We start from the raw sequence: 57,527 nt of genomic DNA, 5'->3' as shown, positions 1-57,527 counted from the left end.
GCCAGAAGGATGCCCCCCAAAACGGCGCGATGGACCATGAATCCCCTCCTCTTCTCGATATTGCTCGACCCGTTTCACCGTCCCCTGACGGCTCAGCACGGCTGTGCGCGCGCCGACATCCGGGACCACGCTGCGATGGCGCGCGCTCGGCGCGCCCCGCCCTCATTCACGGCGCACGTGGCGCTCCTGTCCACCGCGCGCTTGCCCGACCGGGTACGCATACGCGATGCCGCTCCGCAGCGTCCCCGCCGTGACCAGGCCCCGCAGGTCGACGTCGAGCTCGATGAGCGTCCGCGCGATCGCCGGCTGGATGCCGGTGAGCACCACCTGCGCGCCGAGCAGCCCGACCGCGCGCGCGGACTGCACGAGCATCTCCGCCACCTGGACGTCCACCGCCTTGACACCGGTGATATCGATGATCGCGATGCGGGCCGAGTGCCTCTCCACCCCCTCCAGCAGCGTCTCGATGATCCGGCTCGCCCGCGCGCCGTCGAAGAACCCGATGAGCGGCATCACGAGCACCCCCTCGGCGATCGGCAACAGCGGCGTCACCAGCTCACGTATCGTGTCCTGCTGCGCCGCGAGCAGCTCGTCCCGCGCCGCCTCCCGCTCGCGCTCCGCCGCCTTGACCCGCGTGATGTCGACAGAGAACCCGGCGACCGCGCCCTCCGGGACGCCCTCGCCGCGGAGGGGGAACTTGATCGTGTACAGGGTCCGATCGCCCTGGGCCTGCGGGACGATCTCCTCGGCCTCGAACGGAGCGCCGTTCCTGCGCACCAGGTCGTCGACGTCTTTGTAAATAGAAGCAACCTCCGGCGGACAGAAGTCGCCATCGGTCTTTCCGAGCATGCTGCCCGGGGTCGCCCCGACGAGATCCTCCATCGAGCGGCTCGCCAGGAGGAAGGCGCCGTCACGGTCCTTCGCGTACATGAAGACAGGGGCGCGGTCGCAGAGCGCCGCGAGCAGCGCGTCTCTCCTGCGGCCGCCCTGCTCGCGGCGCCTTCGCGCTGTCACGTCCTCGGCGAAGACGAGGATTTCGCGCACGGCGCCGTCGTCCCCTCGCGTGAAGACCTCCGCGCGCACGGCGAAGAGTCGCTCCTCTTGCCCTCCCTCGATGGTCCGCGCCCGCAGCTCGCCTTCGACGACCCCGCCGTCGCGCGCCGCGGCGAGCTCGGCCGCGCGCGCGGCGAGGCCGGCGAGATCGTCGGGGTGAATGCGCGCCGAGAGCGCCTCGACGCCCCGCGAGAGGAGCTCTTCTCCCGTGCAGCCGAGCGCCCGGACGAGCGCGGCGTTGTGCCCGGTGAGCCGCGGTCCCGCGAGGTCCAGGACACACACGATCACCGGCAAAGCGTCGAGTATCCGCTGGGCTCGCGAGATCGTCGCGCCCTGCGTCCGGCTGGCCTCGGTCTCGTTCATCGCGGGCGTCACAGGAACTTCCATCGAGCGCTTTCTGCCCGGTCAGGGCAAGCGGCCGCACTTCGGAGGCGTCCGATCGTCCTGAATGCCATCAGACAGATCTCGATAGCGCACGATCCCCCTCCATGATGGCGCTACAACGGCCTAGAGCGACAAACGGGGTTGAAGCCGCATGCAGAACGGCAAGGAGTTGAACCGCCAAGGCGCCAGAAGACGCCAAGAAAAACATAAAATCTTGGCGTCTCTTGGCGTCTCTTGGCGTCTCTTGGCGTCCCTTGACGCCTTGGCGGTTCACTTCTCTGGTTCCAGCCTGATCGGCGCTCCAGCTCGACTTCATTATTACGACTAAGTGAAACAAAATCGACTGTCAATGCTTTTTCCGTCCTCGTTCATCACGATGCCGACCGTGGCAGTTCCAGCAGGAGAGCATGCCAGTCACCGGTAGGGTACCGTCGGAGATGACTCCACGGTGGACCATTCGGCCCCTCATCTGGCGGACAGGCTGACGCAATCGAGCGTCATGGAGCGAGAGAGCGCCCGCGATCACAGCCCTACGCCGCCCGCGCCGCCCGCGCCGCCTGAGCCGCCCGCGCCGCCTGAGCCGCCCGCGCCGCCCGAGCCGCCGTCACCGCCTGCGCCGCCTCCGCCATCGGCGCTCGCGCCGGCGCCGCCTACGGCATCGGCGCTCGCGCCGCCTCCGCCAGCCCCGACGGCCGCGGCGGCCCCGCTCGCCCGAGAAGAGCTGGCAGAGACGCCCGTGTCGAAGCAGTTCGGGTTGTCGTCCTCGACGAAGCAGCCCACCTCGATGGGGTGGCCGACCTCGACGCAGCCCCCCGAAAGGAGGCCTGTCGTGGCCGACAAGCGGAGGAGGAGCGCGGGAAAACGTGTGCTCTTCACGGTGAAGCTCCGTGGCTCGCGCGCCCGACGGTCGCGATGGAGGAGGGCCTGGCCGCCGCGGCCGGGCTGCCCGCGGCGGCGTCGTCGTCGAGGTGGAGCTCGATCCCGGCGAAGAGCGTGAGGCGGTTCTTCAACGCGAAATCCGCGGTGGGGCCGCTCTCGACGAGGTAACGCGGCTGCCCCTGGCTCGGCCCGACGACGTAGGGCTCATGGGCGGAGAACGCGTACTGCCCGCCGAGCGTGTACCCGGCGCCCTTCACCCCGGGTATCGCGCCCGTCACCGCCGCGCGGAGCTCGAGCTGCGGCGGCACCTCGGGGCGAGGGGCGATGTTCGACGGATCGCCGCCATAGTACGCCTGGTCGGCGATCCGCCGGCCCATGTAGGCGGCCGCCAGGGACACGGCGCCAGCGCCGACCTCGTACGATACGCGGGCGTTGCCGTACACCTGCGGCGCGACCGTGATGGGGACGTCGTCGCCGGTGCCGAACCGCGCGTTCCGGGCGATCTGCTCGGCGGACATGCGCCGTCGCGTCGCGGCGAACGTGGAGTTCACGCCGACGCGCAGCCTCCGCTCGAGGAAGCTCGTCTCGAAGCCGAGGTTCGCGCCGTAGTTCTCGATGCCTGGCACGTTGTTGTACCTCGAGACGCTGGGCGCCTTCGCCCGGAGGAGCTGGAGCTCGATGACGTCCTTCCAGTCCGAGTAGAAGCCGCCGGCCGTGAAGGAGTACGCGCCGCTCCGGAACGACGAGACCGCCTCCAGGGAGGAGACCTTCTCCGGCTTGAGGCCGTCCGGGTTCGGCAGGAGCCTGCCGCTCACGGTGTAGAGCTCGACGAAGCTGGGGGCGCGGAACGCGCTCGAATAGATGAGCTTGAGCGACACGCGCTCGTCCGGCGTGAGGATCAGCGCGGCGCGCGGCGAGATCGCGTTCGCCACGTACTCGAGCGGGATACGCGAGTCGAGGTCGACCCGGATCCCGGCGTTGAGCGAGAGGGGCCGGAACAGGCGGAGCGTCTGCTGCACATAGGCCCCGAGCGCGGCCTCGTCCTCGAGACGGTGTCCGCCGCCGTGCCAGCGCGTGCGCTCCGGGTCGGAGCCATAACTCTTCCCCGTGAGCTCGTCGAACGCGACGAACTCGTAGGCCGACGTGCGGAGGCGCCCATCGAGGCCCGCCATGGTCGTGGAGGCGCCGTCGCCTGCCCAGTCGTACCGCGCCTGGAGCTCCAGCCCGACCCAGCGGGAGACGAACAGCGCGTCCTTCCGGCAGGGACCGGACGGGCCGCGCGGGCACTGCTCCGGATCGAGCACGTCGAGCGGGACGTTCGGCACGAGCGGGTCATGGCCCACCACGTGGCGCGAGCGCTCGATCCGGCTGAACCCGAAGTACCCGCGCGCCACGCCCTCGATCCGCTCGCTCAGGCGGGCGCGATAACGCACGCTGGTCAGGACGAGCGACTGCGTGTTGTCGTTGCGGGCGTCGTCATAGGCCCCGACGCGGTTCTCGTGGAGATCCATGAAGGGCGCGGCCCACGACGAGCGCGTCGCCTGCGCGACGGCGCTCAGGTCGCCGACGTCGAGGCGCACGAAGGCGCCTGCCTTGCGGCGAAACCACTGCTCTTCCACCGGGCCACCCCAGAAGCCGGGCTCGGCGTGCGAGCCGAGATCCATGACGGACACGCCGTCCGCCAGGACCGGGAGCGGTTGCTTCGGGAAGCTCACCTCGGGCCCCTCGAAGCGGTGCACGTCGACCGCCGCCACAACGCCCGCGGGCTGCCCGCGCAGCGTGAAGCGGCGCCCGAACCCGAGCGCCGCCGTGCCCTCGCCCCCGATGCCCTCGACGGTAGGCGCCCGGATGGCGCCCGATTCGTCGAGCGGCGGCGACGCCCCGAGGGTCAGGGAGGCGCGGATGCCCTGGTGATCGGCGGCCTTCTTCGTGACGACGTTGATGACCCCCAGCATGGCCTGCGCGCCGTAGAGCACGGAGCCAGGGCCGAGGACCACCTCGATATGGTCGACGATCTCGATCGGGATATCGTGCAGGAAGACGGCGCCGCCGCCCTGCTCGTTCACGACCATGCCGTCGAGCACGATCAGCACGTGGCTGTTCGAGTCCCGGGTCAGGGCGACCCCGCGCGCGCCGACCTCCGGGACCGACATGCGGTCGTTCGCGAAGACGCCGCTCGCGAGGAAGGTGAGCGCGTCGGCGAGGCGCCGTATGCCGAAGAGCTTGAGCTGCGCGCCCGTGATCACCGACGACATGGCGGGCGCGTCGCTCTCGCGCTCCGCGGAGCGCGAGGCGCCGGACACGACGTTCTCTTCGAGGATCTCGAGGAGCGAGCTGACGTCCTCGGCCCGCGCCTCGCGCGGGGCGGCGGTCGACCACGCGAGCGACGCGGCGCAGATCAGTGCGAGACGGGTCGAGCTCACGTCAATAGATCCTTGCCAGTTTGAGGATGGGAGCGGGGAAGTCGATGTGCTGGGCCCGGGCCTGCGCGAGGTTGATGCTCATGCGCGGCTTGCCGTCCGCGACGTCGACGCCGAGCACGGCCCCCTGCGAGACATAGGGCTCCACGGCCGCGAAGCTCAGGATGCCCGTGTCCGTGAGCGCGCCGCGTATCGCGGCGACCTCCCTGCCGAGCCCCGAGGAGATGTACACGACGTTGATGTCGCGCGCGCGGCACGCCGCGGCGAGCTCGGACGCGCTCGAGTACTCGGCGCTCTCCACGCGGATCGGCTTGTCACGCACCTTGCCGATGTCGTTCAGCGCCCTCCTCATCTGGAGCGCGGCGCTCGCCGAGTCCGCGTCGCCGGCCCGAGAGAGCAGGAGGAAAGAGACCTGTCCCTTCACCCGCTCTGGAAAGCCCCTGTCGTACGGCAGGATGCGCGTGACGATCTCCGCTTGCACGGCGAAGGGCGCCGTCGCCGGCTCCGCCATGACATGGAATGGGGCGAGGGCGGCCGCGACGAAGAGGCCGAGCACGAGGGCGCGCCGGCGAGGCGTCATGTCTTGCGTTCCTTGCCGCGCGACAGGCCGGCGAGCTTGCGGATGCGGAGCGCCGCTTGCACCTGCGGCGTGAGGGCGAGCAGATCGCCTTTCCTGCTGAAGACGCCGTCGAAGCCGAGCTCCGCGTACCGCGCTCCGGCCTCGGCGTCCGTCGTGTAGAGGTAGAAGAGCGGCGGCCTCTCGCCCTCGGGCACCGCGGCCTTGAGCGAGCGGAGGACGGCGGCGCCGTCGAGGCCCGGCATGAAGAAGTCGACGATGACGAGATCGCAGCCGCGCAGGTGGCGGGCCGTGCCGACGAGCTGCGTCGTCGTGACCACCTCGTAGCCGGCGCTCGACAGCTCGACGCGGATCCGCATCAGCACGATCTCGCTGTCATCGATCACCAGGATGCGTCCGCCGTGTGACATCGGGTCATTCTCCGTTGCTGAGAGGGGCAGCCTGGGGGCGGATCACGAACGCCGCGCCGGTCCGGCGCGACGCGTCCACCTCGATGAGCCAGCCGACCGAGAGGAGATCGGCGCGGACCGCGGAGAGGCCGATGCCGCGGCCCGCGAGGTCGCTCACGTCGCCCTTCGTGCTCACGCCGGGGGTGAACAGGAGCTCGCGCGTCCGGCGCAGATCCTTCGGATCGACGCCGGCGCTCGTCGCGAGGGCGTCGAAGTCGATGCCCTGACCGTCGTCCTCGACGAGGAGGGTGGGCAGCGGCCGGTCCTCGATGCAGCTGGCGCGGATCACGCCGACCTCGGGCTTGCCCGTCCGGGCGCGCGCGTCGGGGGGCTCGATTCCATGGGCGATCGCGTTCCGCACGAGGTGGAGGAACACGCCCGGCAGCAAGCGCGCGAGATCCGGAGGAATGGAGGCCTCGCGGCCGTCGATCTCGAGGCGGGCGCGCTTGCCCTCCCGCTCGGCCCAGCGGGGGACGCGCTCGAGGAGCGGCGCGAGCACCTCGCCGAACGGCCGGGCCGCGAGGCGGCGGACGATCTCGGCGGCCTCGCCGCCCTGCGGGCCGACGAGCTCGCCGAGGCGGGTGACGTCCGTGCGGCGGACCGTGATCTGGTCGAGGATCGCGCTGCCCACGGGCGAGGCGTCGACGAACGTCTCCTGAGCGCGCGTGAGCTCGTCCGCGACGCGGGTGAGCCGCGAGCGCCACGACGCCGCGTGCCCCTCGACCGAGGGCCTGTCCTCCGAGCGCGCGCGCGCCTGGACCCTGGAGAGCTCGTCCTCGAGCGTCATGATCTCGTCCGCGAGGCGCTCCAGGTCGAACGACCGGGCCTCGCCCTTCATGGTGTGCAGCTGCTGCAAGAGCTCGTCGATGTCCGCGGGGCAGAGCTCCCCGCCGGGCCTCAGGATCTCGCTGCACCGGGCCACGCGCTCGCGCGAGATCTCGATGAAGCGGACGAAGACCTGGCCGCCGCCGGCGATGAGGCGGCGCATGGCGGCGATCTGGCGCGCGTGCTCCTCGTCCTTCGTCTTGACGCTCTCCGCGAGGCGCCTGAGCTCGGTCTGGTCGGTCGCGAGCAGCATGATGCGCGCGATCTTCCGGCCGGAGACGATGGGGCAGAGCTCGATCCGCAAGAACCTCCGGTCGCCCGGCGCGCGCTCGAACCACACCTCGCGCGGGGCGAGCTCGGCGACCTCCGGGAAGGCGTCGACGTCGGCGTCGAACGCCGCGTCGACCCATTGCCGGAGCGCCTGGCTCTCGACGCAGAGCGGCCCGCCGCTGTAGAGGAGCTCCGCGACGTGGTTGCCCTCCGCGGCGCGGTCGCCGAAGATCTGCCTGGCTTCTCTCGAGGCCTCGCTGCCCAGCCGGCCGTCGGGGCCGAAGGCCACGATGGCCTCGCGCATGTTGTCGAAGAGCTCCCGGAGGCTCTCCGTGGCCATCTCGAGCTTGCCCTCGCGCTCGAGGATGGCAGAGCTCATCGCGTTGAAGACGTCGGCGAGCCGGCCGAGCTCGTCGTTCGTGCGGACGTTCACGCGAACGGCGCGGTCCCCTTCCCCGACGCGCCGCGCGGCGTCGACGAGCCGCGAGAGCGGACGCACGATCTGCCACCTCGCGAACGCGAGGAGCAGGAAGGCCGTCATCGCGCCGACGATGCCCGCGAACTCGAGGATGTTGCGGCGGGCCGCGGCGAACGCGGCGTTCTCGGGCTCGAGGGAGAAGACGAGGACGAGCGTCCCGAGGCGCCTCCCGTCGTCGCGCACGATCGGGCGGGCGACGCGTATCTCGCGCTCCAGGACCTGGTTCTCGGCGCCGCGCGCGGTGAACGCCGACAGGCCGCCTTCCGGCTGACCGATCTTGGCGACGGGCTCGGCGTCGCTGCCCCACGCGACCGCGGCGATGAGCGCGCGGTTCGACCGGAGCTGGTCGAGGTCGCCCTGCGCCGTGTCCCGATCGCCGAAATCGAGCGGCGCGGTCAGGGAGCCCGAGAGCAGATCCGCCATCATCGACGCGGCGTTCGCCTTCGCCGACACGAGGTCATCTCGTGTCTTCTGGATCACCTGATTGGCGACCAGCACGGTGACGCTGGTGAGGACCACCACGGTCGCTGCGGCGAGCTTGACGCCGATGCCGAGGTGAACGCCGGAGCGCCGCCGGTGAGCCGTTGGGGGCCGAGAGACAGGGGCAGAGACCAGCATCAGGCGCTCGGGGCGGCACGCCGTATCCGAGCCAAGGAATGGTCGAATCCAAGAGCGTGCGTCATCCGCGCCCCCCCTCCACGGCAGAGGCTTCGCCAGGCGCACCATCGGAAGCACCCGAGGGACGAGGACAGGCGCATGGCGATGCCCTTCCGACCTCGACGGTACGTAGTTCATTTCATTTCTGCAACAGGATTTTCCGGTCCCGGCGACGGTGCCCCTACGCGATCGTGTAGGCTCGCGGACATGCCCATCACGCGACTCACGAAGCCTGATTCGAAGTTTCGCCTCGATGACGTCTCGACCGATCCTCCTCGGGGCGCGACGAAGCAGGGGGCGGCGGAGCGGCTGAAGGAGCTCGGCGAAGAGCTGCTCGAGCTGCAGGAGCTGATGTGGGGGGCGAGGACGCACAGCATCCTCATCGTCCTTCAGGGCCGCGACGCGGCCGGCAAGGACGGGGCGATCAAGAACGTCGTCGGCGCGCTGAACCCGCGCGGCGTCACGGTGAGCTCGTTCGGCGTCCCCACGAAGGAGGAGCGAGAGCACGACTTCTTGTGGCGTATCCACCGGCAGGCGCCGCGCGCGGGGGAGTTCGCCATCTTCAACCGCTCTCATTACGAGGATGTGCTCGTCGTGCGCGTGCACGACCTCGCGCCCAAGTCGCTGTGGGGGGAGCGCTACGGTCACATCAACGACTTCGAGGAGCTGCTCGCCGAGCACGGGACCATCGTGCTCAAGTTCTTCCTGCACATCAGCAAGAAGGAGCAGGAGGAGCGGCTGCTGGAGCGCGAGGAGAACCCGTCGACCGCGTGGAAGCTCAACGTGAACGACTGGAAAGAGCGGGAGCACTGGGACGAGTACACCGAGGCTTACGACGAGGTCTTCCGGCGCTGCTCGTCCAAGCACGCGCCCTGGTGCATCGTGCCGGCCGACGCGAAGTGGTACCGCAACCTCGTCGTCGCCGAGACCGTGGCGGAGACGATGCGGGACTACCGCGATGGCTGGCTGAAGACGCTCGAGCGGAACGGGAAGGCAGGCCGCGAGGAGCTCGACGAGTACCGGAGGTCGCGGGGCGGGCGGAACAAGGGGTGAGCGCGCCCGAGCGATAGCCGCCCTGACCAGGCGCAGAGCGCAAGTCGCGCGCCGCGGCCTGCGTGGGCTCCCGGTGCCATGGCACGGAGCTCCACGCGAGGGATTCCGTGGTTGCATGAACCATGGATGTCCCCAGCCGGCAGGGCCGAGCGCCTCGGCCGATTGACGCGCTGTCGCTCGGGTGATGCAATTCGGACGAGGAGGAGGGGGCATGCAGCTCGACGATCCCAGGCACGAGTACAACCCGTACGCTGCACCCACGACCGACGACGCGCGCTCCTATGCCGAGGACGAGCCGGACGAGCACGTCCTCGCCGAGCGCGGCACGCGGTTCGGCGCGCGGATCCTCGACAACCTGCTGCTCGTCGGCTCGGCGATCCCCGTCATGATCCTCTTCATCGGCACCGACGCGCTCGATGGCGCCGCGGCGGACGAGTGGAAGCTCTACCTGATCATCGGCGCCGGCGCGCTCCTCGGCCCGCTCCCGCTCGTCATCTACCAGTGGTACCTCATCGCCACGCGCGGGCAGACGCTCGGGAAGAAGTGGACGAAGATCAAGATCATCAAGACGGACGGCTCGCGCGTCGACTTCGTGTCCGGCGTCATCGTCCGCAACTGGGTCCTCGCGCTCTTCGGCCTCGTCCCCGCCGTCGGCCAGGCGCTCAGCACGATCGTCAACCTGGTCGACGCCCTCATGATCTTCAGCGATGATCGCCGCTGCCTGCACGATCGCATCGCCGGCACCAAGGTCGTCGTCGCCCCGCCCAAGGCGGGCTCCTGATCGCCCTCCTCGCCGCATGATCCACCGCGAGACGCTCCGCGAACCGCTCGACACGAGCGCCGAGATCGAGACGCCGGAGCACGTGCGGTTCCGCCATCAGATCGCGGGCCCCGCGCGGCGCGCGCTCGCGTACCTCATCGATCTGGTGGTGCGCGGCGTCATCGTCTTCGCGGTCGGGATGCTCGCCGCGATCGGCGGCGTCGCCGTGGGGCCGGCGCTGCGCGGCGCGTCGACGGGCTTCGTGCTGCTGGTCCTCTTCGCGATCGAGTGGGGGTATTATGTCTTCTTCGAGACCCTCTGGAGCGGCTGCACGCCCGGCAAGCGCGCCCTCTCGCTGCGCGTCGTCACCGACGGCGGCCAGCCGCTCCGCTTCGGGGACAGCCTGCTGCGCAACCTGCTGCGCGCCGCGGATCTCCTCCCCCCGTTCATCGATCCGCTCTCGTTCCTCGGCACGTACGCGGTCGGCCTCGCCGTCATGGGCCGTGATCCGCGCTTCCGCCGCCTCGGCGATCTCGTGGGCGGCACCCTCGTGATCGTCGAGGCGCGCCACACGGTCGCCGGCCCGCTCGTCCTCCGACCCGCGCCGAGCCCCGCGGAGCTCTCGAGCCTGCCCGCGCGCCTCCCGCTCTCCGGCGAGGAGCTCGACGCCATCGAGCTCTTCCTCCGCCGCCTCGACCGCCTCTCGCCCGCGCGCGCGAGCGAGCTCGCGGAGATGACCGCGCCCGTGTTCGCGCGGCGCATGGGCGTCCGCTACAAGGACGCCACGCGCTTCCTCGGCGTCCTCCACCACCGCGCGCACGCGCACCGCGGCGGCCAGGAGGGGGCCGAGAGCGGCCCAAAGCCCCGCCGCAAGCGCAAGAAGGAGGTGAGCGCGTGATCGGCGCCCGCTCCCAGGACGAGTTCGTCGCGGCCCGCAGGCCGGACTGGCAGGAGCTCGATCGCCTCCTGGTCGACGACAGCGGCTCGCTCGCGAAGAAGGACGGCGCCGCCATCTCGCGCCTCGCCGCGCTCTACCGCTCGCTCTGCACCGATCTGATGCGCGCGCGCGCGGCGCGCTACACGCCCGATCTCACCGCGTACCTCGACGCGCTCGCCGCGCGCGCGCACGCGACGCTCTACGGCGCGGAGCCCTTCCGCCTCCCCGACGTCGTCTCCTTCTTCACCCGCGATTTCCCGCGCGCGTTGCGCGACAACGGCCGCTTCTTCGCGATCGCGTGCGCGCTCTTCTTCCTCCCCTCGCTCGTCGGCATCGCGGGCGCGCTCGCCTCCGACGAGTTCGCCACCCACGTGCTCCCGGGCCCGGTGCTCCAGGCCATGGCCCAGATGTACAGCGAGGGCCTGAGCGGGCGCGACGCGGGCACCGACACGGGCATGGCGGGGTTCTACGTCTTCAACAACGTCGGCATCGCCTTCCGCTGCTTCGCCACCGGCGTGCTCTTCGGCGCGGGCAGCATCTTCTTCCTCATCTACAACGGCCTCTTCACCGGCACCGTCGTCGGCCACGTGATGAGCGTGGGCCACGGCGGCAACATCTGGACGTTCATGTGCAGCCACGCGCCCTTCGAGCTCACCGCGATCGTGATCGCCGGCGGCGCGGGGCTCGAGATGGGCTACGCGCTCGTCGAGACGCGCGGCCGCACGCGCGTCGGCTCGCTGCGCCGCGCGGCGCCGTCGATCGTGCGCCAGATCCTCGGCGCGGCGGCGATGCTGCTGATCGCCGCGGGGATCGAGGGCTTCTGGTCCCCCTCGGGGCTCCCCCCGCCGGTGAAGTGGGCGGCCTCGGGCGTCTTCTCGCTGCTCATCGTCCTCTACCTGGCGCTCGCGGGTCGCCCCGCGAAGGAGGCCTCGCGATGAACCTCGGCGCCTCCGCGATCGTGCTGCGCCCGCGCCCGCTCTCCGAGATCCTCGATCTCGCCTGCCGCCTCTGCATGTCGCTCGCGCTCGGCCTCTACGCGCGGCTCTCGGCGATCCTCTTCCTCCCGATGCTCGCCGGCTGCCTCGCGCTGCGGCACGCGGCGGGCTGGTCGTGGCTCGCGGTGTGGGGCGTCGCGATCGCGCTCGGCGGCGTCGCGCAGGGCGTGTTCACCGTCGCGGTGGGGCGCCTGCTCTTCTCGGAGGAGCTCAGCGCGGGCCAGGTGCTCCGCCTGTTCAGGGCGCGCCTCTCGTCGTACCTGGGGATGCTCTTCCTGAGCCGCCTCCTGCTCGCCGCGGCAGCGCTCCCGATGCTCCTCGGCCTCCCCCTCGCCTGGCCGCGCCTCGTCTTCGTGCACGAGGCCAGCTTGCTCGAGGCCGCGCGCGCCGGCGACGCCATCCAGCGCAGCAGCCGCTTCGTCACCGGCCGCGTCGCCGCGGTCCTCGGCGCGCTGATCGCGCTGCTCCTCGCGCAGGCCGGCATCGCGCTCACGGCGGAGCTGCTCGGCCAGTCGCTCGTCGACGCGATCCTCCAGCTCGGCAAGCCGTTCGGCGCGCTCCTCGACGACGGCGGCTCGCCCTTCGCGCTCGCGGGCTTCTTCGCCGGCATCCCGTACGTCGCGACCGCGCGCTTCCTCCACTACATCGACGCGCGCACGCGCGCCGACGGCTGGGACATCCAGCTCCGCTTCCTCGCGATCGCCGCGCGCGAAGGCGAGAAGAGGGCCGCCGCGTGAGCCGCCGCGCGCGCCTCTTCGCCGCCCTCGTCGCGCTCTCCGCTGGCGCGCCGCTCGCGCGAGACGCCCGGGCGGAGGACGAGGAAAAGAACGTTCACTTCAGCGTGCGCGACGTCCTCGAGGACGATCGCTACCGCTTCTGCCACGAGGACGACTACCCGCTCACCCCCGAGGAGCACGCGTGGTGCCCGATCATCGCCGGATCGAGCGACGTGTGCCCGGAGCTCCCCGCCGCGTGCACGCTGCCCCCGGTCGAGCTCTCGCGATCGGCCGTGTCCGGCCGCGGCGGCCGCGGCGCGTCCGGCAAACCTCGCGCGGGCGGCGCGCCGACCGATCGCGGCCCGACGGAGGACGAGCGCCGCCGCCCCTGGCCCGAGATGCGCGTCGATCTCTCGGGGATGAGCTTCTTCGCGTCGGTGCTCTTCATCGGCCTGCTCGTCGTCTTCTTCGGGGGGGTGATCCACGCGCTGCTGAAGAACCTGCTCCGCGATCGCGCGCCCGCCGAAGAGGCCAAGGAGGAGAGGGCGCCCGCGCGCGGCCCCACGCTCGAGGAGACGGCGAGGCGCGAGGTCGAGACCGACGTGCAGCGCCTGCTCGCGCGCGCGCGCAGCCACGCGGCCCGCGGCGACCACGCGCGCGCGATCGACGACGCGTACGCCGCGCTCCTTCGCCGCCTCGACGGGGATGGTCTCATCGAGATCCACCCCTCTCGCACCAACGGCGACTACGTGCGCAGCCTGCGCGATCGGCCCGATCTCAAGGGCGCGATGCGATCGATCGTGCGCGACGTGGAGGGCGTGCAGTTCGGCGTCACGCCGCCCTCCGAGCCGATCTTCCGCGCGGTGATGGACCGCGTCGTCCCGCTCGTGAGCCGCGCGCTCGCGCTCGCGCTCGTCGTCTTCGGCCTCTCCGCCGCGCTCTCCTGTACGCCGCACGCCGGCGGCGGCGACGAGGGCGGCGGCGATCGGTCGCCCTCGGGCACCCAGGCGGTGCTCGAGGTGCTCAAGGAGCAGGGCTTCAAGGCGCGGCGCCGCGGCGAGGCGCTCGCGGCGCCCGATCGCGCGCTCGCGCTGGTGGTGCTGCCGGGCGCGACGATCGACGACGCCACGTGGAAGGACCTGTTCGCGTGGGTGAGCGACAAGGGCGGCACGCTCTTCCTCGCCGGGCTCCCGCGCCTGCCCGACGAGGTCGAGCTCGGCCTGCGCGTGGCCCAGGACGCCGAGACGTCGACGGCGCTCGCCGCGGACTGGTCGCGCGGGCTCCGCGCCTCGCTCCCGCCCGGCAAGCGCCTCGTCGAGGCGAACGGCGACGAGCCCGAAGACCTCTACATGATCCTCCGGGGCGAATCGTCCTCGACCGCGGGCGTCGTCCGCCGCCTCGGCGAGGGCAAGGTCGTCGTCATCGCGGACGATCGCCTCGTGTCGAACGTCTCGCTCGCGGCCCCCGACAACGCGCAGCTCTTCCTCGATCTGCTCCGGTTCGCGCCGTACGCGACCGAGGTCGAGATCGTCGACGAGTGGACGGGCGTCGGCGCCGAGACGCCCTTCGAGGCCGTGCGCGAGGCGAACCTCTGGCCCGTGATCGCGCAGCTCTTCCTGCTCCTCGCGCTGCTCTACCTCTGGAAGGGCAGCGCCTTCGCGCGCCTCCGCGATCCGCCCGCCGCGGGTCGCCGCGCCTTCGCCGATCACGCCCGCGCGCTCGGCCTCGCCTACCGGCGCGCGCGCGCCTCGCGCCACGCCGCGGGCCTTTACGCGAGCTGGGCGCTCGATCGTCTGCGCGAGCGCGTGCACCGCTCCGGCCGGCGGGGCCTCATCCCGCTCGCCGAGGCGATCGCCGCGCGCACCGGCCGCCCCGAGGCCGAGGTGATGCGCGTGCTGGTCGAGGCCTCCGGCGCCCGCGAGGACGCCGCGCCCGCCTCGTCGCTCCGCGCGCCCGAGAGCGCGCGCGGCGCGCGGCCGTCGCCTCGCGCGCGCGACGGCGCCGCCGCCGATCTCGAGCTCGTGCGCGAGCTCCAGGGCTTCCTCGACGCGACCGGTCAGCGAACCTCCGACCGAAAGACGACATGAACCCGATTGAATTCCGCGATCGCTTCGATCTCCTCCGCCGCGAGGCCGGCAAGGTGCTCCTCGGCCAGGACGATCTCATCCTGCACACGCTCGTCGCCGTCCTCGCCGGCGGTCACGTGCTCATCGAGGGCGTGCCCGGCCTCGGCAAGACGCTGCTCGTGCGCACCCTCGCGCACGTGCTCGGCGCCACCTTCAAGCGCATCCAGTTCACGCCCGATCTGATGCCGAGCGACGTCACCGGCGGCAACGTCTTCAACCAGAAGGAAGACCGCTTCGTCTTCCACGAGGGGCCGATCTTCACGCAGCTCCTCCTCGCCGACGAGATCAACCGCGCGCCGGCCAAGACGCAGAGCGCGCTGCTCGAGGCGATGCAGGATCTCGCGGTCACCTCCGACGGCATCACGCGCGCGCTGCCGGATCCGTTCTTCGTCATCGCCACGCAGAACCCCATCGAGTCGCAGGGCACCTACCCGCTCCCCGAGGCGCAGCTCGATCGCTTCTTGATCCAGGTCAACGTCAAGCACCCCTCGCAGGCGGTCGAGCGGCTGATCCTCAAGAACCACGTCAACGGCTTCCACGCGGCGCGCCTCGATCGCTTCGAGATCCAGCGCGTCGCCACCGCCGCCGAGCTCGTCGAGATGCGCGAGGGGCTCGCGCGGATCCGCGTGGACGACGGCATCATCGAGTACATCGCCGACATCGTCGGCCGGAGCCGCGTGCACCGCTCGGTCTACCTCGGCGCCTCGCCGCGCGCGTCGATCGGCCTGCTCGCGGTCGCGCGCGCCATGGCCGCGAGCGAGGGCCGCGAGTACGTCATCCCCGACGACGTGAAGGCGCTCGCGCCCGCGATCCTGCGCCACCGGCTCATCCTGCACCCCGACGCCGAGATCGAGGGCGTGAGCGCCGACGACTGCGTCGACGACATCCTCCGCGAGGCCAAGGTGCCGAAGACGGCGGCCTGAGCGCGATGATCCCCTCGCGCGCCCTCGTCCTGCTCGCGATCGTGCCCCTCGGGCTCGCGGTGGCGACGCTCGTCGATCGCACGCTGCTCCTGCCCATGCTCGCCGCGGACGCGGGCATTGCGCTCTGGGCCGCGATCGACGCGCTCCTCGCGCGGAGGCCGCTGGTGACGGTGAAGCGCCACGCCCCCGCGGTGCTCTCCATCGGGCGCCCGAACCTGATCACGCTCGAGATCCGCTCGCTCTCGCGCCGCAAGCTCTCGATCGAGGTCGCCGACGATCTCTTCGATCACGCCGAGAGCGACGACCTGCCGGTGAAGCTCGAGCTCCCGCCCAGGGAGCGCGCGACGGCCCGCTACCACGTGCGCCCCACCCGCCGCGGCGCGCACACGATCGGCGATCACCACGTGCGCTACCTCTCCCCGTTCGGCCTCTGGATCCGGCAGGTCACGGTGCCGGCCGAGACGCAGGTCAAGGTGTACCCCGACGTGCAGGCCGTGCGCACCTTCGAGCTCATGGCGCGCCAGGATCGCGATCCGTCGGCGCTGCGCGCCTCGCGCAAGCGCGGCGGCGAGAGCGAGTTCGAGCGCCTGCGCGAGTACCGCCGCGGCGACGAGTTCCGCTCCATCGACTGGAAGGCGACGGCGCGGCAGAAGAAGATCATCAGCCGCGAGTACCAGCTCGAGAGCAACCAGAACCTCCTCTTCCTCCTCGACGCGGGCCGCCTGATGACCGCGCAGACGCAGGGGCTCTCGCTCTTCGATCACGCGCTCAACGCGAGCTTGATGCTCTCGCACGTCGCCGCGCGCGGCGGCGACCGCGTGGGCCTGCTCGCCTTCGCCGACGGCATCAAGAGCTACGCGCCCCCGGTGAGCGGCGCGGGCGCGGCCAAGCACGTGCTCTCCGCGGGTTATGACCTCTACCCCGAGCTCGTCGAGACCAACTACGGCTCCGCGTTCCAGCACGTGGGCCTGCGCGTGCGCAAGCGGAGCCTGATCGTGCTCTTCACGCAGGTCGTCGACGACGTCGCCGCGAGCGAGCTGCTCCGCCTGATGCGCGGGGTGATGCCGCGCCACCTGCCGCTCATGGTGCTGCTGCGGGACGTGGAGATCGACGCGCTGGTCGAGGGCGGCGACGCCGACCCTTACACGCGCGGCGCCGCCGCCGAGCTCTCGAGCTTCCGCGACCGGCTCGTGCGCGACCTCAAGAACCACGGCGCGCTGGTGCTCGACGTCGCGCCCGGCCAGCTCACCGGGCAGCTCATCAACCGGTATCTCGAGATCAAAGCGCGCCATTTGCTCTGATCTGCGCGGCGGCCCTGGCGCCCATTGCTGCTCCAGCAGCAATCGGTGCTGATCCATTGCTCCTGCACAAGCACACCGGCGCCGGCCCGGGCAGCCGATCACGGTTCAGCGCGTCACGCTCCGCGGGGTGATCGCTCTAAGATGAGCGCATGTCCAGCGAGCAACCCGAGCAGTCCCTTCCCCCGCCCCGCGCCGAGCTCCGCGGGGCGAGCCGCCTCCTCGACGCGCTGGAGCGCGCAGGCAACAAGCTGCCTGATCCCGCGGTGCTCTTCGTCCTGCTGGCCGCGGTGGTCGTGGTCCTCTCCGCCGCGCTCGCGACGCTCCAGTTCAGCGAGATCGACCCGCGCACGAAGCAGCCGCTCGTGGTCCACAGCCAGCTCTCGGGCAAGGCGATCACCGAGTTCCTCTCGACGATGGTGCAGACCTTCACGAGCTTCCCGCCGCTCGGCGTGGTGCTCGTGGCCCTGCTCGGGGTCGGCATCGCCGAGCGCTCGGGGTTCATCAACGCCGGCCTGAAGAAGGTCCTCGCTGTCACGCCGAGGGCGCTGCTCACGCCGATGCTGATCCTCGTGGCCATCGCGAGCCACACAGCGGCGGACGCGGGGTACGTGCTCGTCATCCCGCTCGGCGGCGTGATCTTCCAGGCCGCCGGCCGGCACCCGCTCGCGGGCATCTCCGCGGCGTTCGCGGGCGTGTCGGGCGGCTTCAGCGCGAACTTCATCCCGTCGAGCCTCGACCCGCTGCTGCAGGGCCTCACGCAGGCCGGCGCGAACATCCTCGACCCGAAGCGCACCGTGAACCCGCTGTGCAACTGGTTCTTCTGCAGCGCCTCCTGCCTCGTGATCGTCGCGGTCGGCTGGTACATCACCGACCGCGTGATCGAGCCGCGCCTCGCCCGGACGCCCGTCGACGCCGCGCCCGAGGCGGAGCAGCGCATGACGGCGGCGCTCGCGCCGCGCGAGGCGCGCGCGCTCTGGCTGGCCCTCGCGTCGATGGCGGCCAGCGTCGCGCTGCTGGTCGCGGCGAGCGCGCCGGCCTCGTCGCCGCTGCGCGCGCCGAGCGGGCAGCTCACGGTCAGCGGCGCGCCGCTGATGGGCTCGATCGTGCCGCTCATCTTCCTCTTCTTCCTCGTCCCGGGGCTCGTCTACGGCTACGCGGCCGGCACGTTCAAGAGCCACCGCGACGTCATCGACGGCATGAGCAAGACGATGAGCACGATGGCCTATTACCTGGTCATGGCCTTCTTCGCCGCGCAGTTCATCTTTCTCTTCAACCGCTCGAACCTCGGCGCGCTCCTCGCGCTGAAGGGCGCCGCGGGGCTGCAGGCGATGGCGCTCCCGAGCGGGGTGACCATCGTGGGCGTCATCCTGCTCACGGCGACCATCAACCTCCTCATCGGGTCCGCGTCGGCGAAATGGGCGCTGCTCGCCCCGATCCTCGTGCCCATGCTCATGTCGCTCGGCATCTCGCCGGAGCTCACGCAGGCGACGTACCGGATCGGGGACTCGACGACGAACATCATCTCGCCGCTGATGGTGTATTTCCCGCTCGTCGTGGTCTTCTGCCAGAAGTACGTGAAGGGCACGGGGATCGGCACGCTCGTCGCGCTGATGGTGCCTTACTCGGTGACCTTCCTCGTCGCCTGGACGCTGTTCCTCCTCGCGTACTGGCAGCTCGGGCTCCCGCTCGGCCTGGACGCGCCCTACGTCTACCCCTGAGACTGGACCTCTCCGGGGCGGCCGCGCGCGAGCCCGCCCTGCCCGTTCCCATGCAGTGTACACTCGTCCATATGTCGACCCCGCACGATCCCCGGTCCATGCGCGAGCGGATGCTCGCTGGCGACCTCTACATCGCCGACGATCCCGAGATCGCCGAGCAGAGCGCGGCTGCGCTCGACCTCATGGCGGCGTACAACGCGACGTCGCCACGGCAGCGCCCGCTGCGCCGCCGCTTGCTGGAGCAGCTGCTCGGCGCGATCGGCGAGGGCACCGAGATCCGCCCGCCGTTCTACGTGGACTACGGCTCGCGCATCACCTTCGGGGCACGCTGCTTCGCGAACTTCGGGCTTGTCGCGCTCGACGTCGCGCCGATCACGATCGGCGACGACGTGCAGTTCGGCCCGAACGTGCAGCTGCTCACGCCGACCCACCCGGTGGAGCCCGAGCCTCGGCGGCAGAAATGGGAGGCGGCGAAGCCCATCACGATCGGGAACAACGTGTGGCTCGGCGGCGGCGCCATCGTGCTTCCGGGGGTGACGATCGGCGACAACACGGTGGTCGGCGCGGGCTCCGTCGTGACGCGCGACCTGCCGGCCAACGTGGTCGCGGTCGGGAACCCCGCCCGCGTGATCCGCGCGCTCGACGTCGCGCACGCCGCGGGGGCCGCGCAGGCGCCGGGCGAGGCGCGAGGGTGACGGAGGCGCGATGAGCGCCGCCAGGGCGAGGCGCGCCGCCCCCGCGCGGCGGGCCCGCCGCCACGACCCAGGGCGCCGGGAGCGGCTCCTTTCGACCGCGCTCGACGTGATCGCCGAGCAGGGCGTCGCCGGCGCGTCCCACCGCGCGATCGCCCGGGCCGCCGACGTGCCGCTCGGCTCGACCACGTACCACTTCGCCTCGATCGACGAGCTGCTCGCCGCGGCGTTCACCCGGCACGCGGACGGCGTGGCCACCCGCTTCGAGGAGCAGATGCGCGCCGCGTGTAACCGCGAGGCCGCGGTCGAGCTCCTCGTCGAGCACCTCACCACGGCCCTGCTCGGCTCGGAGCGCGACCTGGTGCTCAGCGTCGAGCTCTACGTCGCCGCCGCCCGGAGGCCCGCGCTGCGCGCCGTCACCCAGGCCTGGATGCTGCGGAGCCGGCGCGCGCTGGAGCTCCACTTCGACCCGGTGACCGCGCGGGAGCTCGACGCGCTGGTCGAGGGCCTCGTGCTGCACAGCGCCCTGTCGACGGATCCCATGGCGCCCGAGCAGATCCGGCACGCCATCCGCCGCTTCACCCGCTGAGCGCCCGCAGGAGATCGCCCGGCAGGGGCGAGCGCTCGCCGGTCACTTCAGCACGACGCGGACGAGCGCGAGCTCCGACCCGAACCAGCCGCTCGTCGGCCGCGAGTACGTGATGTACTGCACCCGGCCGCCGTCCTCCTCGTACTCCGCGTGGTGAACCGAGTCGTACGGCGCGCGCTCCTCGGGGGCCGTATAGAGGGTGGCCTCGTCCGACCAAGGGCCGGTGAGGTCCGGCGCGGTGCGCGCCACGATCCGGTGGTCGAACGGGGGCGAGTAAACCGCCAGCCACGCCCCGAGGTGCTCACAGTACGAGACGGACATGATGGGCGCGCCGTCGAACAGCTCCGCGGCATCCCCGGCGTCGTCGCTCCAGCCCTCGCCGTCGAAGTAACGGAAGGCCCCTCGATCGACGGGCGTCTCGAGCGGCACGCGCGCGAGGCTGCACGGCTTGGACAGGCCGCCATCGCACGCGAAGGTGTACAGGTCGTCGCCGTGGGCGACCAGCGCGGCACCCCAGCCTGGCTCGCCTTCCCCGAAGAGCAGGTCGGGGTGCTCGGCGCTCGCGTCCACGATGGGCCGCACCGGCGCCTCGTCGAGGCCCTCCCAGATCGCGAACGACTGGCCCACGCCGCGGAAGTTGAAGTCGCCCGGCTCCGCATAGATGAGGCCATACGGGATCAAAGCGCGGTCGCGCGCCGCGTCGAACACCGGCGCCCCGGGCCACACCGCCCAGCGAGCGCCGCACGGCGCCTCGGCGCAGTCATCGCCGGCGTGAGCGTCGTTGAACGCCTGCTCGCCCGCGGTGGGCGCGATGAAATACCCCGGCGCCCCCACGCTATCGGCCGGCGCGGAGAAGCCACCGATGCCGTCGGACGCGTCGAGATCGTCCGAGATGTCGAACGAGTTATGGTGCCAGTTCGTCCCTGCCTCATCAGCCTGCGTGAGCACGGTATCGCCATACACCCAGACCGACTTGCCCCACGCGACAGCGCTGTCCCCACCGTCGCGCCCTTCGATCCACGCCCCCTTCTCGACGACGCCGATCTCCTCGGCAGACGCGACGCCTGGCCCCGGCTCCCCGCCACACGCCGCGAGGACCAGATGCACGATGACGATGGGTACAGAACGCGGGAGCGTGAGGGATCGGCGTGGGGAGCTCATGACGCCATCATCCCACGGCAGGGGACGGCGCAGCTCACCACGTGCTCGATGGGCAGCTCGACGACGAAGGTCGAACCCATGCCCAGCGCGCTCTCGACCCGGATCGAGCCGCCGTGGGCCTCGACGATCTGCCTGGTGATGAAGAGGCCGATGCCCACCCCGGCATAGTCGCGCGACGAGACGGCGCGCTCGAACCGCTCGAAGATCCGCGCCGTGTTCTCGGGGGCGATGCCGATTCCATGATCGCGCACCGCGATCACGGCCGTGTCCCCGCGCCGCTGTACGCTGACCTCGACCGGGGCGTTCGCTCCATACTTCAGCGCATTGGACACGAGGTTCGTCACCACCTGCTCGATCCGCAGCGCGTCCCAGCGACCGAGGATCTCGCGCTCGACGCGCAGAGACAGCGAGCACCCCGCCTGCGCCAGCACCCCCCGGAGCGGCTCGACGGCCTGACACACCACCTCGGCGAGATTGACCTTCTCCGGCTCGAGATCGAGACGACCCGCCTTGATGCGCGACAGATCGAGCAGCTGATCGACGAGCCGCGTCAGCCGCGCGACCTGTCGAAGGCTCCCCTCCACCGCGCGGACGGTGCGGTCGTGCTGGAGGGGCGCCGGCTCGTCGCCGCCGAGCCTGCGCTCCAGCGCCTGCAGCGTGAGCTGGAGCGCGGCGATGGGCGTCCTGAGCTCGTGGGACGCGATGGAGAGGAACTCGTCCCTCTCTCGGACGGCAGCCTGGGCGGCCTCTTCGCGGAGAGCGAGTCGGCCGCGATCTTCCACGGCCCTCCCCCGATCCCGGTCGATGCAATCCAGCGCGGCAGCGCTCTTCCAGATGTGGCGCACGATGAGGACGATGCAGCCGACGACGAGGAGCGACGACTCGAACGCCGAGTCGTAGAGGCCGAGCTTCCGCCCCTTCACGATCACCCAGCCGAGGACGAACGGCGCGCCGAACGCGGCGAGAATCAGGCGGCGTGCCATCACGCCGCCTGCCCCCGCGCTCATCAGCAGCTCGACGCCGCTCAGCTCGGGCCGCGCGCACAGGACGCCGGCAGACAGCACCAGAAAGAGCAGCGCCGTATGCAACGCCATCTCGGTCGTCGCTCCGACGCCATAGAGATATCCGACCCCGAGCACGTATCCGAGCACCGCCAGCTGCCCGATCAACGCGATCGGCACGACCGTCGCGAAGAGGAGCCGGCGCGCGCGCCGCGCCTTCGCGTCGAGGAGCCACAGCGCCGAGCCGAGGAGGAGAAAGCAGATGGCCGTCGTGATAGCCATCCTTCCGAGGTGAGGGGTGCCGACGGCGCCCGGCCCCTCCCGGAAGAGAATTTGATCGACATGGAGCGGCCGGTTCAGCGCGTATTCCAGGAAGGTGAGCAGCCCGACGACAGCGACGCCCCCGGCGCACGCCCGTGAAAGGCGGCGCGTCCATGAGCTCGATCCCGCGCGGCGGTGGAGCCACAGCGACGCGGCGGCGGCAAGGAAGGCCAGCGCCGTGTTCGCCTTCATGGTCACGAAGGTCGGATGAACACTCTTGAGCGTCTGAACATCGAGCCACCAGCCCCAAAGGACGGCCCCGGCGGTCACGGCGGTGACGGCGCTCGCGGCTCGTGGGATGATCCCAATCCAGCCGAGCAGAGGTGAACCAAGGCGTTCGCGCGGGCAGCCAGGCCCGTCCAATCCGCCGCTTCGCCCGCCCGCTTTCGACATCATCAATCAGGTAGATTGTCTTCGAACACCGCGATGCGCAACGTGCGGTAGAAGGCACACGCTGCTTTCCCGTCACGCCTCCCAGCGCCGCGCTCTACGAGTTTTTTTTTGCATCTTCGGGTCTGCGATCGGTACAGGGGCAGCCCAGGCGAAGCGGCGGGGTCCGCCCGGCCGCGGATGGAACGGCAGAGGTCGCGACCTGCTGTGGCGCGCCGAGCACGCCAATGGCCGCCGCCATCCCCGGCCGGACTTCTATCCGCAGCGCCCGCGGGCTCAGGCCATCCGCCGGACCATCCTCGTGTGCGGGATCCCCGCCTCGTCGAAGATCGGCCCCTCCTCGACGAAGCCGAGCTTGCGATAGAACGCCGCTGCAGCGACCTGGGCGTTCAGGACCAGCGCGCGCGCGCCCTCGGCCCCGGCGACGCGGATCGCCTCCTCCATCAGCCGCCGCCCGAGGCCCGCGCCGCGAAGGTCTTTCCTGACGGCGACGCGGCCGACCTTGAGCGCGCCCTCGTACGGCAGGAGCCGCATCGTCGCGACGACCTCGCCGCCGTCGAGGACCACGAAGTGCCGCGCGACGGGGTCGAGCTCGTCGATCTCGATGTCCTCGGGCACGGACTGCTCGACGACGAAGACCTCGCGCCGGAGGCGGAGCGCGGCGGCGTAGAGCGGCGAATCGCTGTGGATCGGGAGGACGCCGCCGGCCATGCCCGCTTCGTGCGCCGTCTCGGGCGCCGCGTCCACCCGATTCAGCGCGCCTTTTGGCTGCTCCGCGCAGACGCCCCGGCCTCGGAGGAGCTAGCCTGATCGGACCGTGAAGATCATGACCTTCAACATCCTCTTCGGCGGCGAGGATCGGTTCGAGGCGATCCTCGCGATCGTCGCCGCCGCGCGCCCCGATCTGCTCGTCCTCCAGGAGTGCGTGGGCTGGGAGGACGGCGCCCGGCTCCGGGCCGTCGCCGAGGCGATCGGCGCGCCCGCCGGCGAGCGGCACGCCGTCCTGGGCAACGCCAACCCGCGCCCGAACGGGAGGCGCAACCACGTCGCCGTCGTCAGCCGGGCGCCGCTCGCCGGCGCGCGCGTGCACGCGCCCGAGGCGCTGGCCCACTGCCTCGTCGAGGTCGAGCTCTCGCTGGACGGCGAGCCGCTCGTGGTGCTCGGCACCCACCTCAACGCCGGCAGCGAGGATCGCCGGCTCACCGAGGCCCGCTGGCTGCTCTCGCTCGTGCCGCCGGCCCGGTTCGCCGCGGGCCTCTGGGCGCTCGCCGGCGACCTCAACGCGCTGTCGCGCCGCGACCCCTACCCCGCGGACCTCGGCGCGCGCCTCGCGGCGGCAGGCATCGAGAAGTACGGCAGTCCGCCGCGGTTCGACACGATGGATGTGATCGAGGCGTTCGGCTGGGCCGACGCCCTGATCCAGAGGCCGCGTTCCTCGCGCTGGTTCACCGCGCTGCGCGGGCGCGACGGCGCGCAGGTGGAGACGCGGACCGACTACGTGCTGCTGTCGCCGCGGCTCGCCGGCCGGCTCGCGCTGGCCGACGTCATCGACGTCGGCGCCGCGTCCGACCACCACGCGGTCATCGCCGAGCTCTCCTGACACCGCGCGCCGCGCGGAGGTTCCGTCCACGCCTCTGCAACTGCAACAGCGAAGCACCGTTCGCTCAGCGATCCTCACGGCGAGCGCGGCGGCGGCAGCGCCCGAGCAGTGGCCCGAGCGGTGGACGGATCGCGGGTGTGACCGGGTCGAACCGGGACGACGCCACTGGAACAGCACACGGTGCGATGTCTTCGGCTCGCCAGCGGCCGACGACATGATTGAATCGGCGGTATCGCGCGCGACCCGCGCGGGGGGCTCCGGTACGCAAACGCTTCGGTCCGCGCCATGGATTCACCCTACGGCCTGCAAGCTGGCAGCATCATCGGCGGCGACTTCGAGGTCGTGCGCCCGCTCGGCTCGGGCGGCACGGGCAGCGTCTATCTCTGCCGCCAGCACAGCACCGCGCGCCAGCGCGCCGTGAAGGTCATGCACCCGGTGCGCGCCGTCGACCCCGAGGAGCGCCGCCGCTTCGAGCGAGAGGCGCGAGCTCCTGGGCTCATCGGGTCGCCGCACATCGTCGAGGTGCTGATCGCCGGCGTCGACGGCGTGACGGGCCTGCCCTACCTCGCGATGGAGCTCCTCCAGGGCGAGACCCTCTCGGCCTGCGTCGCGCGGGCAGGCCCGCTCCCGCTCGCGGAGGCGCGCCGCGTCCTCGGGCAGCTCGGGCGCGCGCTCGAGGACGCGCACGGCGCGGGCATCGTTCACCGCGATCTCAAGCCCGAGAACGTCTTTCTGGAGGAAGCCGGCGACGGCGCCGCGCCGCGGGTCAAGCTCCTCGATTTCGGCATCGCCAAGATCATCGCCGACGCGCGCGCCTCGCTGACGGCCGCCGTCGGCACGCCCCTCTGGATGGCCCCCGAGCAAGCGCGCGAGAGCCAGGGAGCGCTCCCCCAGAGCGACGTCTGGGCCTATGGGCTCCTCGCGTTCTTCGTCCTCACGGGCAAGCCCTTCTGGCAGGGCCGAGATCTCCCGGCGCTGCTCCGGGAAATCCTGTTCGCGCCCATCCCCACCGCGAGCCGGCGCGCGGGCGAGCTCGGACTGCCGCCCTTCTTCGCCGGATTCGACGCCTGGTTCTCTCGCTGCGTCGAGCGCGACCCCCTCGCCCGGTTCACCAGCGCGTCCGCGATGTGCCCTGTCCTCGATCGCCTCCTCGACGGCGCCGCGCGCGTGGCGTCGACCGCGCCGGCGTCGACCGCGCCGGCGTCGACCGCGCCGGCGTCGCGTCGCCGCACCTCGCTCCCGCCGCCGGAGGCGTCGCTCGGCGCCGCGGCGGCGCGTCGCCGCAGCTCGCTCCCTCCGCCCGAGGCCTCCCCGGCCGGCATGGTCACGGCGAGGCCGCCTGCCCCGGTCGCCGCCTGCTTCAGCAGCACGCTCGCGGCCCCGCCGCTCAGGGACCACGACGATCCCGCCCCGCCCGCGAGCTCGCCGCCGCCGCGCAGCGAGGGGGGAAGCAGGGCGACGAGGCCTTTCCTCCACGCGCTGGACGAAGATCACTGCGTCGCCACCTGGAAGGGCCTCCTCTTCCAGATCTGGCGCCGGCACACAACGGCAGCCGCGGTGAGCGAGGTCCGGAGCATCCTGCGCGAGCGCGGCAGCGAGCTGCAGGCGACGCTGGTCATCCTCGAGAAGAACACCGTCCCGGCGGGGCGGGAGGTCCGCAGCTCGCTCGCGGAGCTCTCCAGGGAGCTCGCGGCCCACGGGATGTGCGCCGCGCTTGTGTTCGAGGGCCACGGCTTCAAGGCGTCGCTCGTGCGCAACGTGGCCATCGAGTTCATCCTGCTGAGCCGCTCGCGGCTTCGTTACGAGGTGTTCAGCACCATGGACGACGCCGTCGCCTGGCTGATGCGCAACCGCCCGACGCGGGACTGGCTCAGGGAGCTGCCGGGGGTCACGGAGGCCCTCCGCCGCGAGGTGGCGGCGCACGCGGCGCGCGCGTCGCACATGCCCTGATCGGCCGGCGACGTGGGAAGGGATCGAGGACGAGGTGGCGGCGGCGATCGCGGCGCAGTAACACGTGGCGGGCGGCGCCCGGGGCCGGTGCCGCCAGCGAACCACCTTGCGGAGAGAGCGATCCCGTGGAGCACATGAATTCTCTGATGCAGCCGATCGGCCACCCCCTCCCCGGCTGGACGCCGCGGCCGCTGCCGCCGCGCGAGATCCTGCTCGGGCGCACCTGCCGGGTCGAGCCGATCGACCCCGAGAGGCACGCGGCGGACCTCCATGCCGCCAACCTCGCGGACGCGGAGGGGCGAGGCTGGACCTACCTGCCCTACGGGCCCTTCGCGACCCTCTCGGACTACCGCGCCTGGATGGACGCCACGTGCCTGGGCGACGATCCGCTGTTCCATGCGATCATCGACGCGACGACCGGTCGGGCGGTCGGCGTCGCGGCGTACCTGCGGATCGACCCGAAGAGCGGCGTCATCGAGGTCGGACACCTCAGGTATTCGCCGCTCCTTCAGAGGACGCCTGCGGCGACGGAGGCGATGTACCTGATGATGCGGCGGGCGTTCGACGAGCTCGGCTACCGGCGCTACGAGTGGAAGTGCGACGCGCTCAACGCGGGCTCGCGGGCGGCGGCGGCGAGGCTCGGGTTCCGCTTCGAAGGCGTGTTCCGGCAGGCCGCGGTGGTCAAGGGGCGCACCCGCGACACCGCGTGGCACGCGATCATCGACAAGGAGTGGCCGGCGGCGAAGGCGGCGTTCGAGCGCTGGCTCGATCCATCGAACTTCGACGGCGCGGGCCGCCAGCGGCAGAGCCTCTCCGCGCTGATGGGCGTCCAGGAGCGGGGGTAATCGCGGCTTGCGTGAGACTGCCCCTTTATCGATATCGCGTGCGCGGAGTCCTGCCTTTCATCCCCACACCACGCGGTCGAAGTCCGGATCGATCCCCGGTCGGGTCGCGTCGGCCCAGGCGCGACGTTCCTCGATCTCGTGCTCGAGCGACTCATCGGCGCAGGCCTCCTGGATCTCCTCCCAGCCATAACCCGGGCCCTCCGTCGTCCGCAGGACGTGGGTCTGCGTCCAGCGCGCGACCGCCGCGCGCGCCTCGTCCGATCCAATCCACGAGAGCGCGGCCCGCACGGAGGCCGATTCCTCGAACGTGGAGGCGCCGTCCAGCGCGAGCACGAGCTCTCGAAGGCACCACGCCTGACCGAGCGCCGCGAGCGCCGCGGCGACGTCCGTCCGGACCGCGGGCGTGCTCGATCGCAGCCCCCGGCGGAGCGCGGCGAGCGCGTGCGGAGGCGCATGCTCGAGGAGCAGCAGGGCAAGCTCGCCGAGGAACGGGTTGCCCAGGTAGCCCTCGACGACCTCGACGCGCGCGAACGCCAGCACCACCTCGACCGCGCGATCGCGCTCGATCCCCCGGCGCAGCAGGTACCGGGCCGCGGCGTGCACGGCGTAGGGGTGATGCAGCGCCGGATCCGCGCGGGCGAGCAACCTGGCGACCGCCGGGCAGACGGGGTAGTCGGGGTGTACGTCGAGCCGCTCGATCGCGTGCCCAGAGGTCGCGTTCACCGACGCGTCGATCAGCCCCGCGCACACATCGACGAACTCCGCCGGCTCGAGCGCTGCCTCGAGGGGCTCGATGAACGCGCTTGCCGTCGCCTCGTTCGCGATCCCCGCGAGCAAGTACCGCTTGTAGGCCTCGCGCTGCGCGGCGGCTCGCGCCTGGGCGGCCGCCGAGGGCCGCTCGACGGCGAGCAGCTCGTGATCGCCGAGGTGCTCCGCCCAGCGAGCGCGGAGGGACGCGTCGGAGAAGTCGATCGCGGCGAACGCCCCGGCGTTCTCCTCGATCTCGGGGACGACGCGGAAGACGTGCCGATGCTCGTTGCGGACGAGCAGTCCCTCCCGGGTGAGCTCGCCGATCGCGGCGGCCATGGCGTCAGCGGTCGGAAGGAATGCGAGCAGGCGCCGCTCGGGGAGCGCGGGGTGAGGGAGGCTCAGGATGCGCTGCGTGAAGAACCAAGCATCGATCGTGAGGCCGTCATCGCCGTGATCGTCGACGTCGATCGTCTCGCCGTCGGGTGCGGTCAGGCAGAGGCCGATGCCGTGAAAGTAAAACTTCCAGCCCGGCATGCCCGGTACGTCGCCACGGCGGGAGGCACGAGAGAGGCGGTCACGCTGGACCCGCACCAGCCAGCGCTGCCGATCGACCTGCCGCGCGAGCGCCACGAGGAGCCACGCGTGCCACGGGTCAGGAGGCGGACCGGCGGCGACCGAGCCCGCGGCCAGGGCGGAGCTAACGGCAATAAGGACGGGATGCACAGGCGTCTTCGTGACGCAGCTGAGCGTGCGCGGCAAGGCTCATCCAGGAGGCGACACATCACCTCCTTTCAACGCTCGCGCGCATCGCTCAGCCAAAGCATGTATCTCCTGAGCGGCTTGACACACCGCGCCGCTGTCGAACCCCGGCTCGATCACTGGTTGATCCGCTTGACGATTTCGAGGTTATCCATCGAGAAATCAAGAGCCTCTCAATGTCCATCACGCCTCTCCTCATCCAGTTTCCCACTCACCCCTTACACCAGACCCCAGATGCCGTCGCGGAGGTATCCGCCTCGCACAGGCGAGCGTACACGGGAGGGCTCGGCGCTCCACTCGGCTCTCTCCGGCGAGCTCGACCCCTCCCCTGCCGCCGCGCCGGCGCACCTCCCGCCCGCGACGCACGCCGCCTGGCCGGAGGCGCCGCGCGGCCCTACCTTGACCGCCATGAAGAAGCTCCGTGTCGATGTCTGGTCCGACATCGCGTGCCCGTGGTGCTACGTCGGCAAGCGCCGGCTCGAGGCCGCGCTCGCCAGGTTCCCGCGCCGCGATGCCGTCGAGGTCGTCTGGCGTGCGTTCGAGCTCGACCCCTCGGCGAAGCGCGTCCTCGACACCGAGGTCTCGTACGCCGGGCGCCTCGCGAAGAAGTACGGCGTGCCCGTCGCCAAGGCCGAGGCGATGATCCGGCAGATGACCGAGGTGGGCGCGGCCGACGGCCTCGATCTCCGCTTCGACAAGGTCCGGCCCGGCAACACCTTCGACGCGCACCGCGTGCTCCACCTCGCGGCCGAGCGCGGCGTCCAGGACGCCGTGAAGGAGCGGCTGCTCCGCGGCTACATGACCGAGGGCGAGGCCATCGGCGAGCCGGAGGTGCTCGCGCGCCTCGCCGGCGAGGCGGGGCTCGACCCGGACGAGGTCCGCGCGGCGCTCGCGGGCGACGCCCACGCGCGCGAGGTGCGGGCCGACGAGGCCGAGGCGCGCGCGATCGGCATCACGGGCGTCCCCTTCTTCGCGTTCGGCGGGCGGTACGGCGTCTCCGGCGCGCAGCCGGCCGAGGCCCTCCTCGGCGTGCTCCAGAAGGCGTGGGACGAGGCGGCGGACGCGCCCGAGCAGGCGCTCGCCGAGGGGGCGGCCTGCGGCCCGGACGGGTGCGCGTGACCCGCCGGGCGTGATAGAGCTGCGCGGCGGATGTCGATCCAATGGTATCCAGGCCACATGACCAAGGCTCGGCGCTCGATCGCCGAGTCGATGCCGTCGCAGGACGTCGTCATCGAGGTGCTCGACGCCCGCATGCCGCTGGCCAGCGAGAACCCCGTCCTCGCCGAGCTGCGCGGCCAGAAGCCGTGCATCAAGATCCTGAACAAGAGCGATCTGGCGGACCCGGCCGTCACCACGGCGTGGCTCCGCTACTTCGAGGCGGAGCGCGCCGCGCCGCCTGACGAGGCCGACCGCGGCGCCTCACCGGGAGGAGGCCAGGTGCTCGCGATCGCGATCTCCGCGACCCAGTCGTCCGAGGCGCGGCGCCGGATCCCGGAGCTCTGCAAGCGCCTCGCGCCCCCCAAGAACGGCCCCGGCAAGGTGGTGCGGGCCATGATCGTGGGGATCCCCAACGTCGGCAAATCGACGCTCATCAACGCGCTCATGGAGCGCAAGGTGGCCAAGGTCGGCGACGAGCCCGCGGTCACGAAGAGCCAGCAGCTCGTCACCTTGAAGACCGGCATGGCCATCTCCGACAACCCGGGGATCCTCTGGCCCAAGATCGACGACGAGGCGGCCTCGTTCCGCCTGGCCGTGGGCGGGGCGATCCCCGACACGGCCATCGATTACCAGAGCGTCGCCCTGTTCGCGGCGGGGTACTTCCTGCGGCGCTACCCCGAGCTCCTCGCCGCCCGCTACAAGCTGAAGGAGCTGCCGGAGACGGCCGCCGCGCTGATCGAGGAGATCGGCCGCCGCCGCGGCTGCCTGCGCAGCGGCGGGTCGGTGGACCTGCACAAGGCGTCGGACATCCTGGTCCACGACTTCCGCGCCGGCCGGCTCGGGCGCATCAGCCTGGAAGAGCCGCCGGGGCTGGAGTCGCCGTCGGGGATCGAAGAGAGCGCGTGAGCCACGGGGCGGCGCCGCCGGCCAGGCTGGCCGATCGACGCGGGCGCCCAGGATCTTCGATCCGAAGGCCGCCGGCGCCCGCTACCATGCCCACCGCGACGGCTGCGCTGCGGCGCCGCCCGTGACGTTCGCCACGTTCCACACGCTTTCTACGCTCCCTACGCTCCTACCCCATTCACCCGACGAGGATCTCACTCCATGGCCGGAAGCAGCCTGCTCGCCCTGATCGACGACATCGCCACCGTGCTGGACGACGTTGCCGTGCTGACCAAGGTGGCCGCCAAGAAGACCGCCGGCGTGCTGGGCGACGATCTGGCGCTGAACGCGCAGCAGGTGACGGGCGTCACCGCCGACCGCGAGCTGCCGGTCGTGCTGGCCGTGGCGAAGGGCTCGATGCTCAACAAGGCGATCCTGGTGCCGGCGGCGCTGGCGATCAGCGCCTTCGCGCCCTGGGCCGTCACGCCCCTGCTGATGGTCGGCGGCGCCTTCCTCTGTTACGAGGGCTTCGAGAAGGTCGCCCACAAGGTGCTGCACAGCAAGCACGAGGACGAGGCGCACCACGCCGAGCTCGTGCAGGCGCTCTCCGATCCGAAGATCGACCTCGTCGAGTTCGAGAGGGACAAGATCAAGGGCGCGGTGCGCACCGACTTCATCCTGTCGGCCGAGATCATCGCGATCACGCTGGGCACCGTGGCGGCGTCGCCGTTCGGCACGCAGGTCGCCGTGCTGACCGGCATCGCCCTGCTCATGACCGTGGGCGTCTACGGCCTGGTCGCCGGCATCGTGAAGCTCGACGACGCCGGCCTCTACCTGAGCCGCCAGAGCGGCGGTCTCCAGCAGTCGCTCGGCAGCGGCATCCTGAAGGCGGCGCCCTGGCTGATGAAGGGCCTGTCGGTCGCCGGCACGGCGGCGATGTTCCTGGTCGGCGGCGGCATCCTGACGCACGGCGTGCCGTGGCTGCACCACCACATCGAGGACATGACCCAGGGCGCCGGCGCCGTGCTCGGCGCCGTGGTGCCGTCGCTCGCCAACATGATCGTCGGCGTCGCGGCCGGCGCGGTCGTGCTGGGCGTCGTGACCGCGGTGAAGCAGGCGATGAAGCGCGAAAAGGACGGCCACTGACCTGGAGCGCGGGCTCGTCCCGCGCCGATCAGCCCTGTCCGGATCGCGCTGGCATCACCAGCGTCGCGACCAGCCGATCGAGCGCCGCGGCCGGGTCGGCGCCGAGGCCCGCGTGCACCCGCGAGGGCTGGACGACGGTACTCGCCGGGGACACCACCCAGCCGAAGCGCTCGACCTGGGGGAGCTCGGCGACGTACCCGCACGCCCGATCGCCGGCGCAGACGCGGCGGATGAAGTCGAGGTGGCCGCGGACCGCCTCCAGGTCGAGGTCGGGCCAGAGGGCGAGCAGGCGCCGCTCGTCGGGCGCGACGCGCGCGTCGAGGAAGCCCCGGGCGCGGCAGAAGAGGACCACCCCGACGTTGACGCGCTCGCCGCGCTCCACGCGCGGGACCACGCGCAGCACGGCGTAATCGAACGGGTCGGCGGCGTCGACGTCGCGCGCGCCCGGAGGGCTACCGGCGGGCACGGGCTGCATCGAGCGCCTCCTCGACGAAGCCCCGCGGCGACGCGAGGCGGTGGGTCAGGTAGGCGGCGTACGCCGCGCGCCGCGCCGCGACCGGCGCCGCGTCGGTCTGCGGCGCCTCGGCCACGTCGGGCGAGAACGCGGACCGGCGCTCGCCCGAGGGCCGGGCGCGGGGGTCCTGGTCGGCCAGCCACGCGTCCGGGATCGCGGCGACGATCCCCGCGATGCGCTCGGGTGTGAGCCGGGCGCTCAGCGCGGCGTCGGCCGCGGCGAGATCGCCCGCGAACGGGAGCAGGACATGGCTCTTGACGAGCGGGAAGCGGTCGTCCGCGTCGGCGCGCGGGTCGGTCGCGTCGGTCCAGGCGTGGTGCACATAGAGCGCCGCGCCGTGGTCGATCAGCCAGAGGCGGCGGTGCCACAGGAGCAGGTTGGGGTTCTTGGGCGTCCGGTCCACGTTGCTCGTGAAGGCGTCGAACCAGACGACGGCGGCGGCAAGCGCCGGGTCGATCGCCGGGCCGGCGAGCGGCTGGAAGGCGAGCGATCCGGGCAGGTAGTCGAGGGCGAGGTTCAGGCCGGCGCTCGCCGAGAGCAAGTCGGACAGCTCCGGATCCGGCTCGGCGCGCCCGAAGGCCGGGTCGAGCTCCATGAAGACGATCTCGGGCACCGGCAGCCCGAGCGCGCGCCCGATCTCCCCGGCGACGAGCTCCGCGATGAGCGCCTTCGGCCCCTGGCCGGCGCCGCGGAGCTTCAGGACATAGAGCCCGTCGTCGTCGGCCTCGACGAGGGCCGGCAGCGACCCGCCCTCGCGGAGCGGGGTGACGTAGCGGGTCGTGTGGACGGTTCGGATCATGCTTCAGCAGCGTGGTGGGTGGCGGGGGAATTCCCCCGCCCCGCCGGACAGATGGGACCGCCAAGGCGCCAGGAGACGCCAGGATTCTTGTGTTTTTCTTGGCGTTTTTGGCGTCCTTGGCGGTTCAAAAGACCCCGCCGTCGGCCAGAGCCCCGGCAGTTATGTGAGACGGGGAAGCTGGGTCGAGCTGGAGCGCGCCGGGAAGCGCGCCCTCGATGATCGATGAGGCGGCCCGGGCGCTCGCTCCGCGCAGCAGCGCGAGAGCGAGCGCCGCAGGCCCTCGTGGATCACTCGCCGAGGGGACCGAGGGGATCCAGCCTCGAGCCTGTCACGGGCTGGTAATCGCCGACCTGGAAGCTCTGCAGCCCGTCCGTGAACAAGAACGGACCGACCACATGAACCACCTCGCCGCTCGCGCCGCCGCCAGCGCCGCCCTCACCGGTCGCGCCGCCAGCGCCGCCAGCGCCGCCCTCACCGGTCGCGCCGCCAGCGCCACCCTCACCGGTCGCGCCGCCAGCGCCGCCCTCACCGGTCGCGCCCGCCGAGCCGCCCTCACCGGAGGCACCCGCCGAGCCGCCCTCACCGGTCGCGCCCGCCGAGCCGCCCTCGCCGCTCGTGCCACCAGCGCCGCCGTCACCGCTTGTGCCACCAGCACCGCCGGCGCCACCCTCGCCGCCCGCGCCGCCGGCACCACCCGCGCCGCCCGAACCGCTCGTGCTGGCCGGCCTCGTGACGGTGATGGAGTCGATATAGACGATGGTCGGGTTGGCCCAGGGCCCCTCGGCACCTGCGTCGACCTTGACGCCGATACGCTTCACCTGGGTCGCCTCGAAATTCCCGCCAGCAGCGGCATCGGCCGCATCAGAGGCATCGACGTCGATGGTGAGCTCGGTCCACTCTTTCAGCTCGCTGAAGCCCGTCCACGCCCAGGGGACACCCACCCAGCTCTGTGCATTGCCGTTCTGCACGAAGACCTGCAGACCACCGCCGGTGGCGGCATGAGCCTTCACACGGAACGTGACGGTAGCGCCGGTCAGGTCGACCAGCTGAGCGAAGTCGAACTGGAACAGCGTCCCCGTGGAAGCCGTGGTGAGCGGCACGGCCAGCCGGGCGCAACCCGAGCAGCTCTCCTCCGGACCGGGCCCGATGTCGGGGGCGCCGCCGCCTTCGCCGCCTTCGCCGCCGGCGCCACCATCGCTGCCGCCCGCGCCGCCTTCGCCCCCTTCACCGCCTTCGCCGCCGGCGCCACCATCGCTGCCGCCCGCGCCGCCTTGGCCCCCTTCGCCGCCGCCCGAGCTGCTGCTGGTGCTCGGCGTCGTCGTGCTGGAGCTGCTCCCGCCGCCCGCACCGCCCGCACCGCCGCTGCCGGTGGTGTCGTCATCGCCGCAACCCGTCATGGCGAATGCGCCGACCAGCATCCCGCACATTGCCAAAGAAAGAACTGATCTCATCCTGACCCTCTCCTGATGTGCACCACGAGGCCACGCAGCCCGGGCCGCCGTTCGCCATGGCGGTTGCTACCGCCCGCCAGCTCCTCCGAGCCAGCCGCGTGGCGCAAAGCTACCCTGGGCAGAAATTTTTCTCAACAGGCCGAACGCGTGAGCCCGGCAACCAGATGAGCCCCATCGAGGCGCGGCGCTCAGCGCCTGCCCGACAAAAGCCCCGCGGCGAGCCCGACGGCGGCGTCGCGACGAAATCGTGCCGCACGCCCTCGCCGGCGCGGCCCCTCAGGCCGCGCTCCCGCGCTTCACGTCGTACCGGAGGAGCGAGACGCCGTTCGCGTACGACGTCGCGCCGAGGAGCGCCAGCTCGACCTTCCTGGTGCTGCCGCCGAAGAGCCGGACCCCGTGCCCGAAGACGATGGGGTTCACCTTGAGGACGAGCTGATCGATGAGGTCGTGATCGAGCAGGAAGCCGGCGAAGGCGCCGCCCCCGCAGAGATAGATATCGGTTCCGTCGCCCTCCTTCAGCCGCTTCAAGGCCGCGATCTCGTCACGGTCCACGACCTCCACCTCGGCGCCCTCGCCGAAGCGGAGGGTCTTCGAGAAGATGTAATGTGCCATGTGCGGATACGCTCGCTTCCCGGGGACGAGCCCGAAGGGATAGCCCCACTCGTACGTCCTTCGCCCCATCACGACGGTGTCGTAGCCCTTCAGGCGCTCGACGTAATCGGCGGCGTGCTCTCCTTGCATCACCAGGCCGTCCACCGAGCCGTCCTCGTGCGAGATGAAGTTGTCGACCGTCACCGCGACGTCATAGACGATCTTTCTCATTCGAATCCTCCTTGAAACGCTGTCCTGAGCTCGCTGTGGGTCGGTCCATCGAGCGCGCCGGGGCTCGGCGCGTCGAGGCCATTCTCATCGCGCAGCTCGCGCCGGCGCAACCAGAGAAAGCTCGCCGGGGGGGCTGTCGAGCCCCTCCGGCTGGCGTTCACGAGTTCAGGCTGTTGGATGCTCTGGCGCGCCTCGCTGCGTCCGGTGCAGCGTGCTCCCCGGCTGGCCCGGGATCACTCGGCGATGTGGGTCAGCAACGAGCCGGCCACCGGCATGTAGTTGCCGATCACCATCGGCTCCGCGCCGGTCGTGAACTCGAACGGACCCACCACGTGGATCACCTCTCCACTGGAGCCGCCGCCTTCGCCGCCCGCGCCGCCGGCACCGGCCGAACCGCCTTCGCCGCCCGCGCCGCCGACACCGGCCGAACCGCCTTCGCCGCCCGCGCCGCCCGCGCCGCCGACGCCGCCTTCGCCGCCCGCGCCGCCGACACCGGCCGAGCCGCCTTCGCCGCCCACGCCGCCCACGCCGCTCTCGCCGCCTTCGCCACTGGCGCCGCCCACGCCGCTCTCGCCGCCGGCGCCACCTTCGCCGCTCCACCCGCCGGCGCCGACGTCACCGCTCGTTCCACCGGCGCCGCCCACGCCGCTCTCGCCGCCGGCGCCACCTTCGCCGCTCCACCCGCCGGCGCCACCCGCACCTCCGGCGCCGCCCTCGCCGCGCTCGCCGCTCGGTGCGGCGCCTCGCGCGGCGCTCGGAGTGCCGGGTTTCGTGACGGAGATGGAGTCGACGTAGACGACGGTCGGGTTGGTCCAGGGCCCGGTGCCGCCCGCCGTGAGCTGAAGTCCGATCAACTTTACCTCCGTGCGTTCGAAGGAGGGCTTCGACCCGGCCAAGGCGTCGACATCGATCGTGATCTCTTGCCAGTCTGCCAGCCCGGCGATCGGATTCCACGAGTAGCCGATGTTCGCATAGAACCGGTCCGCCCCGTTTTGCACGAACGGCTGCACGCCGCCGCTGGTGCCGGCGTGGGTCTTCACACGGAACGTGACCGTGCTCCCCGTCAGATCGACCACCGAGGCGAACTCGATGAAGAACTGCGTCGCGGTATTCGCGGTCGTGAACGGCACGGACAGCCGCGCACAGCCGGAGCAACGCTCCTCCGGGACCGAGCCGCCGCCGCCTTCACCCGAGCTGCCGCCGCCTTCGCCCGAGCTGCCGCCGCCGCCGACACCCGGGCTGCTGCCGCCGTCGCTCGAACCACCGCCGCCGTCTCCCGAGCCACCACCGCCGTCGCTCGATCCGTTGCCGCCGTCGCCCGCACCCCCGCCGCCATCCGCGTTTGAACCGCCATCACCCGCGCCGCCGCCGCCGTCAGAGCCCGAGCTGGTCGAGCTCGACGACGTGCTGGAGGTGGACGAGCTCCCGCCGCCCGTCCCGCCCGCGCCGCCGCTGCCTGTCGACTCGTCATCACCACAACCCGTCATGGCGAACGCGCCGACCAACACCCCGTACGCCGCGAAAGAAAGAACTGATCTCATCGTGACCCCTCCTGGATAGGCCCCCGCGAGGCTGCGCGGCCGAGGCCGCCGTTCGCCGGAGCGGCTCTCATCGCACCCGATCTCTGCCGAGCCAGCCCCGCAAGCAGCGACATTATCCTGGACAGACAACTTTCTCAACAGCCTGGACGTGCGAATCCGTCACCAAGAGTCAACGCGCTTGGCATCGCTCGGCGCTGGCGCCGCTGCGAGCGCGGCAGCCACATGAGACCACCTGCGGAGTCGAGCAAAGCGAGGCGCGGCAGCCACATGAGACCACCTGCGGAGTCGAGCCCGAGCACAGCGCGGCATCTCGAGAGCGCAGATCAGCGTTCTCTCATGCCAATCGCTTCCTCAGCGACCGTCGTCACCGCGACGACGCCGCCGACAGCGCACCTCGTTCATTCAAGGCACCTCCGGACGCGGCAGCGCGCTCGGCTCGTCGAGGTTGCCGAGCCCCTCGCCGTCGCGTCCGGAATCGTCGTCAGATCGGTGCAGCTCGATGCTTCAACACGTCTCGTGGACCTCCCTGACGAGCGGGCGCCACAGGATAGCCAGGGGTCACTGGGCGACGTGGGTCACCGTCGAGCCTTCCACGGGCTGGTAGTCGTTGACCACCATCGGCTCCTCGCTCGTCGTGAACTCGTACGGACCCTTCACATGAATGACATCGACGCTGGAGCCGCCGCCTTCGCCGCCTCCGCCGCCTTCACCGCCTCCGCCGCCTTCACCGCCTCCGCCGCCTCCGCCGCCTCCGCCGCTCGCGCTGCTGCTGCTCGCGCTGCTGCTGCTCGCGCTGCTGCTGCTGCTCACGCTGCCGCCGCCTTCGCCGCCTTCGCCGCCTTCGCCGCCCGCGCCTCCGGCCCCGGCCACCCCACCCGCGCCTCCGGCGCCGCTCATACCCCCCGCGCCGCCTTCGCCGCTGGTGCCGCCCGCGCCGCCATCGCCGCTGGTTCCGCCAGCGCCTCCGGCGCCGCTCATCCCCCCGGCGCCGCCTTCGCCCCCGGCGCCTCCTTCGCCGCGCTCCCCGCTAGAGCCAAAGAAGAAGCGCTGGCTGCTCGGAGCCCCTTCGCCTGTGCCGGGTCTCGTGACCGTGACGTAGTCGACATCGACGACGGTCGGATTGGCCCAGGGCCCCGTGTTGCCCCCCGTGATCTGAACCCCGATCATCTCCACCACAGTGGGGTTGAAGAATGAATTCGCCGGAGCCAGCTCGTCGACATCGATCTTGATATCCGTCCACTCTCCCAGCTGGGCAAGCGCGTTCCACGAATAGCCGATGTTCGCATAGCCGAGATCGCCCCCGTTCTGCACGAACGGCTGCAGACCGCCGCTCGTGCCGGCGCGGGTCCTCACGCGGAAGGTGACGGTCGCGCCGGTCAGGTCGACCTTCTCGTGGAAGAAGATCATGAACTGCGTGGCCTGCATCGCCCTCGTGAGCGGCACGGAGAGCCGCGCGCAGCCAGGGCAGCCATCGCCCGGATCAACGACGCCTCCACCCACACCGCCGCCGGCACCACCACCTGCGCCGCCCTCACCTGTGGTCGCTCCGCCGCTCGAGCTGCTGGTCGCGCCGCCCGTGAGGCCCGACGATGTGCTCGGCGGGAAGGGGAAGCCCCCGCCCGTACCGTCCTGGCTCGCGGGGTTGTCCGTGCAACCCATGACGGCGAACGCGAAAACCAACAACCCAAACCCCGCCGCAGAACGAACTGTTCTCATCCTAGCCCCTCCTAGATCCATCCCGCGAGGCCCCGCGGCCAATGCCGCCGTTCGCCTTCAGCGGCTCCGACCGCGCCCGAGCTCCTCCGAGCCAAACAGCACGGGACGAGACTATCCTGGACAGAGCAACTTCTCAACAACACGGACGTGCGGATCCGTCGTTACAGTTCAGCGCATTTCGCGATCACCGACGCCGGCCCCAATGCGCGTGAAGAGGCCACATCATGCCACCTGCGAAGTCGCTTCCGGAGCGCGGGCGCCCGCCGGCGCCAACGGCTGAGCGTCCCTGGCAGCTCGGCCGTGGTGCGATGTCGAGGCGACGGCGGCGCGCGGCGCCCGTGGCGAGGCCCCATCGGTCATCGGGGCGCAGGGCTCAGCGCCCGCCCGACGACGGGGCCGCGGTGGGGTGGAGTAGCATCATGGCAATGGCGATCACATAAAACGAGAGGCCGACCAGCAGGAACGCGATGGCGACACGGTAGATCGTCGTCTTGCGATCGCGGTAGGCGAGCGAGGCGAAGAGCCAGCCGCGCAGGTCGTCGCCCGGTTGCTGGGTGAGCCAGCGGATGTGCTGCACACCCCAGACGATCAGGGTCGCGGAGAGCAGGACGATCGCCACGCCGGCGATGATCAGCCCCTGCGCGTGGGGGCTGGTGCCGGCGATGAGGCGGCCGGAGAAGCCGGTCGTGGTGATGACGATGCCGCACAGACCGATGAGCACCTGGGCGCGGTTGTGAAGGACGGCGAACTGCCGCTCCAGGACCCCGTGGATGACGTCCCAGGACCCGGCGCCGACCAGCTCGACGAGCCGGCCCACCTCTTCCTCTCTCGCGATCTTCTTCATGACAGGCGCCCTAGCACCGCGGCGCCCGCGCCTCATCACGCCGCGCCGCGCGCGCGACGAACAGGCCGAACGCCGCGCTCGTCAGCGCGACGAGGAGCGCGCCCGAGGCCCACAGCACGGGGCGGTGCCCGTAGCGATCGACGCCCATCCCCACGACGGGCCCGAGCAGCACGAAGGCGAGGCGGAAGAGGAAGCTGCGGAGCGAGACGCAGCTCGCGCGATCGCCGTCGGGCGCGAGGCGCTGCTCCTCGTGGTGGAGCAGCGGCATGTGCAGCCCGCGCACGAGCGCGAGCAGGAAATAGAACGCGACCCCGAGCACGTGGCGCGAGAGCGCGAGGCCGAGGTACCCGGCCGCCACCAGGACGACGCACGCGAGCAGCGTCCCCGTCATGCCGAGGCGGCGGCCGGCGCGCTCGCTCAGCATCGAGCCGAGCGCGGTGGTGAAGCTCGCGACGGCCCACATGGGGCCTACCCACGCGACCGGGGCGCCGGCCTCGGTCGCGTACAGCGCCATGAGCCACGTCGGCAGGTACGACGCGAGCGCGAGCGCGACGCCGAGCAGCAGCACCGCGCGGAAGTCGGCGCGCTCGAACAGCGCGTCGCGCACGATCGCGCGCATGCGGCCCAGGTGGTCCTCGACCTTCGGCTCGGCGCGCCGGGTCTCGCCGAACCGGAGGGCGATCCCCGCCGCGAGCGCCCAGGCCGCGGCCTCCATCGCGAACGGCAGGCGCGACCAGCGCGCGTAAAGGAAGCCCGCGGCGAGCGCGGCGCTCCCCGAGGCGACCTGCGCGATCGAGCGCATGCGGCCGTACCAGCGGGCGAACTCGTGCTCTTTGCCCTGCTCTCGCAGCGAGTCGAAGAGGAGCGCGGAGTCCGCCCCCGAGACGAGCGAGAACCCGACGCCGAGCACGAGCTCGGCGAGCAGCACCGACCAGAGCCCGCGCGCGAGCGCGTAGAGGACCCAGCCGGCGAGGATGCAAAAGGAGGCGATCACGAGCGCGCGGCGGTGGCCCAGGCGATCGGCGATGTAGCCCGACGGGAACTCGAAGAGCGCGATGCTCAGGCTGAACGCGCCCTGCACGGCCATCATGGTGGCCACGCTCATGCCGATGTCCTGCGTCCAGAACAGCGGGAAGATGGCCGCCGGGAACATCAGCGACTGAACGCCGTGGTAGACGCAGATGCGCCAGGGGTTCTGCTGGACGGACGACATGACGGGGAGCCCTTGGGCCCGCGCTGCCGCGGGCGCGCCGGACGCCTAGAACTCGGTCCCGATCATGTACCTGAGCTGCCCCGTCTTCAGCGAGAACACGTAGAGCGCCGTCCAGCTGGCGAAGAAGACGTCGTTCGCCGAGATCGCGATCCCGGCCGAGGTCTGCGACTTCTTGTGGACCTGCACGTCCCACAGCCGCTTGCCGGTGGCGGCCTCGAAGCAGGCGAGGCGCGTGCCTTCCCTGAGATCCTTCATGTCATAAGGGACGGCCAGGAACCCGCCTTCATAGGCCCCCACCTCCACCCCCGTGGCCTTCGTCGTCAGCGGGTCGACGCCGGGCACCACCGTCGTCCAGAGGACCTTCTTCTTGTCCACCGCGGCCACCATGCCGACCCGGCTGCCCTTGCTCCGGGCGCCGAGCAGGAACCGCGGCCCGGGCCCGCTCGGGATGATCGCGGCGCTCACCGACATGCCCTCGACCTCGTTCGACCCGGGCAGCCCGAGCTCGTCGAACTCGTGCCAGCGGGCGAACCGATAACCGGGCGCCTCTTCCTGGATCGAGCTCGGAACCGCCTTGCAGGCCGCGTTCTTCGCGAGCTCGCGCCGCTGCCCGGTCGCCGGATCGAGCCCGTGCTTCGCGTCGTCCACCGTCTCGACGACGATGACGCCGTCGCCCTGGCACAGCCGCCTCGCCTTCTCGCCGAGCAGCGCCGACCACGACGGCGTCCCGGTGCGCAGGTCATAGGCCTGCGCCTTGCCGAGCGCGTCGATCGCGATCAGGCGGCCGGAGACGATCGCGCGCCGCGCCTCGTGGTTGGCCGCGTCCTTGGTGAGCGCCGCCGTCCTCCAGATCGGCTTGCCGTCGCGCCCGTCGTAGGCCGCGATCCACTCCTCGCCGGCGGGGACGTTGCTCTTGCCGATCACGTCCGGCGCACCGTCGCCGTTCACGTCGGCGAGCATCGGCCGATCGCTGAAGTACGTCTTCGGCCCGATGCCGAGGAGCGGCGACGACCGGCCCTTGGACGGCCCCGACCCGCTGAACATGAAGGCGCCGGCGGCCCCGCCGGCCACGACCATGGCCATGACGACCGACATCACGACGACCCCCGCCGCGTTGCTGGACGGCGGGGCGACCCGGACGACGTGCATGCCCTGCGGGATCGGCGCGGTGGTCGGCTTTCTGCCGCGATCGATGAGCGACCGCGCGCCGCAGTACTGGCAGGTGACTGCATCCATCGCCGGCTGGATGGGCAGCGGGGCGCCGCAGCGCGGACACCTGGAATCGACGATCCGAGCCATCGTCCCACTCTACACGAGCTCGAGACTGTCTATTTCTTCTTCTCGCGCTCGGCCGGGACCACGCGCGGCGCCGCGCGGCCCGAGGGCGGGGGCTCCAGCAGCGCCGCGCGGGTGAGCCCCTTCCCGCCGAAGCGCTCGGCCACCTCCGCCACGACGCCCTCGAGGCGGCGGCGGCGCTCGGAGGCGACAGGGAACAGGCTCAGCGTCGGGCCGCCTGTCTCGCTCGTCAGGTCGCTCGCGGCGACGCCGACGAGCCGCACGGGTCGCGAGAGATCGAAGCGCGAGAGCAGCCCCTTCGCGCAGGTGTAGATCGAGTCCGTGTCGCTGACCGGCTCGGACAGCGTCGTCTGGCGCGTCCGCAGCGTGAAGTCCGAGTACTTGAGCTTCACCACCACCGCGCGGCAGGACAGGCCCGCCTTGAGCAGGCGCCGCGCCACGCGGCCCGACAGATCGAGCAGCCAGCGCTCGATCGGCTCCCTGCCGCGGAGGTCCTCCTCCACGGTCTCCTCCGCGCCGATCGACTCCGCCGCGCGGCCCGGGACGACCGCGCGCTCGTCGACGCCCGCGGCGAGCAGCCGCACGTGCTCGCCCCACGCGGGGCCGAGCAGCTCGTGGAGGCGCGGCGCGGGGCAGCGCGCGAGATCGCCGATGGTCGCGAGCCCCGCCGCGCGCAGCCGCTCGGCCGCGCGCGGGCCCACGCCCCACATGCGCTCGAGCGGCAGCGGCGCGAGGAAGGCGGCGACGTCGTCGGGGACCACGACGAGGCCGTCGGGCTTTCGCAGATCGCTCGCGATCTTCGCGGCGAACTTGCAGGTCGCGACGCCGGCGGAGGCCGTGAGCGCGGTCTCGTCGCGGATCGCGCGCTTGATCTGCGCCGCGATCGCCTCGCCGTCGCCGAAGAGCGCGCGGCTCGCGGTCACGTCGAGGAACGCCTCGTCGAGCGACAGCCCCTCCACGAGCGGCGTGAAGCGGCGGAAGATCCCGAAGACCTGCGCGCTCACCTCGGCGTAGCGGGCGTGCCGCACCGGAACCACGATCGCCTGCGGGCAGCGGCGGAGCGCCTCGACCATCGGCATCGCCGAGCGGGCGCCCGAGGCGCGCGCCTCGTACGACGCGGCCGCGACGACGCCCCGCCGGGAGGCGCCGCCGACCAGGACGGGGCGGCCTCGCAACGAGGGATCGTCGCGCTGCTCGACCGACGCGAAGAACGCGTCCATGTCGATGTGGAGGATCTGTCGCATCGCGGGGCGCCAATCGCACCCGAGAAGCGCGCCGGGATCAACCGGCGCCCGCGGGACCAGGGGCCGCGGGGCGATCGTGCCGGCGGTCGCGCGCCGCTCCGGAGAATGCCCGCCTTCATGCCGAGCTTGCCTGGGTGCGCACGCACGCGGTACACCCGAACGAGAGGCATGGCAAGACTGAAACGGCTGCGGATCGAGAGGTTCAGGGGCGTGGAGCCGGGGACGGAGCTCGTCTTCAACGACACGTTCAACGTGCTCCTCGGCCAGAATGGAACGGGGAAGACGACGCTGCTGAGGCTCATCGCGATGGCGTTGGCCTCGAACTTCGAAGCGCTGGAGGGAGAGAATTTCGCGCTGGAGTACGAAATCGAATCGGTAGGGCTGAGCCTTGCTGTCTCGGTTCGAAATGATCTTTCAGAAGAATCCATGCCGGAGGCGCGCCCGACTCGGGGCCGACAGCGAGAAGGCTCCGGTGACGGCGCAGGCCAGGGCTGGTCATACGAAGCCCGGGTCCGCTTCCATCAGCACATGCCAGAGTACCGCGTCATAATGACCCCCGTGGGAGCTGAATGCTACGCCGGCAACACCCTCGTTCCCGACATGGCGATTCCCGTATCTGCGCCCTTCCATTCGAGCTTCTTGCTATGGGCACTTGGCGACATCTTCCACGAGGCAGGGGAGCAGCTCGGCCCCGGATGGCGCATCGCCGCGTGGCACGATATCCTTAACAAGGATGGAAACGGCAGATTCGATGAAGCCTTGAACGCGTTCGAGGAAATGACAGGAAAATCTCTCGAGGAAGACACCGGCGACTGCATCGAATTTCCCATTCTCAAAGTTTTGAGGACCAGCGACGGGAATGCGAGCATCAAGCTGTCGACACGTGTCCCTCCTGAGGTGGTTCACCTTATCGAGAGCAGCCCCACATCGCTCGATGCCAAGACCCCTAACCTCCCACACACCGAGCTACCCTTTCTTCGCGATGTGGTAGAGCTGTTCCAGTTCTCCGGAGCCGACCTATCCTTACGTCTCAACTCGAAGAAGGTCACGAACCTTGGCGAGGAGCTGTTCTATGCGGGCTTCGCCTTCACCTTCACCCTGGAAGACGGCTCTGTCATCACCCACGACGCGCTCAGCTACGGGCAGAAGCGGCTGCTGTCGTTCTTCCATTACCTCGCGGTGAGCGAGGATATCGTCATCGCCGACGAGCTGGTGAACGGCCTGCATTACGACTGGATCGAGGCCTGCCTCAAGCGGCTCGTCGCTCGGCAATCCTTCCTGACGAGCCAGAATCCCCTCCTGCTCGACTTCCTCCCCTTCGCCTCCGCCGAGGATGTACGGCGATGCTTCATCCTCTGCCGCCGTGAGCTCCACGAAGGGCGGCATCGCACGGTCTGGGCCAACATGGACGAGGAGAACGCCAACGCCTTCTTCCGTGCGTACCGGACCGAAGCGCTCCAGGTGAGCGAGATCCTGAGGACGAAGGGACTGTGGTGATCCGCGAGCAGGCTTGCCTCTCGATCCTGGTCCTCACGGAGGACAGCGCTGAGGGGAGCTGCGAGACCGTCGCAGCGCTCATGAAGAAGATGGTGCTGCTCGTGGATCCGGCGTGCCGGACCCACCTCATCGCGTTCGAGCCTCAGGGGGAGCATGAGCAGCGCGCGATGCGCGGCAACCTGTGGAAGAGCAGGAGCCCGTTCGACCGGCAGAAGATCATCCTCCTCGGCAGGGCGATCGCCGCGAAGCTCATCGAGGATCCGATCGGGTTCGTCGCCTTCCATGTGGATGGTGATCGCCGATGGGCCGAGCGGGCATCGAGCGAGAACGTCGCGAAATTCGCCGAGTTCGTGAGCACCTACGTGCAACCCGGTGTCCACCATGCACTGCGCCGGCAGCGTGACCGGGACGCGCTCGCGACATCGGACCAGGACATCGCCCGGGCGGCCGAAGCAGCGCTTGCGCGTCTGCTGCGCCTCACTCCCTTCCGCAGCATCGAGGCATGGCTCTACCAGAACACCGCCGAGGCACGCAGGCTCTGCCAGGCCGTATGCGGCCGGCATATTGCGAAGATCGACGGGTGGGCAGCGGACCGCGGGGCGCTCGACGGTAAGCGCCCGGCCATCGCCATGGGCACGGCCCCTTGCGGCGCTCGCTGGGGTCGACGATGCTGGGCGCGGGGCGGCGTCGGCCCACGACTCGGAGCGGGCACAGGCGGTCCTGAAAGAAGGCCCAGCGAGGCGGCATCCGCTTGCGTGGCCGGCCGAAGCTGGCGTTGTTCAGGTCACGTCGGCGTCGCCGGCGCTCGGAGCGGCACGCGACGATCTCGCCCATGCGTCGGGCAGCAACTCGTCCAGCCGGTCGCGCGGCCAGCCCGCCTGCAGCTTGCCGATGACGTCTGTCGCCCAGGCGAGCGGGTTGACTCCGTGCATCCGACACGAGCCGAAGATCGTGTAGCCGATGGCCAGGCGCTGAGCGCCCTTGTCGGAGCCCGCGAATAGATAGTTCTTTCTTCCGAGGGCTACACGTCTTAGCTGCCGCTCGACCTCGCCGTTGTCTATCTCAAAGCGTCCATCCGTGAAGCAGCGCCGCCACGCTGCCTCCTGGTTGATGGCATACTGGGTAGCCATGTAGAGCGATGTGCCTGGCACGAGCCGCAGGTGCAGCTCGTGAATCCACTGATACAGCTCGTCCACAACGAGGAGCGACCGCTCCTGCCGGTGCGCCAGGCGCGCCTCCGTGGACAGCGCCTCATCTTTGCAGGTCGCCTCGATTCGGTAGATGGCCTTGAAGTACGAGAGCGCTACCGCCGCTCGCGCGTCGCCGCCCTTGGCCGCCTTCTCGAACTTGGCGCGGATGTGCATCCCGCAGCCGAGCCGACGCTCCTCGGGCACGATCATCTCGCCGTCGTCGCCTCCGCGGAGCATCGCGCCATAGCCCGCGTATCCATCGCCCTGCAAGTAGCCGGTGAAGCCCTGCAGCAGCGCGGCTGGATGCTTCGCCTTCCAGTCCGGTGCGTACAGGAACGCGACGAGATCCGCGCCGACAAAGGCCCAGATATGGCCTCGCTTCACCCCCGACGGATGATCTCGATCCAGCACCCGCATCCCCGTGTCGTCGGCGCGCAGATAGAACGAGTCCAGCACCCGCTCCCCGAGCCTCTCGGCCACGGGAGCGAGCACATCGAGCGCGAACGCGGACCAGTCTCCCAGCGTCGACGGCGACAGCGACACGCCGAAGCGCGCGTACTGCTGCGTCTGCCGGTACAGCGGCATCGAGTCCTCGAACTTCTCGACAAGGATGCTGGCGAGCAGCCCCGGTCCTGGGCGCCCTCGGTCCATCACCTTCTCGCTGTCCGCCGTCGTTACGCCCTGCTCGGGGCAACGCGGGCAGGCGAGCTTCTCCCGCTTCTCCTCGATGATCTTGAACTGCGCCGGCACGAACTCGAGCACTTCGCTCGTGCGATGGCCAATGCACTTCTTGTCCGCGCCGCACTGCGGGCACGTCCGCTCCGCCTCGGGGACGGGCACCACGCGCGTCTCACGCGGCAGGTGCTCGGGAAGTGGCGCGCGCCCGCCCCGTCCTCGCGGCGGCTTCGGCGGCTCAGGGGGTTGCGGCACCAGCCCCTGCTCCGGCTGCGGCGGAGCGTCCGCGCCGGGCTCCGAGCCCGCCGCCCCCGGCGGCGCTTCCGCCCCGAGCTCGGCGAACATCAGCATCAGCTGCTCGGTCGAGACCTGCTGGCTCTTGCGGCCGTACAGCTCGCGCAGCGCGCTCGCGAGCCTCGCCGAGAGCGCGGTGTTCTTGTCGCGTAGCTGGACCAGCAGCCCGAGCACCAGGTCGATGAGCTCCGGAAGCTGCCCGGCGGCCGCCAGCTGCTCGAGCTTGCGCCGCACATCCGCCAGATCGGCGGGCAGTTGTGCCTGGGACTGAAGAGGACTGGTCACGTGGCGCGGGGGATAGCTATCCCCCGCGCATCCATCAAGCTTTGCTTCGACGGAGCAATTTTTCTCACGCTGGGCCTCCAGCGCTTGCGCCGCACGGCCTCGGACAGGTCGAACCCTTCGAGCATCAGCGACAGCTCGGCCGCATCGACCTCAACGTGGGTGGTCCCCTTGGGCAGGTCGCGGGCGAGATGGAATCGCCCGCGGGCCAATTTCTTCGCCACGATCATGTAGCCAGTGCGGTCCCAGAACAAGACGCGCATCTGGTCACCTCGCCGATTCCTGAACACGAACAGATGCCCACAGATCGGATCGGCTCCGAAGCGCTGAGAGACCAAGGCTGACAGCCCATCAAAGCTCTTGCGCAGGTCCGTGGGCTCGGCTGCGATGTACACGCGCACCGACGGCGGCAGCGTCAGCACGGCGTCTCCTCGGCCGCGAGCGCCAGGACCCGCTCGAGCGTGGCCGGGTCGAAGCCCGGCCGGACCCGCACCACCCGCCCGTTGGGCAGCGCAATCTCGATCGGCTCCGGCGCGACGACCGATGCGTCCGTCACCACGTGGACCGGCAGAAAGCGCGGCGCTTCGGTCAACGACGACGGCGAGGGCTGGTCAGCTCGCAGCTTCCAGCGCCACCAGTACAGCTGCTTCGGCTTGTACCCTTCGCGCCGCGCGAACTTCTCGGCGCTCAGCCCGCTGCGCTCCCATCGCTCCACCCGCTCGGCCCACTCCACCCTCGTCGCCATCGCTTCCTCCTTCGTCGCGATGGGAACTGGTAACCGGCCCCGACGGGCTGATCACGATGGCGTTGGTCGGGCGGTTACGCTCGACGAGCTGGAGGATCCCAAGGCGGAGCTCTGCCTGGGCTCCGAGCACCACCTGGAGCTGGCGCGGCGAGCATTTCCGGCAGACGAGGTGTTCGGGGCGAACAAATCCTATGCCGCGGCCGTGGTGGGGCTCCTGGACTGCGCTGATTTGTGCGCAGCCCTCGCCCGCACACACGCCTGAATCGCGCTCGGCTTTGCCGAGACGATGGACGTGCAAGCCCTACGGTGACCCTTCGTCGCAGCGCCCGCTCGCCTGGCGCTCCAGCCAGGCAGCCCGCGGGGCGGGATCGACGCGGGATCGATCACCCGAGCGCGCCGGCGCGCGCCGCGGGCCGCCCGGGTCGGGTCAGCCGCCGGGGGGGCCCAGGATCACCGGCCCTGGCGAGAGGACGTGGGTGCCGTTCATCAACCACACCGCAATCTGGCTCGTCCCCAGGCGTTGCCACACGACATCCGACATCAGATCGGCGTTGACGTCGCCGGCGGCGACCGCTCTCCAGCCGTCGCCGATCGGCCCGGGGATCACCGGCCCCGCGTCGAGGAGCTCGACGCCATTCATCAGCCAGATCGCGACGAGGCCCCTCTCCTCGTTGGTCCAGAGCACGTCCGACATGCCGTCAGCGTTGAAGTCGGCCGCCCAGAGGATGTCCCATCCCTCGCCGCTCGGCCCGGGGATCACCGGCCCCCGCCCGATGACCTCCGTGTTGCTCATCAGCCACACCGTCATCAGGTTGCGCACCTCGTCGTTCCAGATCACATCCGCGATGCGATCGAAGTTGACGTCGGGCACGGGGCCGATCTCCCAGTCGCCGCCCGGCCCCGGGATGAACGGCCCCGGCGCGAGCAGCTGGACGCCATCCAGCAGCCACACCGTCATCAGGTTCTGCTCTTCGCTGTGAAAGAGCACATCCGAGGCGACGTTGCGGTTGAAGTCGTTCGGCCGGATCACCCAGCCTCCGCCTCGCGGCCCGGGGAGCATCGGGCCCTGCGCGAACGGCCGGCCTCCGTCCGTCAGCCAGATGGTTATCAGGTTCCGCTCATCGTGACGCCAGATCACGTCCGCCAGGCCGTCGAGGTTGAAGTCGTGCCCTATGGCGACCCAGCCTCTGCCGGCCGGCCCGCGAAGGATCGGGCCCGGCGCGAGCAGCTGGACTCCGTCCATGAACCAGATGGCCATGAGGCTGCGCTCGGGGTCGATCCAGAGCACATCCTGCTTTCCGTCGAAATTGTAGTCGATCACCTCGATGACCCGCCACCCGTAGGAGCTGGCCCGCTGTTCTGCGACCCCGAGGGTGGGCGTCGCGGTCGCCGCGGATCCGCCCTCGTCGAGCAGGTCGACGCCGGTCGCGCAGCCGAGCACGGCGTGAATCGCGGCGGCGGCACACAGATACTTGGTCACGACCACAGGACTCGTCACGCTCGCCTCTTTTGCGCCGCGCGCGCGGCACGGCCGCCGATCCTGGGGGGATACGCGACCTCGCCCGTGGGCACGCCGCTCACGCGCCTCGTGGGACGGCAAGCGCCAGTCCATCCGGGACCGGCCCTCGGACACCGAGGCGAGCGCGGCGGTCGCGGCGGTCGCGGCCCTCGCTGGGCTCGGTATCGCAGGCTTCTTCGGGTTCTCGAGCAAGTGGGAAGAACGGTACAGACATCCTCGCTCGGGGCGCCGATGCCCATATGAACGCTATGCCCGGCAGCAGAACGTCGACGGCTCGGCCGGCAGCAGCTCGCCGGTCGGCTCGCCGCCGCTCGGGGCGCAGCCGCCGGGATCCACGGCCACGACCTCCGCCGACTTGCTGCCGAGGGCGACGCCGGGCGGCGTGACCCCGCAGAACGGCGCCATGGAGCTGACGAGGTTCGAGGCGACCTGCTCAGCGCACGCGCCATCGCTGTAGACGGAGGCCATGACGATGCACGACGCGCCCTCCGGCTCCCCGCAGGCGCACTCGGAGCAACCGCGCGTGTCGTCGGCGGCGCCGTAGAAGACGTGCCGGTCGAGGTAGGGCGCCTCGCACGTCACGTCACCCTCGTGAAAGATGCACGTCAGGAAGCCGCCGGGTGGCGGCGGGACTCCGGGCTGGTCCGGCGAAGGCATGCAGGTGCTCCGGTCGCCCAGGCACTCGGTGTAGGCGCCGGGCACGCAGGCGAGCGCCCGGGTCTGCCAGGGATCGAGGAGCGCCGGCGGCGGGGGCTCGTCGACCCTGGGCGTGCAGGCGGCGGCGGCGGTGACCAGCACGACCGGCGCGTCGATCGAGATCGACTGCACACACGGCTGCCCGCCGCAGTCCTGGCCCGCGGGGACCGCGGTCGAGGCTGTGCAGGCGCCGTCCCAGCCGTCGGGCGCGGCGAAGGGGGTCTCGACGCTGCCGGGGTCGCCGGAACACGCCGAAGATGCATGCGCCGACCAGCCCAGCGGGAGCTGGCACGAGGCGGTGGCCGCGTCGGGCGGGTCGCACAGGCAGGCCGCGCAGGCGAGCGGCGCGGGCGCCAGGTCGGCGAACCCCTCGTAGCCGACATTCGGCGCGGCGGCGGGGCAGGCGGGTACCTGGTCCCGCGGGCCGAACCAGAGGAGCGCCGGTCCGAACCAGCCGAGCGGCGCCGGTGGGACGCAGTCGCCGGCGCAGGCGGTCTCGTCGCCACCGCCGGCCCCGCCGCCCCCGCCCCCGCCGCCGCTGCCACCTGCACCGGCCTCGCCGCCGGCCCCTCCGCCACCTTCCTCGGGCCACGGGCAGCCTGGGTGGCCGTATTCCTGAGGCTGACAGGGACCGTGGATGATCGCGTCGCCGGAGCAGCCCACCAAGGAGAACAGTCCCACGAACAAACAGGAGAAGAGGCGCATGCCGGAGAAGCTACCTGACGGGGCTCCACGCCGACAACGGAGATTCATGACGACACAGGCGATTGCATGCCGCATTGCGGCTCCCTTCTAAAAATTGTCATGTTGGATGCGAAAGGCCCCCGGCGTCGTTCGAGCTCGTTCAATACATTGCCGTGATACCGAATCCGAGCGCAGCGCCGACCGGGGGTGACGACCAGGTGAGGGGTGAAGGCGGTTCACTTCCATCTTTCTGGCGTCGAAGAACCGCGTCCGCGACGATCCAGACAGCTTCGGCGTAAGCGTGCGCGGACCACCTGTTTGACAAGGGCCACGCGCCGCCGAACCGCGGGCCGACGCCGAGCATCGGCTGGCCGGGTGAGCTGATGGTCCACGGCGCCCGAGGGACGAACCGGACCACGCCGATGGAGGCGACCGCGCAACCGAACAGGGCTTGGCCGCGATGACAGGCCAGTGCAGCCGCCGTGAATGCCCTGGCGCCAACGGGCACCGCTTCCACCTCCTGCGCCAGGGACACGAGGCCGCGCCCCTCCACCGCGATCGACCAGTCGGTCCGGCGCACACCGAAGGAGAACGTCATCCCGGCCGCGGCCCCCGGCGTGATCCCCAGGCCCAGGGTCGCCCCGAGCCCCGCTTCGAGCCGCAGCCGTTCCGACGGAGCCGGCGCCGCCTCCGGCCGGGAGGACCCCTGGGGCAGCCCGGCCGGCCGAGGTGGCTCCGGCGGGGCACGCTGCGCTTGCGGGGGCGGCGCCGCGGGCGGTGAGGAGGGCTCGGGCGACGCGGACGACTCGGGCGGCGGCGAGGGCGCAAACGGCGGCGAGGGCTCGGGCGGCGGGGATGCCGGCTCCGGCGCGCTCACGACCCGCGCCACGATCGCCAGGGCCACGCCGGAGAGCAGCTCCTCGCAGCCGCTCCGGGTGCCGAACCCGTCAGCCCACCAGGTATCACCCGCGCCGTCGCGCAGCGCCAGCGAGGCGGTGAGCTCCGGCCCCTCCTGCGCGATGCGGACCGTGAGCACCTGCGGCGCGTCGTCCTGGAACGGGTCGGCGCCGAGCCGGCGCGCCACCTCCGCGCGCAGGAACGCGTCGTCAGGGCAGCTTTCGGTGCCCGGGCCCCGCACGACCTCGATCCGCATCGCCGCGCGCGGCGCGGCCGGCGCGGCGCGGGCGTCTCCGGCGCCGAGCAGGACGGCGGCCGCCACCAGGACGGCGGCCGCCACCAGGACGGTGGCCGCCGCCACGGCGGAGCGCGCCGAGCGCCCCGTGCGCGCCGGGCGCCCCACGCCCCGGAGCGGCCCGGTGGCGCAAAAGCCCCGCGCCGGTCGCGCGCCGAGCCCCGGTCTCGGTCTCGCCCTGGACCGGCTCATCGCGCCGGCTCTCTTGCTGACGCGCCCGGCGCCGGATGGGCTGACGCGCCCCGCTCCGGACGGGCGAGGCGCGCCTGGGCCGCCGTGCGAAGCTGCTCTCGCACCGACTTCAGCCGGCCTGCGGGGAACCGCGCCTCGTGCGCGGCGAGCTGCCGGAGCGCCCCGGCGGGATCGCCCGTGGAGAGGCGCTCTTGCGCCGCCGCGAGCAGCCGGCGCTCCTCCGCGAAGGCGTCCTCCCGCGCGCCGGCCGGCGGCGCCGCCCGCGGCGCGGCCGGGCACGGGCGCGCGGGTGCGTCGACCGCCGCCGCCGCCGGCCGCGGCTCCGGGGTTTGCTGCGACGGCTGCGGCGGGGGTGCTGCAAGGCCGGCGCTGGTCGCGGGGAGCTCGTAGGCCAGCGCCGCCTCGAAGCGGCGCGCCCAGGCGGGCCGCGACGGGGCGAGGGCAAGCAGCACGGCCGCGGTCCCGGCGCCGCCCGCCGCGGCGGCGCCGAGGGTGCGGCCGAGCCGGGCGAGCTGCGATCGCGGGCTCGGGCCGGCAGGCGCGTGCGGCACGCCGGCCGGCGGTGCGGCGGCGCTCGCGCCGCCGTCGCGCACGAGGAAGTCGGACGCCAGGGGAAACACGAGCCAGCAGGCGCGCAGCGCCTGTCGCCGCTCCGGGCGCAGCCGCTTGACGGCGGCACGGTAGTCCTCGCGGGCGAGGCGCAGCCGGTTGCTGGCGGTGTTGTAGTTGAGGCCGAGCTCGCGCGCGATGTCGACGAGCGGCACCTCGTAGGCCTCGTGAAGGACCAGGAGGACCCGCCGCTCGGGCGCGATCGTCAAGAGCACGTCCCTCGCGACCTCCAGCCGCTCTTGCTCCGCGATGCGCTCCTCGCTGAGCGGCGCGGGATCGATGGCCTGGTAGCGCGACGCCGGACGCAGGCCGTCCGGCACCTCGCGGCGGCGGTAGGCGCGATCCAGGTGGTGGCTGACCTTGCGCCACGCGATCCCGAACACCCAGCGGGCCTCGGGGCTGCTGTGCTGGCTGCTGTGCTGGCGCCGGACCTCCCGGCGCAGCAGATCGCCGGCGGCCCCGACCTCGCGCTCCGGCGGGGACCAGGCGGGGTCGAACCGATCCAGGCTCTCGTACGCCGCGAGCAGGACCTCTTGCAAGACGTCGTCGATGTCGGGCTCGGCGACCCCCAGGAGCCGAAGCGCGCGGGGGAGAGTTTCCACCGCGGCAGCGTGAACGGAATTCCATGTGGGGTCGCGGGAGGAGCCTTCGGAGGGGAAAAGAAGGGTGCTCATGTTCTGAAATTGCGCGGAGCTTTCCGGGGTTGTTTGTAAAACGCGCCTCCCGGTGCGCGGGGTTGGAGGCACGCCGCCCGCGGTGGGAGGCGCCCCGGTCCGCCGCGGTCGTCCCTGGCTAGCTCCGCTGCCCTCGACGCACCGGCCGCGGTCGTCCCTGGCTAGCTCCGCTGCCCTCGGCGCACCGGCCGCGGTCGTCCCTGCCTGGCTCCGCTGCCCTCGGCGCACCGGACACGGTCTCCCTGGGGCAGCCCCGCTGCCCTCGGCCCACCGGACACGCTCTTCCTGGGGCAGCCCCGCTGCCCTCGGCCCACCGGACACGGTCGTCCCTGGCTAGCTCCGCTGCCCTCGGCCCACCGGACACGGTCTTCCTGGGGCAGCCCCGCTGCCCTCGGCGCGCCGGACACGGTCTCCCTGGGGCAGCCCCGCTGCCCTCCGCGCACCGGACACGGTCTCCCTGGGGCAGCCCCGCTGCCTCCGGCGCACCGGCCGCGGTCGTCCCTGGCTAGCCCCGCTGCCTCCGGCGCACCGGCCGCGGTCGTCCCTGGCTAGCCCCGCTGCCTCCGGCGCACCGGCCGCGGTCGCCGTCGACGCCTTTCGTCGCAGATGGCACGGCCTTCGCTCCAGATAAACGCAGGCGCGAAAGCCATGGCGCAAGATTACGACTCTGGTGGCACCTCGTTCATGAATTCAGCCGGCACCGTTGACACCCCACGATGCGTCGTTACCCCTGCCCGGAACGTCCGGCGCGCGCCGGACGCTCACATCACGTCCAGCGCGGGGGGTCGGGGAGCATGGCAGTCCATGTTCTCTTGGCGCCCGGCGAAGGACCTCGACGAGAGGTGCTCCCCTCATGACCAAGCCTTCGACTCCGATCAAGAAAAAGCCCGCTCCCAGGAAGCCAGCAGCCCCGCCCCAGGCGGCGGCGGCGTTCGACAGGGCTCTCCCCGAGATAACGGCGCTGAGCCCGGATCGGCTCGTCGCCATCAACCTCGATATCCCCCGCGCGGTCTCCCAGGTGCTGGGCGTGCTGCCTGGCCTCCTCGCGCTGCGCCCCGCCATCGCGGAGCAGCTCCAGAAGCACGATCTCGCGCTGCTCGACCGGCTCGAGACCTACGCGCTCGCCGCGTGGCACGCGCACCTCGTGTGCCTGTCCAGCAGAGCCCCCGAGAGCGCGGTGAAGCCGCTCCTCGCGGAGGCGGTCCCGCTCCGCGAGAACCTGCTGAGCGACGCGGAGGCGCTCGCCCGCCGCGGCCTGCTCGACGCGGAGGCGGTCGCGGAGATCCGCGCGGGACAGGGGCACATCGACACAGCCAACGACCTCGTCGCCCTCTCGGCGCTGTTCAGCGGCAGCTGGCCCGAGATCGCGGGCAGGACGGCGGCGACCGAGGAAGAGGTGAAGCGAGCCGGGGAGATCGGGCCGCAGCTGCTCGCCTCCCTCGGCGTGAGAGAACACGGCGCAGGGCCCGGGCCGACCGAGGCCGCGGACAGGCGAGCGCGCGCGTTCGCGCTGCTCGTGCACGCCTACGACCAGACCCGCCGCGCCGTCGCCTACCTGCGGTGGGACGAGGACGATGCCGACACGATCGCGCCGTCGCTCTACAAGGGCCGTGGCCGCGCGGCGTCGTCCAGCGACACCGCTGCTGCGCCGGACGACGCCGCGCCGCCCGGCGCTGCACCGGCGGGCACGCCGGCCCAGGCGGCGCCCAGCGCAGCGCCGGGCGGCGCACCGCCGCTCAACTAGCCGGCGGACTGGCTACCCTGTGAGCGCCTCCACACGGCCAGGACGAGCACCACACGACGTCCGATGGCAATCGCCCGCAGGGTGCCCGCTGGTGACCGGTCGACACGCGCCACGCGCTCCCGCGCAATGCCACCCCTACAGGCCAGGATCGACCACCAGGTTGCATAAATAGACGCTCTTCCCGCAAAAAGAATGAGCGAGTCGCCGATGGCCCACAACCTCGGTCGCCAAGCCGCTGCATAAACGACCTGGGGTGTGAGCCGCACAGACTCCCGGTCCCGCGTGATCGTGATCGTGCGCGTGGTCGTGCGCGTGCGCGAAAGCGGGCAGCTCGCGAGACCTTCCCGTTGGCGCAACGGGCATGTCCAACACCGACCGTCCACTCTTGGACCACGAAAACCTCGACGCCTACCGCGTTGCCATCGAATTCCTTGCGCTCTCCGTGCAGCTGCTTGAGGAGATCCCGAAGGCGGAGCAAGGACGTCGAGCAAGGCAAGCGCCTTATGTCACGCCTCGCCGCCATGCTGACAAGGATGTGCCGATAGCCACGTGTCTCGCGCACGCGCACGCGCACGCGCACGCGCACGATCACGATCACGACCACGCGCACGATCACGATCACGACCACGCGCACGACCACGCGTTTGTGTGGTGTGATCGCCTGCCCCTTTCCCTTGTGGGGAGGGGTACTTATGCAACGCTGGGGGCGACTCAAGGGCTCTTGAGCCGGTAGCCCACGCCTGGCTCCGTGATCAGGATCAGCGGGCGCGCCGGATCGCGCTCCAGCTTGTGCCGGAGCTGCGCCATGTAGACGCGCAGGTAGTGCGCCTGCCCCGCGTAGGCAGGCCCCCACACCTCGCCGAGGAGCTGGCGATGGGTGAGGACCTTGCCCGCGTGCCGTATCAGCGTCGTGAGCAGCTTGTACTCGATGGGGGTCAGGTGGATCTCCTCGCCCGCCCGCAGCACGATCCGGCGCGCGAGATCGACCTCGATGTCCTGGATCGCGAAGCAATGGCCCTCCGCCGTCGCCCCGCGCGCCGCGCTGGCGGCGTGGCGCAGCGCCACGCGCAGCCGCGCCAGGAGCTCGCCGGCGCTGAAGGGCTTGGTCAGGTAATCGTCGGCGCCGCCGTCCAGCGCGTCGATCTTGTCCTGCTCTTGACCGCGGGCCGACAGCACGATGATGGGGACGGCGCTCCACTCCCGGAGCCGCCGGGTCACCTCCAGGCCGTCCATGTCCGGGAGCCCCAGATCGAGGAGCACGAGATCCGGATTGCGCGTCGTCGCCTGGGCGATCCCGTCGCTGCCCGTCTCCGCCTCCACGAGCCGGTAGCCGCGGGCCGCCAGCATCGCGCGCAGGAACCGGCGCATCTGCGGCTCGTCCTCGATCAGCAGCACGAGGGGGGACGCGTCCGACATTCGCCCAGCCACGTTATCAAGCGCCCGCCGCCGCCGGCAGCTCCGGGCTCGCGAGGTTCGGCGGGCGGCCCTCGATGGGCAGCGTCACGCGGAAGGTCGCGCCCCCGTGAGGCCGGTTCTCCGCCGCGATCCGCCCGCCGTGCGCGGTCACGATGCCACGGCAGATCGTGAGGCCGAGGCCGATGCCCCGCTGCGTGTGGCCGCGCCCCCGGTAGAACTTCTCGAAGATGCTCTCCTCCTCGCCGGGCGGTATGCCCGGACCGCGATCCTTGATCTCGAGCGTGGCCACGTTCCCCTCGGTGAACCCCCGGACCCGATCGGGCTGCCGGCGGGCGAGTACTTGAGCGCATTCTCGAGCAGGTTGATGAGCACCTGCTCGATCAGCACACCATCCATCGGGACGAGCGCCGTCGCCCGGTCGAGCTCGATCGAGACGTCCCGACGTTGAAGGTGCTCCTCGACCCGGTTCAGCGCAGCCCCGACGACCTCCTCCAGCGGCAGCCACTCCTTCTTGACCGCGAGCGCCCCGGACTCGAGCCGCGTCATGTCCAGCAGGTTGCGCACGAGGCGCTCGAGCCGCTGCGCCTCCTCCAGCACCGTCTGCGTCAGATCACGGCGAGCGGCCGGGTCGAGCGCCGCCGCGTCGTTGCCATCATCGAGCAGCGCCCCCGCCGCGCCTGTGATGGTGGCGAGCGGCGTCCGCAGATCGTGCGAGACGGAGCTCAGGAGGGCGTTGCGGAGCTCCTCCGCCTGCGCCTTCAGCCGGGCGCGCTGAGCCTGCCTCGCGAGCAGGGCGCGCTCCAGCGCGAGCGCCGTCTGCGTGGCAAAGGCGCCGAGCAGCTCGCGCCGGCTCAGGTCGAGGAACGGCCACGGTCGGCTCGGGCGGACGCTGAGGACGCCGATCGGCCCAGAG

Annotated in this window: 49 protein-coding genes and 1 pseudogene (2 of these 50 only partly in view); 20 read left to right on the top strand and 30 right to left on the bottom strand. The window is 71.4% G+C overall.

Annotated features, from left to right (window positions below):
* From WMF44_RS07610 to WMF44_RS07580, 7 genes are all read right to left on the bottom strand, one after another.
* A protein-coding gene (locus WMF44_RS07610; protein ID WP_437298459.1) for a substrate-binding domain-containing protein crosses the window boundary here: on the bottom strand, nt 1-38 show its 5' end (the start). The gene continues 1,069 nt to the left of window position 1, outside the view; only the first 38 of its 1,107 coding nucleotides appear in the window; its start codon is at nt 36-38; the stop codon falls past the left edge of the window.
* Between the two features lie 124 nt (nt 39-162).
* Nucleotides 163-1,440: a PAS domain-containing protein gene (locus WMF44_RS07605; protein WP_437298458.1), complete on the bottom strand. Its 1,278-nt coding sequence runs from the start codon at nt 1,438-1,440 to the stop codon at nt 163-165.
* A 519-nt stretch (nt 1,441-1,959) separates the two neighbouring features.
* Nucleotides 1,960-2,313, bottom strand: a complete 354-nt coding sequence (locus WMF44_RS07600) for a hypothetical protein (protein ID WP_437298457.1) — start codon at nt 2,311-2,313, stop codon at nt 1,960-1,962.
* Nucleotides 2,310-4,739, bottom strand: coding sequence for a TonB-dependent receptor plug domain-containing protein (locus WMF44_RS07595; RefSeq protein ID WP_437298456.1), 2,430 nt, complete (start codon nt 4,737-4,739; stop codon nt 2,310-2,312). Before WMF44_RS07595 ends, WMF44_RS07600 begins: the two co-directional genes overlap by 4 nt.
* Before the next feature lies 1 nt (nt 4,740).
* A complete protein-coding gene (locus WMF44_RS07590) occupies nt 4,741-5,316 on the bottom strand; it encodes a YfiR family protein (RefSeq protein WP_437298455.1) in 576 nt (191 codons plus the stop codon).
* Entirely contained in the window at nt 5,313-5,723 is a 411-nt protein-coding gene (locus WMF44_RS07585; protein ID WP_437298454.1) for a response regulator, read from the bottom strand. The genes WMF44_RS07590 and WMF44_RS07585 overlap by 4 nt, the downstream gene beginning before the upstream one ends.
* A gap of 4 nt (nt 5,724-5,727) precedes the next feature.
* Nucleotides 5,728-7,953 carry a HAMP domain-containing protein gene (locus tag WMF44_RS07580; RefSeq protein ID WP_437298453.1) on the bottom strand — a complete coding sequence of 742 codons (2,226 nt, stop codon included), beginning with the start codon at nt 7,951-7,953 and terminating at the stop codon, nt 5,728-5,730.
* A gap of 246 nt (nt 7,954-8,199) precedes the next feature.
* Between WMF44_RS07580 and WMF44_RS07575 the strand changes: the two genes are divergently transcribed.
* From WMF44_RS07575 to WMF44_RS07525, 11 genes are all read left to right on the top strand, one after another.
* The gene (locus tag WMF44_RS07575; protein WP_437298452.1) at nt 8,200-9,045 is read left to right on the top strand and encodes a PPK2 family polyphosphate kinase; all 846 of its coding nucleotides are present in this window, start codon (nt 8,200-8,202) and stop codon (nt 9,043-9,045) included.
* A 211-nt stretch (nt 9,046-9,256) separates the two neighbouring features.
* Nucleotides 9,257-9,826: an RDD family protein gene (locus WMF44_RS07570; protein ID WP_437298451.1), complete on the top strand. Its 570-nt coding sequence runs from the start codon at nt 9,257-9,259 to the stop codon at nt 9,824-9,826.
* Between the two features lie 16 nt (nt 9,827-9,842).
* Complete coding sequence (locus WMF44_RS07565) at nt 9,843-10,703, top strand: RDD family protein (RefSeq protein WP_437298450.1); 861 nt, start codon at nt 9,843-9,845, stop codon at nt 10,701-10,703.
* Complete coding sequence (locus WMF44_RS07560) at nt 10,700-11,680, top strand: stage II sporulation protein M (RefSeq protein ID WP_437298449.1); 981 nt, start codon at nt 10,700-10,702, stop codon at nt 11,678-11,680. Before WMF44_RS07565 ends, WMF44_RS07560 begins: the two co-directional genes overlap by 4 nt.
* Nucleotides 11,677-12,474, top strand: a complete 798-nt coding sequence (locus WMF44_RS07555; protein ID WP_437298448.1) for a hypothetical protein — start codon at nt 11,677-11,679, stop codon at nt 12,472-12,474. The genes WMF44_RS07560 and WMF44_RS07555 overlap by 4 nt, the downstream gene beginning before the upstream one ends.
* The gene (locus WMF44_RS07550; protein ID WP_437298447.1) at nt 12,471-14,540 is read left to right on the top strand and encodes a DUF4350 domain-containing protein; all 2,070 of its coding nucleotides are present in this window, start codon (nt 12,471-12,473) and stop codon (nt 14,538-14,540) included. The genes WMF44_RS07555 and WMF44_RS07550 overlap by 4 nt, the downstream gene beginning before the upstream one ends.
* Nucleotides 14,537-15,502 carry an AAA family ATPase gene (locus tag WMF44_RS07545; RefSeq protein ID WP_437298446.1) on the top strand — a complete coding sequence of 322 codons (966 nt, stop codon included), beginning with the start codon at nt 14,537-14,539 and terminating at the stop codon, nt 15,500-15,502. Before WMF44_RS07550 ends, WMF44_RS07545 begins: the two co-directional genes overlap by 4 nt.
* A 5-nt stretch (nt 15,503-15,507) precedes the next feature.
* Nucleotides 15,508-16,803, top strand: a complete 1,296-nt coding sequence (locus tag WMF44_RS07540) for a DUF58 domain-containing protein (RefSeq protein WP_437298445.1) — start codon at nt 15,508-15,510, stop codon at nt 16,801-16,803.
* 149 nt (nt 16,804-16,952) lie between these two features.
* Nucleotides 16,953-18,521, top strand: a complete 1,569-nt coding sequence (locus WMF44_RS07535) for an AbgT family transporter (protein ID WP_437298444.1) — start codon at nt 16,953-16,955, stop codon at nt 18,519-18,521.
* Nucleotides 18,522-18,592: 71 nt separating this feature from the next.
* On the top strand, nt 18,593-19,216 hold the full coding sequence (locus tag WMF44_RS07530) for a sugar O-acetyltransferase (RefSeq protein WP_437298443.1): 624 nt from the start codon (nt 18,593-18,595) through the stop codon (nt 19,214-19,216).
* Between the two features lie 10 nt (nt 19,217-19,226).
* Nucleotides 19,227-19,802: a TetR/AcrR family transcriptional regulator gene (locus WMF44_RS07525; protein ID WP_437298442.1), complete on the top strand. Its 576-nt coding sequence runs from the start codon at nt 19,227-19,229 to the stop codon at nt 19,800-19,802.
* A gap of 42 nt (nt 19,803-19,844) precedes the next feature.
* Here the strand turns inward: WMF44_RS07525 and WMF44_RS07520 are convergent, their stop codons facing one another.
* The 3 genes from WMF44_RS07520 to WMF44_RS07510 form a co-directional block, all read right to left on the bottom strand.
* Complete coding sequence (locus WMF44_RS07520) at nt 19,845-20,963, bottom strand: DUF4185 domain-containing protein (protein ID WP_437298441.1); 1,119 nt, start codon at nt 20,961-20,963, stop codon at nt 19,845-19,847.
* Complete coding sequence (locus tag WMF44_RS07515) at nt 20,960-22,477, bottom strand: sensor histidine kinase (RefSeq protein ID WP_437298440.1); 1,518 nt, start codon at nt 22,475-22,477, stop codon at nt 20,960-20,962. The genes WMF44_RS07520 and WMF44_RS07515 overlap by 4 nt, the downstream gene beginning before the upstream one ends.
* Nucleotides 22,478-22,951: 474 nt before the next feature.
* Nucleotides 22,952-23,422 carry a GNAT family N-acetyltransferase gene (locus WMF44_RS07510; RefSeq protein WP_437298439.1) on the bottom strand — a complete coding sequence of 157 codons (471 nt, stop codon included), beginning with the start codon at nt 23,420-23,422 and terminating at the stop codon, nt 22,952-22,954.
* A gap of 79 nt (nt 23,423-23,501) precedes the next feature.
* On the opposite strand from WMF44_RS07510, the gene WMF44_RS07505 reads away from it, so the two are divergent.
* The 3 genes from WMF44_RS07505 (at nt 23,502) to WMF44_RS07495 (ending at nt 27,070) form a co-directional block, all read left to right on the top strand.
* Nucleotides 23,502-24,275 (top strand): endonuclease/exonuclease/phosphatase family protein, encoded by a 774-nt coding sequence (locus WMF44_RS07505; RefSeq protein ID WP_437301540.1) that lies wholly within the window; start codon nt 23,502-23,504, stop codon nt 24,273-24,275.
* Between the two features lie 285 nt (nt 24,276-24,560).
* A complete protein-coding gene (locus WMF44_RS07500) occupies nt 24,561-26,225 on the top strand; it encodes a protein kinase domain-containing protein (RefSeq protein WP_437298438.1) in 1,665 nt (554 codons plus the stop codon).
* A 134-nt stretch (nt 26,226-26,359) separates the two neighbouring features.
* On the top strand, nt 26,360-27,070 hold the full coding sequence (locus tag WMF44_RS07495; RefSeq protein ID WP_437298437.1) for a GNAT family N-acetyltransferase: 711 nt from the start codon (nt 26,360-26,362) through the stop codon (nt 27,068-27,070).
* Nucleotides 27,071-27,127: 57 nt separating this feature from the next.
* Here the strand turns inward: WMF44_RS07495 and WMF44_RS07490 are convergent, their stop codons facing one another.
* Nucleotides 27,128-28,411: a DUF6896 domain-containing protein gene (locus tag WMF44_RS07490; protein ID WP_437301539.1), complete on the bottom strand. Its 1,284-nt coding sequence runs from the start codon at nt 28,409-28,411 to the stop codon at nt 27,128-27,130.
* Between the two features lie 576 nt (nt 28,412-28,987).
* Between WMF44_RS07490 and WMF44_RS07485 the strand changes: the two genes are divergently transcribed.
* The 3 genes from WMF44_RS07485 to WMF44_RS07475 all read left to right on the top strand — a co-directional run bounded on the left by WMF44_RS07485 (nt 28,988) and on the right by WMF44_RS07475 (nt 31,765).
* Nucleotides 28,988-29,698 (top strand): DsbA family oxidoreductase, encoded by a 711-nt coding sequence (locus WMF44_RS07485; RefSeq protein ID WP_437298436.1) that lies wholly within the window; start codon nt 28,988-28,990, stop codon nt 29,696-29,698.
* A gap of 30 nt (nt 29,699-29,728) precedes the next feature.
* Nucleotides 29,729-30,643 carry a ribosome biogenesis GTPase YlqF gene (gene ylqF / locus WMF44_RS07480; protein ID WP_437298435.1) on the top strand — a complete coding sequence of 305 codons (915 nt, stop codon included), beginning with the start codon at nt 29,729-29,731 and terminating at the stop codon, nt 30,641-30,643.
* Nucleotides 30,644-30,841: 198 nt separating this feature from the next.
* Nucleotides 30,842-31,765, top strand: a complete 924-nt coding sequence (locus WMF44_RS07475) for a DUF808 domain-containing protein (RefSeq protein WP_437298434.1) — start codon at nt 30,842-30,844, stop codon at nt 31,763-31,765.
* A gap of 28 nt (nt 31,766-31,793) precedes the next feature.
* Here WMF44_RS07475 and WMF44_RS07470 read toward each other — a convergent pair whose 3' ends face one another.
* The 10 genes from WMF44_RS07470 to WMF44_RS07425 form a co-directional block, all read right to left on the bottom strand.
* Nucleotides 31,794-32,240: a DUF3037 domain-containing protein gene (locus tag WMF44_RS07470; RefSeq protein ID WP_437298433.1), complete on the bottom strand. Its 447-nt coding sequence runs from the start codon at nt 32,238-32,240 to the stop codon at nt 31,794-31,796.
* Nucleotides 32,218-33,078 (bottom strand): HipA family kinase, encoded by an 861-nt coding sequence (locus tag WMF44_RS07465; RefSeq protein WP_437298432.1) that lies wholly within the window; start codon nt 33,076-33,078, stop codon nt 32,218-32,220. The genes WMF44_RS07470 and WMF44_RS07465 overlap by 23 nt, the downstream gene beginning before the upstream one ends.
* Nucleotides 33,079-33,365: 287 nt before the next feature.
* On the bottom strand, nt 33,366-34,496 hold the full coding sequence (locus tag WMF44_RS07460) for a hypothetical protein (protein WP_437298431.1): 1,131 nt from the start codon (nt 34,494-34,496) through the stop codon (nt 33,366-33,368).
* Between the two features lie 309 nt (nt 34,497-34,805).
* Nucleotides 34,806-35,351: a dihydrofolate reductase family protein gene (locus WMF44_RS07455; protein WP_437298430.1), complete on the bottom strand. Its 546-nt coding sequence runs from the start codon at nt 35,349-35,351 to the stop codon at nt 34,806-34,808.
* A gap of 233 nt (nt 35,352-35,584) precedes the next feature.
* On the bottom strand, nt 35,585-36,892 hold the full coding sequence (locus WMF44_RS07450) for a hypothetical protein (protein ID WP_437298429.1): 1,308 nt from the start codon (nt 36,890-36,892) through the stop codon (nt 35,585-35,587).
* 558 nt (nt 36,893-37,450) lie between these two features.
* Entirely contained in the window at nt 37,451-38,608 is a 1,158-nt protein-coding gene (locus tag WMF44_RS07445) for a hypothetical protein (protein ID WP_437298428.1), read from the bottom strand.
* 373 nt (nt 38,609-38,981) lie between these two features.
* Entirely contained in the window at nt 38,982-39,452 is a 471-nt protein-coding gene (locus WMF44_RS07440) for a hypothetical protein (protein ID WP_437298427.1), read from the bottom strand.
* A 10-nt stretch (nt 39,453-39,462) separates the two neighbouring features.
* The gene (locus WMF44_RS07435; RefSeq protein WP_437298426.1) at nt 39,463-40,665 is read right to left on the bottom strand and encodes an MFS transporter; all 1,203 of its coding nucleotides are present in this window, start codon (nt 40,663-40,665) and stop codon (nt 39,463-39,465) included.
* 45 nt (nt 40,666-40,710) lie between these two features.
* Nucleotides 40,711-41,964 (bottom strand): outer membrane protein assembly factor BamB family protein, encoded by a 1,254-nt coding sequence (locus WMF44_RS07430; protein ID WP_437298425.1) that lies wholly within the window; start codon nt 41,962-41,964, stop codon nt 40,711-40,713.
* A gap of 29 nt (nt 41,965-41,993) precedes the next feature.
* Complete coding sequence (locus WMF44_RS07425; protein WP_437298424.1) at nt 41,994-43,205, bottom strand: DNA polymerase IV; 1,212 nt, start codon at nt 43,203-43,205, stop codon at nt 41,994-41,996.
* A 168-nt stretch (nt 43,206-43,373) separates the two neighbouring features.
* Here WMF44_RS07425 and WMF44_RS07420 point away from each other — a divergent pair, with 168 nt between their 5' ends.
* On the top strand, nt 43,374-44,702 hold the full coding sequence (locus WMF44_RS07420) for an AAA family ATPase (RefSeq protein ID WP_437298423.1): 1,329 nt from the start codon (nt 43,374-43,376) through the stop codon (nt 44,700-44,702).
* Between the two features lie 779 nt (nt 44,703-45,481).
* On the opposite strand, the gene tnpC is transcribed toward WMF44_RS07420, so the two are convergent.
* From tnpC to WMF44_RS07385, 7 genes are all read right to left on the bottom strand, one after another.
* Entirely contained in the window at nt 45,482-47,146 is a 1,665-nt protein-coding gene (tnpC, locus tag WMF44_RS07415) for an IS66 family transposase (protein ID WP_437294487.1), read from the bottom strand.
* Nucleotides 47,143-47,565 carry an IS66 family insertion sequence element accessory protein TnpB gene (tnpB, locus tag WMF44_RS07410; RefSeq protein WP_437294488.1) on the bottom strand — a complete coding sequence of 141 codons (423 nt, stop codon included), beginning with the start codon at nt 47,563-47,565 and terminating at the stop codon, nt 47,143-47,145. Before tnpB ends, tnpC begins: the two co-directional genes overlap by 4 nt.
* Nucleotides 47,559-47,888, bottom strand: a complete 330-nt coding sequence (gene tnpA, locus WMF44_RS07405; RefSeq protein WP_437294489.1) for an IS66 family insertion sequence element accessory protein TnpA — start codon at nt 47,886-47,888, stop codon at nt 47,559-47,561. Before tnpA ends, tnpB begins: the two co-directional genes overlap by 7 nt.
* 427 nt (nt 47,889-48,315) lie before the next feature.
* Nucleotides 48,316-49,386 (bottom strand): FG-GAP repeat domain-containing protein, encoded by a 1,071-nt coding sequence (locus tag WMF44_RS07400; protein WP_437298422.1) that lies wholly within the window; start codon nt 49,384-49,386, stop codon nt 48,316-48,318.
* A 267-nt stretch (nt 49,387-49,653) separates the two neighbouring features.
* The gene (locus WMF44_RS07395; RefSeq protein ID WP_437298421.1) at nt 49,654-50,808 is read right to left on the bottom strand and encodes a hypothetical protein; all 1,155 of its coding nucleotides are present in this window, start codon (nt 50,806-50,808) and stop codon (nt 49,654-49,656) included.
* A gap of 139 nt (nt 50,809-50,947) precedes the next feature.
* On the bottom strand, nt 50,948-52,087 hold the full coding sequence (locus WMF44_RS07390; RefSeq protein WP_437298420.1) for a hypothetical protein: 1,140 nt from the start codon (nt 52,085-52,087) through the stop codon (nt 50,948-50,950).
* A gap of 80 nt (nt 52,088-52,167) precedes the next feature.
* On the bottom strand, nt 52,168-53,382 hold the full coding sequence (locus WMF44_RS07385) for an RNA polymerase sigma factor (RefSeq protein ID WP_437298419.1): 1,215 nt from the start codon (nt 53,380-53,382) through the stop codon (nt 52,168-52,170).
* Nucleotides 53,383-54,307: 925 nt separating this feature from the next.
* Between WMF44_RS07385 and WMF44_RS07380 the strand changes: the two genes are divergently transcribed.
* Nucleotides 54,308-55,198 (top strand): hypothetical protein, encoded by an 891-nt coding sequence (locus WMF44_RS07380; protein ID WP_437298418.1) that lies wholly within the window; start codon nt 54,308-54,310, stop codon nt 55,196-55,198.
* Between the two features lie 361 nt (nt 55,199-55,559).
* A complete protein-coding gene (locus WMF44_RS07375; protein ID WP_437298417.1) occupies nt 55,560-55,931 on the top strand; it encodes a hypothetical protein in 372 nt (123 codons plus the stop codon).
* Here the strand turns inward: WMF44_RS07375 and WMF44_RS07370 are convergent.
* A complete protein-coding gene (locus tag WMF44_RS07370) occupies nt 55,910-56,614 on the bottom strand; it encodes a response regulator (protein WP_437298416.1) in 705 nt (234 codons plus the stop codon). The two genes, WMF44_RS07375 and WMF44_RS07370, sit on opposite strands and share 22 nt — an antisense overlap.
* 16 nt (nt 56,615-56,630) lie before the next feature.
* Nucleotides 56,631-57,527: pseudogene (locus tag WMF44_RS07365) on the bottom strand (DUF4118 domain-containing protein) (it continues 1,829 nt past the right edge of the window).

The organism is Sorangium sp. So ce426, from assembly GCF_051475585.1.
GTDB lineage: Bacteria > Myxococcota_A > Polyangia > Polyangiales > Polyangiaceae > Sorangium > Sorangium cellulosum_B.
This window is presented reverse-complemented; position numbering and strand designations above follow the sequence as displayed.

Bases quoted from the DNA above. Each gene is read 5' to 3' on its own strand.
- WMF44_RS07515 (WP_437298440.1), bottom strand. From the start codon at position 22,477: ATGAAGGCGAACACGGCGCTGGCCTTCCTTGCCGCCGCCGCGTCGCTG.
- WMF44_RS07380 (WP_437298418.1), top strand. From the start codon at position 54,308: ATGACCAAGCCTTCGACTCCGATCAAGAAAAAGCCCGCTCCCAGGAAG.
- WMF44_RS07375 (WP_437298417.1), top strand. From the start codon at position 55,560: ATGTCCAACACCGACCGTCCACTCTTGGACCACGAAAACCTCGACGCC.
- WMF44_RS07460 (WP_437298431.1), bottom strand. From the start codon at position 34,496: ATGCTGGTCGGCGCATTCGCCATGACGGGTTGCGGCGATGACGACACC.
- WMF44_RS07590 (WP_437298455.1), bottom strand. From the start codon at position 5,316: ATGACGCCTCGCCGGCGCGCCCTCGTGCTCGGCCTCTTCGTCGCGGCC.
- WMF44_RS07605 (WP_437298458.1), bottom strand. From the start codon at position 1,440: ATGGAAGTTCCTGTGACGCCCGCGATGAACGAGACCGAGGCCAGCCGG.
- WMF44_RS07475 (WP_437298434.1), top strand. From the start codon at position 30,842: ATGGCCGGAAGCAGCCTGCTCGCCCTGATCGACGACATCGCCACCGTG.
- WMF44_RS07470 (WP_437298433.1), bottom strand. From the start codon at position 32,240: ATGCAGCCCGTGCCCGCCGGTAGCCCTCCGGGCGCGCGCGACGTCGAC.
- WMF44_RS07500 (WP_437298438.1), top strand. From the start codon at position 24,561: ATGGATTCACCCTACGGCCTGCAAGCTGGCAGCATCATCGGCGGCGAC.
- WMF44_RS07450 (WP_437298429.1), bottom strand. From the start codon at position 36,892: ATGAGATCAGTTCTTTCTTTCGCGGCGTACGGGGTGTTGGTCGGCGCG.
- WMF44_RS07370 (WP_437298416.1), bottom strand. From the start codon at position 56,614: ATGTCGGACGCGTCCCCCCTCGTGCTGCTGATCGAGGACGAGCCGCAG.
- WMF44_RS07545 (WP_437298446.1), top strand. From the start codon at position 14,537: ATGAACCCGATTGAATTCCGCGATCGCTTCGATCTCCTCCGCCGCGAG.
- WMF44_RS07555 (WP_437298448.1), top strand. From the start codon at position 11,677: ATGAACCTCGGCGCCTCCGCGATCGTGCTGCGCCCGCGCCCGCTCTCC.
- ylqF (WP_437298435.1), top strand. From the start codon at position 29,729: ATGTCGATCCAATGGTATCCAGGCCACATGACCAAGGCTCGGCGCTCG.
- WMF44_RS07440 (WP_437298427.1), bottom strand. From the start codon at position 39,452: ATGAAGAAGATCGCGAGAGAGGAAGAGGTGGGCCGGCTCGTCGAGCTG.
- WMF44_RS07455 (WP_437298430.1), bottom strand. From the start codon at position 35,351: ATGAGAAAGATCGTCTATGACGTCGCGGTGACGGTCGACAACTTCATC.
- WMF44_RS07575 (WP_437298452.1), top strand. From the start codon at position 8,200: ATGCCCATCACGCGACTCACGAAGCCTGATTCGAAGTTTCGCCTCGAT.
- WMF44_RS07485 (WP_437298436.1), top strand. From the start codon at position 28,988: ATGAAGAAGCTCCGTGTCGATGTCTGGTCCGACATCGCGTGCCCGTGG.
- WMF44_RS07525 (WP_437298442.1), top strand. From the start codon at position 19,227: ATGAGCGCCGCCAGGGCGAGGCGCGCCGCCCCCGCGCGGCGGGCCCGC.
- WMF44_RS07430 (WP_437298425.1), bottom strand. From the start codon at position 41,964: ATGGCTCGGATCGTCGATTCCAGGTGTCCGCGCTGCGGCGCCCCGCTG.
- WMF44_RS07445 (WP_437298428.1), bottom strand. From the start codon at position 38,608: ATGAGAACAGTTCGTTCTGCGGCGGGGTTTGGGTTGTTGGTTTTCGCG.
- WMF44_RS07505 (WP_437301540.1), top strand. From the start codon at position 23,502: ATGACCTTCAACATCCTCTTCGGCGGCGAGGATCGGTTCGAGGCGATC.
- WMF44_RS07530 (WP_437298443.1), top strand. From the start codon at position 18,593: ATGTCGACCCCGCACGATCCCCGGTCCATGCGCGAGCGGATGCTCGCT.
- WMF44_RS07580 (WP_437298453.1), bottom strand. From the start codon at position 7,953: ATGCTGGTCTCTGCCCCTGTCTCTCGGCCCCCAACGGCTCACCGGCGG.
- WMF44_RS07420 (WP_437298423.1), top strand. From the start codon at position 43,374: ATGGCAAGACTGAAACGGCTGCGGATCGAGAGGTTCAGGGGCGTGGAG.
- WMF44_RS07585 (WP_437298454.1), bottom strand. From the start codon at position 5,723: ATGTCACACGGCGGACGCATCCTGGTGATCGATGACAGCGAGATCGTG.
- WMF44_RS07570 (WP_437298451.1), top strand. From the start codon at position 9,257: ATGCAGCTCGACGATCCCAGGCACGAGTACAACCCGTACGCTGCACCC.
- WMF44_RS07395 (WP_437298421.1), bottom strand. From the start codon at position 50,808: ATGCGCCTCTTCTCCTGTTTGTTCGTGGGACTGTTCTCCTTGGTGGGC.
- WMF44_RS07520 (WP_437298441.1), bottom strand. From the start codon at position 20,963: ATGAGCTCCCCACGCCGATCCCTCACGCTCCCGCGTTCTGTACCCATC.
- WMF44_RS07535 (WP_437298444.1), top strand. From the start codon at position 16,953: ATGTCCAGCGAGCAACCCGAGCAGTCCCTTCCCCCGCCCCGCGCCGAG.
- WMF44_RS07495 (WP_437298437.1), top strand. From the start codon at position 26,360: ATGAATTCTCTGATGCAGCCGATCGGCCACCCCCTCCCCGGCTGGACG.
- tnpA (WP_437294489.1), bottom strand. From the start codon at position 47,888: ATGGCGACGAGGGTGGAGTGGGCCGAGCGGGTGGAGCGATGGGAGCGC.
- WMF44_RS07540 (WP_437298445.1), top strand. From the start codon at position 15,508: ATGATCCCCTCGCGCGCCCTCGTCCTGCTCGCGATCGTGCCCCTCGGG.
- WMF44_RS07435 (WP_437298426.1), bottom strand. From the start codon at position 40,665: ATGTCGTCCGTCCAGCAGAACCCCTGGCGCATCTGCGTCTACCACGGC.
- WMF44_RS07565 (WP_437298450.1), top strand. From the start codon at position 9,843: ATGATCCACCGCGAGACGCTCCGCGAACCGCTCGACACGAGCGCCGAG.
- WMF44_RS07465 (WP_437298432.1), bottom strand. From the start codon at position 33,078: ATGATCCGAACCGTCCACACGACCCGCTACGTCACCCCGCTCCGCGAG.
- WMF44_RS07425 (WP_437298424.1), bottom strand. From the start codon at position 43,205: ATGCGACAGATCCTCCACATCGACATGGACGCGTTCTTCGCGTCGGTC.